Below are 56380 nucleotides of genomic sequence, written 5' to 3' on the forward strand. Positions count from 1 at the left end.
CCTGGGCCGGCCTCACCAACGCCGACCTCGAGGCCGCCTGCGGCGTTGCGGGCGCCACCTTCTGCCACAACGGCCGCTTCATCGCCGCCGCCAAAACCCGCGAGGCGGCGCTGGCGATGGCGGAACTGGCGGTAACGGAGGCTGTCTCTGTCGCGCAAGGGCAAGCGACGGCTGCTCAGGTGGCGTGAGCCATCGAGTGACGATTGTGGTGCAGTCCGACCACTTGCTGCCATGGGCTTGTTGAGGAAGCGCTGCACCACTCGTCGGACTTGGCCGAAGTGACCAGAAACGGCCAAGCACTCTCTGTGTCCGGCATGCGGGATACGGCTTATGTGGGGAGAGAGTTCCCGCCCGCAGCCGGCTGATGGCACCAACCTATTCGCGAAGCGGCCGCAGTATCTGCCTGTCGTCGTCTTTGCCGGACTGGCTTTCTTTCTGGCGCTTTGCAATCATTACGTCCGCAGTCGGCCGATTTCGTTGAAAAACTCGATGGATTTCCGCCCATCCGCCCGTTTTGGTCTTTTGGGCGCGGGGTCATCGGTTATCTGCCCTGCGCCTTAGCGCAAGGTATCGATGTATGCCGCGCTCATGCGGCGATGGCGCGGTATAGCGACCTTTGCGGCCTGAGTTTCGCGAGCCTCCTGAGGTTTTGGGCGGTTGCTGCCAGCAAGAATTCGTCTCGCGCACCGCACGGTCCTCTTAGCCTCAAACGCGCCATCCGCAGAATGCGCTTGAGGTGGGCAAAGAGCATTTCTACCTTCTTGCGACGATGTCGGGACTGCACGTATTCAGGTGTGGTGGCAATAGCTCGGGCAACATCGCGGGCATCCTCGTTGAGATCACGCGGCACCTTGCGCATAGGCATGTTCGGGCAGCAGCGAAGCTTTAATTCGCACGGGTCGCAGTTCTTTTTGCTGGCGCGATAGAGTCGTGTTCCTTCGCTCGTGATCCCTGATCTGGGCGTTGCATAGGTTCGATGGAACTGCTTCAATTCCTTTCCCGCAGGGCAGACGTAGCGATCATTCTCGGCCTCCCAGGTGAAGTCCGAACGCGAGAAGGTCCCGTCCGTCCGGTTCGATTTGTCGAAGACAGGAATGTGCGGCGCGATCTTCTTCTCCTTGACCAGCCAGGCCAGATTGTCGGCAGAACCATAAGCGCTATCGGCTGCCAGATAGTCTGGCTTCAAGCCGAAGCGGTTCTCGGTCCTGTCGAGCATTGTGCGGGATGCTCCGACCTCTGCCTGGCGGATCGCACGTGTCGCCTCCACGTCCAGAATGACGCCATGATCGGTATCGATCAGATAGTTGGTGGCGTAGGCGAAGAAGGCATGGCCTTTGTGGGCACCCGTCCATTGCGCTGCTGGATCGGAAGGCGAGATGAACTTCGGCGTCACCGGCGATGCCGCACCGAAAGCGGCATCATCAAGAACTGCAAGGTATTCCTGGACCGAGCGGCTGGCATCGTCTTTGACTTCCCACTCCGCACCAGGCACAGAACGCTGCTTGTTGGCGTCTGCGGCGATCAGGCATCGACGGCAAACCCTTCCGCGCCCACCAGTCCCTGGGCAAGACAGCGTTCCACCACCGTCTCGAATAGGTGCCGCAGGATGTCGCTTTGCCGGAACCGGCCATGACGGTTCTTCGAGAAGCTGGAGTGATCCGGTACCTTGCCGTCCAGTCCGAGGCGGCAGAACCAACGATAGGCAAGGTTGAGGTGGACTTCCTCGCAAAGTCGCCGTTCCGAGCGGATACCCATCGAATAGCCGATGATCAGCATCCGCATCATCAGCTCAGGGGCAACCGAAGGACGACCTGTGTTGCTGTAGAACGGCTTCAACGGTGCTCGCACGCTGTCGAGGTCGAGATGGCGGTCTATCCCGCGCAGCAGATGGTCAGCAGGGACGTGATCTTTGAGGCAGAAGTCGTAGAAGAGCTGCGCCGGAGCCGCCTGACATCCCATCATTCACCTGATCCCCTGCAAATCACTCAGAGGATTGAATCACGCGTCCCAAGTACCGGCAATACCGAGTTTTTCAACAGTATCGGCCCGAAGCGGCCATTCCGGCAAGGTCCCGAGTCAGGCAATAAATCTGGCACGAGCGAGGAAACAAGCGTAGCTTCGGAAGCTAGAGTTCCCGCCCCTGACCAACGCAAGAGCGAGGCCTTCTCTACACCTTTGGGAGAGGTGGCTATGGAAGCAGTTCGCGCAGAACGGCGGCTGGTGGCAATTCTTGCCGTCGACATTGTCGGTTATTCGCGACTCATCGAAGCCGACGAGGCCCGGACCCTGGCTGCAATCAAGGCATGGCGTTCCGAAATCTTCGATCCCTTTATGGAAGATTATCACGGACGCATCGTGAAACTCATGGGCGATGGTGCGATCGTGGAATTTGGCTCCGTCGTCGACGCCGTGGCTTGCGCAGTCGCGTCACAAAGTAAGGTCGCTGCGTGCCAAGTGGATGTCCCAGTCCAGCGTCGACTTCTCCTCCGCATGGGCATCAATCTCGGAGATGTGGTTGTCGACGAGGATGATTTGCTGGGCGATGGCGTCAACGTCGCGGCTCGCCTTGAGCAGATGTGTGAGCCAGGGGGACTTTTCGTATCTGGCACTGCTTTCGATCACTTGCAGGGCAAGTTCGAATTGCCGCTGGAATTTATCGGCGAGCAGCATGTGAAGAATATCCAGCGGCCCGTCCGTGTCTACCGGGTGAGGTTCGAGGGAAATACTCGGCTGCGACGCTTCAACCTCAAAAGCTTTCGCCGTTGGAGAATCCCGGCTGCTTTGGCCTTCCTGCTCCTGATAAGCGTTCCAGCAGTTTGGCTGGCCCAAACGCGCGAAAGTGCTGACGCGGCGTCCGTTGCGCGGATGGCTTTTCCGCTACCCCAAACGCCCTCCATCGCCGTCCTGCCATTCGACAATCTCAGCTCTGATGCGGGGCAGAGCTATTTTGCCGACGGGATGACCGACGACTTGATCACCGAACTCTCAAAACTGTCTGGCATCTTCGTGATCGCGCGCAACTCGACCTTCACCTACAAGGGCAAGCCCACCAAAGTTCAGCAGGTGGCCGAGGAACTGGGCGTCCATTACATCCTGGAGGGCAGCGTACGTCGAGAGGGAAACCATGTTCGTGTCAATGCCCAGTTGATTGACGCGATCGACGGACATCACCTCTGGGCCGAGCGCTATGATGGGGAAATGAGCGGCGTGTTCGGGCTGCAGGACAGGGTGATCGGACAGATCGTTTCAACTCTTTCAGTGAAGCTGACGAGTGCCGAGCGAAGCGTGGCAGCGGTGCCGGAAACGACGAATCCGCAAGCCTACGATTCGCTGTTGCGGGGTTGGGATCATCTTCGCCGGGACAGCGAGGCCGAAACGGCCACGGCCTCCGACTTCTTCCAGAAGGCGATCGTACTCGATCCAAACTATAGCCGCGCCTATGCGTCACTGGCAGCAGCAAACTGGCGGACGAGCATCTTGTCCTGGGATTTTTACCGTCGGGAGACCGCTTCAAAGAACCTCATCAGAAATCTAGCAAAGGCTATGGAGAAGCCGACGCCGCTTGCCTATGCGATATCGGCGCAGGTGCTTGCGCAGCAGGGTCGCTATGACGAAGCATTCACTGCCATCGACCGGGCGATGAAGCTTGCGCCGAATGATCCTGACAACCATGTCGGCCTGGCGCGGATTCTCAACGCGAAGGGACGCGCAACTGAGGCGGAACAGCAGGCCCGCCTGGCGATGAGGTTCGATCCCCATCCCTCGCGTGCAACGCTGCGCATGCTCGCAGTCTCGTTCTTTTCCCAGGGAAAATATGTCGAAGCCGTCGACACCTTTGAACGCGTGATCGGCAAAAAGTCCGATCTCCGGGCAGATTACGCCACCCTGATAGCAAGCTACGGACATCTCGGGCGCACTGACGGCATTCAGACGCTGATCGACCAGTATAACACGCTGGCCATGTCCTTCTTGGGCGATCCGCTCACCGTCCAGGAAAGTGCTTATGATTGGTATGGTAGCGCATTCAGCTACCATAGGCCTTACATCACGCGCCTGCAGGAGGGACTCCGCAAGGCCGGATTGCCCGAGGGGGCTGGCACAGACCTCGCCCTTGACGACTACGTGAAGTTTATGGCGCTGACCAAGGGCGAACTCAGTGTCGACAGAACCATAAAAATCGATGTCACGGAAGCAAAGGCGCTGCTCGCACGCGGCGTGCCCTTCATCGATGTGCGTGCTTCGCTTAACTATGACAATGGCCATATCCCCAAGGCCATCAACCTATCCCTCGTCACCGGCCTATCAAAGGAAAGCCTTGCCATGGTGGGGGGAAAGGAAGGTGAGGTCGCCTTCTATTGTCAGGGCAAGAGTTGCACCTATGCCGCTTATGCTTCGGCCAAGGCGATCGCCTGGGGTTACACGCACATCTACTATTTTGCCGGCGGTTTTTTGGAGTGGGACGACGAGGGCTATCCACTTGTAATCGAGGTCAAGAGATAGATTGAGCAAGAGCCACATGAAACCATGTGGCCACCAAACGCAATCCGGATCATTGTGACCACCTTTGGCGCAATCCAGTCGTTCAATGTCTTGCAGAGATGACCTTCACACGTGTTGTGACCCGAACGGTTAGCTGCGCTACTTTCGCAAACAGTCTGTATGTCTTGAATGTGCCGAGCCAGGCACGCAAAGTGCTTCCCGGCCTCTCACTCCACCAGCCCCGCCTTGCGCAACCCTTCCACTCGACGCTCAAAATCATCCGGGTTGCGGAAGGGCAGGACGCGGCGGCGGCGGGGGATGGAGAAATTGGGGTTGAGTTCCAGCGCGCGGTTCCAGGCCTGGCGGCTTTGGTCCAGATGGCCGAGATGGCCGTGGCAGGAGGCGAGCAGGGCAAAGGCGGTTTCCGAATGCGGGTTTCGCATCAGTCGGGCCTCGATCGCCAGGATCGCCGTTTCGTAAGCGCCGAGCGAAAAGTGGGCGTCGGCGAGGAACTGTAAAAGCACTTCGGGATAGAGCGGGTCGAGCCGCATGGAGATGTCGAGTTCGTCGAGCGCTGCCTTCGGTTCGCCGGAGAAGATCAGCGCATGGGCGAGCGCCATGTGGAGCTGCACCGAGTTGGGCGCCAGCGCCAGCCCCAGATGCGCCTCGTCCCGCGCCCGGTCCAGCTCTCTCATCCACATGCAGGCGACGCTGAGCGCGCAGTGGCAGTCGGGCTGGTCGTCCGCCATCGCGACTGCCCGTTCGGCAAGCGCACGGCCGGTGCTCAGCGACTGCTCGGGATCGGCGCTCCAGTCGTTGATATAGTCGAGCACATGGGTGAAGGCGATGAGCGCATGGGCGGCGGCATAGTCGGGGTCGATGGCAACAGCGGCTTCGGCGAGGCTGCGTGCGGCAGCATTGGCGAGCAGCGTGTGCGCAGACGCCTGCTCGCGGCCGCGCAAGAGCAGCTCGTAGGCCTTGACGTCGACCGGGCGGCCGCCGGCAAGCGAGCTTTTGTCGCCGCCGGTCAACTGGACTTTCAGCGCAGTGACGATCTCCCGCGTCAGTTCGTCCTGCACCGCGAAGATATCGGTGAGATCGCGGTCGAAGCGATTGGCCCAGACGTGGCCGCCATCGTTGGCGTCGATCAATTGCGCGGTGACGCGCACGCGGTTGCCGGCCTTGCGCACGCTGCCTTCGAGCACGTAGCGCACGCCGAGCGCCTTGGCGACCTCAGGCACGGACACCGCCGCGTTCTTGTAGACGAAGGACGAGTTGCGGGCGATGACATGCAGCTCCGACAGCCGGGAAAGGTCGGTGATGATGTCCTCGCTGATACCGTCGGAGAAATATTCCTGCTCGGCATCGCCGCTCATGTTGTCGAAGGCGAGCACGGCGATCGAAGGCTTTTCCGGCAGGCGGTACGGGCTCGGCGGCTGCGCCTTTGCCGGCGTCGGGGCAGGGGCGGGGCCATTGGCCGCGCGGGCAACGCCGATCTCCAGCGCGTAGATCCGGATCGGCTCGACGATGTTCTTCAGCTGCGTGGCACCAAGGTCGGTTGCCGTAAGGTCCAGCCGCGCCTTGACCTGACGGTAGGCATCCTCGGAAAGGCAGATCGCGCCGGGGCGGGCGATGCCTTCCAGCCGCGAGGCGATGTTGACGCCGTCGCCCATCAGGTCGCCGTCGCTTTCCTCGACGACATCGCCGAGGTGGATGCCGATGCGGAACTCGATGCGCCGGTCCTCGGGCACGCCGGCGTTGCGCTCCAGCATGGCGCTCTGCACCTCGATGGCGCAGCGCACGGCATCGACGACGCTGCGGAACTCGATGAGGCTGCCATCGCCGGTGCGCTTGACGATGCGGCCGTTGTAGACGGCGATGGTGGGGTCGATCAGGTCGCTGCGCAGCGTGCGCAGCCGCGCCAGGATACGCTCCTCGTCGGCGCCGGCGAGCCGGCTGTACCCGACCACGTCGGCGACAAGGATGGCCGCAATTTTTCGCGTATCGCTCATGGCAGCTCCGACCTGATACCAACCTGCACCGATATTGACCTCCTGCGCCGGAGCGATTTTGTTCTCCGGCAAGAAGACAACCGGAGCCGGACCCAAGCGGTCCGGTAAGGATTGTCGACGCCATCAGCGGGCCAAAAGTGTCCGGCCCTTCGGGTGGGCCGCCTGTCGACCACCGGCCGCGTCGCAATCCTTAACCGATGCCAAGGCATCGCTCCGAGGTCTGCTCCTCGCCGGATGACCGCACACGGTCCCACGCAATCGGTCATATCAGCACAGACTGATATGACGCAGATTACCACAGCGGCAAGGCGGCCGCCTCTCGTCTCTCTACCTCATCTTTAGAAGTTGCCTATCGCACCAAAAGTGGCACACTTCCCGCCTTGTATGGCTGAAGCCAGCATATTCAAATGATGGGGTCTATCGTGACACTTGCAATCAACGACATCGCACCGGATTTCCAGGCGGAAACCACGGAAGGCAAGATCCAGTTTCACGACTGGATCGGCGATTCCTGGGCCGTGCTGTTCTCGCATCCGAAGGATTTCACGCCAGTCTGCACCACCGAGCTTGGCTACATGGCCAAGATCAAGCCGGAATTCGACCGGCGCGGGGTAAAGATCATCGGGCTCTCCGTCGATCCGCTCGACCGCCACGCCGGCTGGGTCAGCGACATCGCGGAAACGCAGGGAGCCACGCCGAACTTTCCGATGATCGCCGACGTCGACTACAACGTGTCGAAGCTCTACGGCATGCTGCCGGCGCCGGTATCGGGCGACCCGACGCAGCGCACCGCCGCCGATAACCAGACTGTGCGCAACGTCTTCGTCGTCGGGCCGGACAAGAAGGTCAAGCTGATCCTGATCTATCCGATGACCACCGGTCGCAACTTCGACGAGGTGCTGCGGGTGATCGATTCGCTGCAGCTGACGGCCAAGCACAAGGTGGCAACGCCGGTGAACTGGAAGAACGGCGAAGACGTGATCATCGCCGGCTCGGTCAGCGACGAGGAAGCCAAGCAGAAGTATCCGGAAGGCTGGCGCGCACCAAAACCCTATATCCGGATCGTGCCGCAGCCGAAGTAATCGCGGGAGGCGGCCTGCCGCGCCCGCGCCACTGCATGACGCCCTGGGCCGGAGCCGGTCTCGGCAAGGATCATGCAGCCGCTTCTTGAAGTACGAGACATCCCGCGGATGAGATTTGTCCCGCGGGATGCAGCGGGCTTGCACTAAAGCGCGTCGCGATCTCTAGGATTCGCTTGCTGCGCTTTACGCTCTTGTTTTTGCGCATGTCGTCATCGCAAAACCGCTGAGCACTTTTGCGCGACATGCTCTAGGGAGAAACCGATGATCTTCCGCCAACTCTTCGACAGTACGTCCGGCACCTATACCTACCTCATTGCCTCCAGGCAGGGGGGAGAGGCGCTGATCATCGACCCGGTTCTGGAAAAGGTCGACCGCTATCTGCAGCTGGTGCGCGAGCTTGACCTGAAACTGGTCAAGGCGGTCGACACGCATCTGCATGCCGACCACATCACCGGGCTCGGGGCGCTGCGCGATCGCACCCATTGCATCACCGTCATGGGCGAGCAAACGGCGGCCGATGTGGTTTCGATGCGGGTGGCCGAGGGCGACCGTGTTTCGATCGAGGGCCTCAGCCTCGACGTGCTCTACACGCCTGGCCATACGGACGACAGCTATTCGTTCCTGACGGGTGGGCGGGTGTTTACCGGCGACACGCTGCTCATCCGCGGCACGGGGCGCACGGATTTCCAGAACGGCGACCCGCGCCAGCAATATGATTCGATCTTCAACAAGCTCTTGAAGCTGCCCGACGACACCCTGGTCTATCCGGCCCACGACTATAAGGGCGACACGGTCTCGACCATCGGCGAGGAAAAGCGCTTCAATCCGCGCCTCAAGGTGCAATCGGTCGACGAATATGTCGACCTGATGAACAATCTCAACCTGCCGAACCCGAAGATGATGGATGTGGCAGTGCCGGCCAATATCCATGTCGGCCTGCATCAGGACGAGATCGCCGCCAAGGGCTGGGCGGTTTCGGCGGTGGAAGCCCTGGCGCTCAGGGGCCGTTCGGATGTCGCAATCGTCGATCTGCGCGAGAAGGCGGAGCGGGAAAAGCACGGCGCCATTCCCGGTGCGCTGCACGCACCCTATCCGGAACTGCGGGAAAACATCGGCGCTGGCGGCATGCTGCATGAACTGGCGCTTGCGACGGGCAAGCGCATCGTTTTTTATTGCGCCTTCGGCGAACGCTCGGCGATGGCGGTCCAGGCGGCGCAAGCCGCCGGACTGATCAGCGCCTGCCATATCGAGGGCGGCATCGATGCCTGGAAAAAGGCAAACGGGCCGCTGGTGCGCTAAGGCGCCGCGCGTCGAACATGACGCGCGAACGACGCTGTAACGCTTTAAAGTTACTGCATGATTTCTCCTTGGATCGGATCCGATCCAAGGGCTGATCCCTAGCCAGCTCGGAATGGCGGCCGGTCCGGGAATAGGTGAGATGTTCCCTGTTTGCTTGAGGGCGCTACGCCTTGCCCATGAACTGGGAGAGGGCGGCGAAGTCGTCATGCAGATGGCCCGATGCAATCGCCCGGCTGAAGATCGCGTCATAACCGTCGACTACGGTCCGATCGATGCTGCGCGCTTCCATCAGGTCCTTGAGATGCTGGAACGCGCCGTAATGCGGCGAGATCGACGACAGCGTTTCCGCGTCGCTGGCAAACCGTCCGGCACCGGTCCGCTTGATCAGGTCGGCGACCAGCCCTTCGACGACGGGCGCGGTCGCCTTCCATTGGCGTCCCAGTTCGCCAACGTCGATGTCTTCGGCTCGGCAGACGGCGATCGCGTGCAGCCCGCCGAAGAGCGCCCCCCACATCAGCGCGAGGAGGGCGCTATCGAGCGCGTTGGCGCGCCCCGGTTCGGTGCCGATGTGCTGGACATTGCCGCCGAGCGCGCGAAACACAGTCTCGTTGGCGGTGAAGGGTTCAAGCGCGCCCGATAGCAGGATCGTGCCCGCATCGGTGCCGATGAAGTCGGGCGTCGCCAGGATGGCGCCATCGATGTATTGGGCGCCATGGGTCGCGGCCCACCCGCTGGTTTCGCGCGCGCCCTCAGGCGTCCCCGAGGTCAACTCAACGATCAGCTTGCCTGCCAGGCCGGGCGCAACGTCGTTTGCGCGCAGCAACGCTGCGGTGGCGGCATAGTCGCTGACATTGACGATGACGATCTCGGACGCGTCAATCGCCTGGCGGACGGTCGGCGCTAAGGTGGCGCCGAGTGCCGTGAGCGGCTCGGCTTTCTCCCTTGTCCTGTTCCAGACCGTGGTGCGATACCCGGCCTGGAGCAGGGCGCGCGCCAGCGCCGATCCCATGCGTCCCGTTCCCAAAACACTCATTGATGGCTTCATTGCAAAACTCCATATCCGTTGGCGCGACGCTTTTGCCGTCGCTGGCCAGAGGTATGGTGGCGCCGGACGTGCGCAATACGCACCGGCCGGTAAGCGCTTACCGTGGGGTAAGTGCTTACTCCCCGGATAGTAAGGAGGATATCGTGAACCCGACCATGGAAAATTGCGGCTTTGCCACCGCACTCAAGGCGATCGAGGGCAAGTGGAAGGTCGATATCCTCTGCGAGCTTGGAAAGGCGGCGCGCCGGTTTGGCCGCCTACGCCAGTCCATCCCGGCGATCAGCGAAAAGATGCTGGCCCAGCCGCTGCGCGAGCTGGAGGCGGATGGACTGGTCGATCGTACGGTTTATTCGTCGCTGCCGGCAAAGGTTGTCTACTCCCTGACGGAGCGCGGCGCGGCGCTCAACGTTGCGGCCGCCGCCTTGTGTCGTTGGGGGGAAGAGGGCGGTCGGCATGGCAAGGGTTCAGTGGCCGTCGTCGACGATGCTGTGGTTGCCTGAGGCGGTTGGGGTGACCGGTGCGAACATTGGGCAGGGACAAGCTGAGCATGCCCCGCCGCTTCCGATGATTTTTTCGTGCCTGTTACCCTGGGAACACCTCCTGGCAGATCGCTCGGCTAATATCCAACACATGCAAGGCAAAGACCTTTGCCAAGAGCAATGCGAACCAACTGATCGCCTCCCAGTCAGCTGGTTCACGTGATCCCAACGAGCCTCCCCGTTGGTGATCCGCATCTGCCAAAGACCCGTCGCGTGCTGACCGCGGCGGGTCTTTTCTCGTTTGGCCGTGGCGTCGCGACAGATCACGCCTGAACGGCGCTGCGACGCTTGAAAGCTGCCGTGGATTGCTCCCTGAGCCAGATGCCAAACGAAGGAGCATGCCGTCGATGATGTCGCGGTGGCGGCAATGGGCCGCATGCCAACGCCTTGCTGCGGTTGCACTCTTGCTTGACACCCATTCTCATGCTGCCACGATCCGGCCGCCGGTTTCTGCCCCCGGTGCTGTCGACCACGGTTCCCAAGGAGAGTGTCATGAAGACGTGCCTGCGTGCTGCTGCCGCAATCGCTGCATTTGCTCTGGCCGGCGAGGCCGTTGCCGGCATTCCGCTGGTCAATGCTTCCTGCCCTGGCAATATCGAGGTGCACGCCGATGAGGGCGGGCCGATCTATATCAACGGCAAGGAAGGCAAGCTGAAGAAATTCAACGACAACTACTTCGAAGCCAAGGGCGGCGGGGTGACGATTTCGCTCAGCGTCAACCCGGACGGTTCGCCCGCCGTCTCCTATACTGGTAAGGGCGGAGCCAACGGCATCTGCACGATCAAGTAGGCGCATCTGCCGGCAGGCAGCGCCGCTCGCCGAGGAATGCATCGCGGGCGCGGACGCCACGCCCGGCCGACAAACCAACCCAGCCGCGTGCCCGGTCAAGGCTGCCATCGGCCGGGCGGGATGCGCGCAAGTTAGGCCATCGAAAATGGTGTACGGAGCCCTTACGTATTTCCGTAGTCGATCTTGCTCCTTGCTAAGAACACAATGTGCCTGTAAAGGGTCTGCCATCGATCTTGCTTGCTGAGCTTTGTTTTCTCGCCGACCGGCGTTCAAGCTGACCTTTCCTATCAAAATCGATCTTACTGCCTTGTCCGGCCCAAAGTCGGGAGGCGAACTTTTGATTGAAAGGAATTTCTTATGAATACTGGAACCGTAAAGTTCTTCAACACCACCAAGGGTTTTGGCTTCATCGCTCCGGACGACGGCGCAACCGACGTTTTCGTGCACGCTTCTGCTGTTGAACGCGCTGGCATGAGCTCGCTCGTTGAAGGCCAGAAGGTCCGTTTCGACATCGTTCGCGATGCACGTTCGGGCAAGAGCGCTGCCGACAACCTGTCGGCTGCGTAATCACCGATATTTCGTCTCTGGTCCTTGACCACGGATGTACTGGCACTGGCCATTGAGACGATATTGAGAAGGTCGGGATTTCCCGGCCTTTTTCTTTGGGCGCTTTTCAGCCCGCAAGACTGCGACGCGTGGCGATTGCCGTCGTCACAGACGACCGCGCCCTCGGGCTCGCCCGTCTGCCTGCGCCCTTGCCGTCGTGGCGCGTGTTCAAACAAATCCCGTTGCCACCGTTCACAAGAGGCGATGCCGCTCCAGCGTTTCGCGGCCGCGCCGCGATTTGACGGCGCTCTCGTTCGCACCCTTCTGCTCGTCGTCCGACAGGGTTTTTGGCTTGCGGAGAGACGGTTTTCGCGTCGGCGGCTTGGTGATGGGCACCATGGCCGGCGCGCCTTTCCACTGGAGCAGCTGTCTCAGTTTTCCGTAATAGGTCATGGCGGTTCCTCGGTTGGAGCATTTCCAGGAAAAGTGCGAAGCGGTTTTCCGTCCGGAAATGCGTAAAAACAAACAGATAGAGCGTTTCCGAAGCGATCTAGTGGCGGGGCATGCCCCACTCGATCGGCTCCAGGTTTTCCTCTTTGCTGACGCGGTCCTGGCCAAGTTCGTCGTTGCGAATTCTGTACTGGGGCTGGCTGTCGCGAACGGGCATGATGGCGGTGATGCGGTAGGTTTCCGCGGCAATCGGCGAGATATGGCTGCGATCCCTGAGACGGACCGATAATCCAACGGCGAAGCGATGTGCGGGCATTGGTTCTTGACCTCTTCAGGGTTGGGGTGCCGGGACGAAGGCATGCTTGGCGCGGTCGATAGCGATGATGCGATCGAGCTCATCCGGCGCGATTGCGACCATGCGCATGCGATGGTCATTGTCCGCGGTTGCCGGCACCTTGATGAAGGTGGCGACGCGATGATAGGCGAGCCACGAAATGCCTTCGATCAGTTCCTCGTCATCATCCACCTCATAGTCTCCAGCCGCGAGCACTCCTTCGACATCCGGCAATTGGAAGGGTTCACTGAAGTGGACGGTGCGGTGCTTGGTTCGGCTGAACATGACGTCTCCTTCTAAAGCGGGCCGCGATCTCCGAGGGGCGCTTATTGCGTTTCAAGCTCTTGTTTTTGCGCATGCCGTGATCGCAAAACCGCTACGCACTTTTGCGCAATGTGCTCTATCGCCGGCATTTGCGCGGCGTTGCGACTACAGCGCCGCGCGTCTTATTAGACGTGCAAAGGTCGCTGTAGCCCTTTGAGTGGCTGCATGTTTTCATCCTTAAATCGAATAGGATTTAAGGAAACAGGCAGTAGGACGATCTGTTTCGACTGCGTCAGAGCCGCAGGTTGCGGGCGGCGATGCGCCCCTTTTCGTCTTTCCAGATCTCGAAGCGGAAAGTCTGCCCGGGAAAGATCGATTTGATGCCTGACCTATAGAGCGCCCGCGCATCGACGTAGACTGCGCGACCACCGTCTTCCGGCTGAACGAAGCCGTAGCCGCGATTGAAGTCGAAACGCATGATCGTTCCTGTGATCATGTCAGCACATGGGCGTTCGAGGGATGTCGAGCGTGCGCGGCGCGCACACTTCAACGCTCGATATGGGGAAAGATGGCGGGTCGAGAGCCTCTGACGCCGCGAAAAGCCATAATGGCCAATGTCGATAAGATACTGTGAGCTTTAATTGCGTCTAACGCAAGGTCGCCACGAATTCGACCAGATGAGTTGCAATCGCGTTCCTGTTCGCGTCATGCGTCAATTGTCCGGGGGATCGTTCTTGTTCGTTGCTCATCTGCCGGCGGGCTACCTGCTCAGCCGTTTCATCGCGCGTGGTAGACCGACTCAATCCGGCGCGATCATTGCCACAGGGATTGTCTGTTCGGTGCTGCCGGATTGTGATCTCGCCTATTTCTATCTGGTCGACGGCCGGCGAACGGCGCACCATGACTATTGGACGCACACGCCGCTGTTCTGGCTGGCTGCCGCAGCAGCTCTGGCGCTGGCGTTGACGCTGAGTGGCAGGCGCAATCAGCTCATTCTCGTCAGCGTCGGGCTCGCGAACGTGCTGTTGCATCTGCTCCTGGACTCGGTCGCCGCCGATATTCGCTGGTTCCATCCGTTATCGGATCTTCGCGTGAACCTCGTGCACGTCCAGGCGCTCTACAAACCCTGGTATCTCAACTTCCTCTTCCACTGGACCTTCATGGCCGAGCTGCTGATCGTGGTTTCGGCCGCCGTCGCCGCCACGCTCGACTGGCGGCGATGGCGCGGCCGGGTGGCTGCACTGCCTGCGGTCAAATAACGGTTGGACCATAGCTCGCCAGCTCTGGGGACAACTGCCGGCTGATAGAGAAAATCACAGCCATTTCAACGTCCGGTGTAACCGGGCGTTGACGGATGTCGATCCTGTAGGCATCCTGCCGGCCAAAGAAGACAGGGCGGCGGAAAACGGCGCCGGGGCCGGTAAGCGGCCCGGATACAGGAACAGTTGCATTCGATGGGGTGCGGGTACGCCCGCTCCCGGGGTGCGGGTACGCCCGCTGCCTGTGCCGCTTTCAATACGCATTCGCAAGTCATTCAAGTCGATCGGTCAATGCTGTTCGGAGGGGACTGTGAAGAGACGTCTAGAGTTCTGCATGTCTGCTTGCCTGGTGCTTCTGCTCGGCTCCGCTGCCCCCGTGATGGCGGCGGATCTGGTGATCGCCATGCCCAACTGGCCGTCCGGCCAGGCGACGGCCAATATCCTCAAGGTCAGCATTGCCAAGAAATTCGGCCTTGATGCCGAGGTCAAGGAGCTCGGCACGCTCAACGCCTTCGTCGGCTTCGAGACCGGCGATGTCGATATCCAGCCGGAAGTCTGGCAGCCCAATTTCGGGGACATCGTCAAGAAATATGTGACAGACAAGGGTGTGGCAACGCTCAGCGCACGCAGCGTGCCCGCCTGGCAGGGGCTCTGTGCCACGCCGGAGGCGGCAGCGACGATCAAGACGATCGCCGACCTTAGCGACCCCGAGAAGACCAAGATCCTCGACACCGACGGCGACGGCAAGGGCGAGCTCTGGATCGGCGCGCCGACCTGGCTTTCGACCGGTATCGAGCGCACCCGGGCCAACAGCTATGGCTATGGCGCCAACCTGACGCTGTTCGAGGCGGAAGAAGAGGTGGCAATGGCAGGGGTTGACGCGGCGATCGCGACGGCGCGGCCGATGGTGTTTTACTGCTATGCTCCGCACCACGTCTTCGAGCTGCACAAGATTGCGCGCATCGAGGAGCCGCCGCACGATCCGGCCAAGTGGAAGATCGTCGGTGCGGATGACCCCTTGTGGATCAGCAAGTCGACGGCTGCGACCTCCTGGGACGCGGCGCATTTCCAGATCGCCTACGCCACCGGCTTCGGCAAGAAACATCCTGACATCGCCAAGTTCCTGGATCAGGTCGATTTCTCGCCGGAAGAAGTGACGAAGATGAGCTACGCGCTGGAGGTCGAGCGGCAGGCGCCGGCCGACTACGCGAAGAAATGGGTGGACGACAACACGGCACGCATCGACGGGTGGGCGAAACCATGACGACAACACCGGATCGAAACGCAGCCGATGCAGGACGCGCCAGGTTCATGACCCGGGCGCGCAAGCTCGGGCTGGTGATGCTGGCCGCAGGCGTTTGTCTCGGCCCCCTGGTGGCGCTGGCGCAGACCCAGATCTATGACGCCAGGACCAAGAAATGGGTCAACTACGACAAGAAGAAAGCGCGGCAATATTTTGCCCGCAACAATCAGCTGCCCGAGGCCTTTCGCCGGCAGGTGGTGCCGTTCCGCACGGCGGAAAAGCCGGGCACGATCATCATCGACGGCAACCAGCATTTTCTCTATCTGGTCCAGCCCGGCGGGCAGGCGATCCGCTACGGCATCGGTGTCGGCCGCGAGGGCTTCGGCTGGGCCGGCATCGTGCGCGTCGGGCGCACGGCGGAGTGGCCGACCTGGACGCCGCCGGCCGAAATGGTGGCGCGCGATCCGAACGCTGCGAAATGGGCGGCAGGCATGCCCGGCGGCCCGGACAACCCGCTCGGCGCCCGCGCGCTCTATCTCTATGAGGGCGACCAGGACACGATCTACCGCATCCACGGGACGGTGGAGCCCTGGACCATCGGGCTCGACGTGTCGTCCGGCTGCATCCGCATGAACAATGATGACGTCACCGACCTGCACTCACGCGTGGAGGTCGGGGCGAAGGTGATCGTGCTGATGCAGGGCGCGGCACTCTACAAGGGTGTTTGACGAGACAAACCGGCGGCAGCGAACCTGACGGCGTGTCGGGCAGGTGCGTCTCGCAGGCGTGATGAAACCGGACTGTTTAGGAAATTGCGTTGCGACAGGTGTCTGATCTCAGCCTGCCTTTGAGACAAGGGTAGGCCGGGCAGCAAGCCACAGGATCTGGAAGGGGAGGACTTTTTGTGATCGAGGGGACGATGCGTTCAAGGAACTTGTTTGTCGCGGCAGGCGTTGGCCTTGCCATTCTCGGCGGCTGCCAGTCGGCGCCCCCGAAGCCGGAGGAAATGGCGCGCACGAGCTTGCAGACGGCGCCGGCCGATCTGCAGCTGATCTGCGCCAATGCGGCGGCCGGCACCGCCAAGGTCGATAGCAGCAAGGTTCTGCCCACAAGCTCGCGCCAGCTGGACGCGACATCCTACAGCGTCGATCTCGACGCCGGCGGACGAAAGTTCAACTGCATCGTCGACACCAGCGGCAGCGTGAAGTCGGTCCAGCCGGCCGCCTGACGCACGGCGCGTGAGGACGGATCAATGCTTCCGGCCTTATGTTGCCTCCTATCGACGACCCGAAACCGCCCGCGCGGTTTCGGGTCGCGATCGTTCGGCGCAACGCGCCGGCGGCCCGCAATATAGGGCGCAATGGTTCTTGGTCGCGCCTCGAATTTCCGCATGACTTCTCCTGGAGGTGGCGCCAGCTCAAGGCGGTGCAGCGCGCGCAACCATCAATCCGCTTGATGTGACAAAGGGGGCGATGCCCCAACGCGCCGCCACGTCGCATTTCCGTTAGCGATTGACCGTATGCGGCAGTGGAGAACGCCCTTTCCATGCGAAAACATGCGCTTGCGGATGGAGGCCATGCGACATGACGACGATACCGACGCTGATCGGCTTTCTGGCGATCGTGACCTGGTCGTTCCTTGCGCTTCTTTCCACCGCTGCCGGGCCGATCCCGCCGTTTCAGCTGGCCGCGATGACGTTTCTGCTTGGCGGGCTTGTCGGAGCCTCGAGCTGGGTCTTTCGTCCGGCCGCAATCAAGTCGCTGCGCCAGCCATGGCAGGTCTGGGCGCTCGGCACTGCCGGGCTCTGCATCTACCACTGCGCCTATTTCTTCGCGATCCAGTCGGCGCCGCCGGTCGAGGTGAGCCTGATCGCCTATCTGTGGCCGTTGCTGATCGTGGTGTTTGCGGCATTCCTGCCGGGCGAGAGGCTGCAGTTGCACCACATTCTCGGCGTGATCCTCGGTCTCGCCGGCGCCATTCTGGTGATTACCAAGGGCGGCAGCGTCGGGCTGGCCGAGGGCGTGAAGCCTGGCCATCTGATCGCCCTGTTCTGCGCCTTCGTCTGGTCCGGCTATTCCGTACTGTCGCGCCGGTTCGGCCAGGTGCCAACCGATGTGGTGGCGGGTTATTGCCTGATCACCGCAGTCGTTGCGCTTGCGCTGCATCTGACACTGGAAACCACCGTCTGGCCGGAAACGTCGGTGCAATGGGCCGCGATCGCCATTCTGGGCGCTATACCGCTCGGAGCGGGTTTCTACGCCTGGGACTATGGCTGCAAGCACGGCGACATCATGATCCTCGGCGCTCTTTCTTATGCCGCGCCGCTGCTCTCGGTCATCGTCCTGCTGCTGGCAGGGTTTGGCATGTTCCATTGGTCGATCGCGGTCGCCTGCGTCATGATCACGGTCGGGGCGATGCTTGCCGCCAAGGATATGCTTTTCAAGCCACGGCGGACGGCACGTCAGGCAAAACCGAAATTCGAGCGCGGACGCTAACCCGGTGAGCTTTCAGCAAGACTGAGGGTCGGCCTGCGGCGATCATTGCCTGTACGGTGCGGCGGCCATCGGGCCCACCTGAGCTTTAGCCTATCGGGAGACGTTCGTGGCCGGACTGGTCGGCGCGGCCATGTAACGCAACCAGCCAGCCTGGGGACGGTTGCGAGCCATGACTGTTACCTCCGCGATACTCTTTCTGGTTGAGGTTTCCGTGGAATTTGACTGGTTATCCGTTTGTGCGTTGCAGTATTTTTCTGTTGCGTTGCAAGATTGTGTTTCTGAATTGACGTTGATCAATAAAGTATATTTTCCTGAAAAGCTTTCCATTGGAACAAAATTATGCTCTCATAGGTTTAGTGGGAAGGAGGATGTACCATGCCAAACATTCTGGAGCACTTTGCACTTTTCGATGCGCTGATCATCGGCGCGATCTGCACGCTTCTGATCCTGAGTTACTTTAGTCGCGAAGCCTGAGATAAGGTTTTGGCTTGAACTGTTCGCGTCGTTAGAGCGGGTCGCCGGCCTTTGCTTTCTGGTGCTGATCCGCCCGTGCCCCTACAGCGCCGCGCGTTTTATTTAGACGCGCAAACGTCGCTGTCGCACTTTGAATGGCCGCAAGTTTTTATCCTTAAATCGAATAGGATTTAAGGAAACAGGCAGTAGCCGCGCAAAGCGGCAGTTGCTGCGGGCGGTACAGTCCTCCTGAACGCGTGGTCCTTTCATTTTTCGATCGATGGTGCTGACCGACGCGCGGAGTGTCCGTCTGCGTGCGCAGGAGGGAAGCAGCCCGCTTCGAGGCGTTGCGTGGTCAGCCGTGGCCGTCACATGCAGCCAGCGGGTCGGCTGGTTGTCGTAGCCGCCGCCGTCCGCTTCTTCGATGTGGATGTTCGACCATCCGGCCCATTCGAAACAGGTCCGGAGCCAGGCTGCCGAGGGATAGTTGAAGTAACGGCCGAAGCGGTCGTGGCCTTCCCGTTCGCCCGCCTTGAAACTCGCCTGCAGCAGGCCGCCCGGCCGCAAGGCCCTGTGCACCCGCACCAGCACGTCAGGCAATTCGGTGCGCGGCACGTGCAACAGCGAGGCTTCCGCCCAGATGGCGTCGAACCTCTGGCTCCACTCGATGTCCTGAAAGGTGACGATCTCGACCTTGCGGCCGATCCGCCGCTCTGCCGCGCGCGCCAGTTCCGCAGATCCGTCGCAGGGCGTGACTTCGAGCCCTGCCTCGATCAGATGCAGGCTGTCGTGGCCGCCACCGCAGCCGAGATCGAGCACAGCGGCACCGGGCGAAAGCCGGGCGATGAAGGCGGCGAGACGATCCGTCGGCGGTTGACGGTCGCGTGCCGCATAAGTCTCGGCGTTGTCGCGGTAGAAGGCCATGGTATCGTCGCGTGTGCTCGTCACTTGGTATTCCTCTTACTGCATGTTTCCTTAAATCCTATTCGATTTAAGGATAAAAACATGTGGCAATTCAAAGTGCTACAGCGACCTTTGCGCATCTAATAAGACGCGCGGCGCTGTAGGCTGCCTCGACCTGTCGATCAGCGAAGACTCCGTCGATCCTTCCCGTGTTAACATGATGGAACTGTGGGAATCCGAAGCCGCCCTCAGGGCTTGGAGAAAAATAGCGAAGCCGCCCAAAACCGATGTGAAATTCGATGCAGGGAATGTGCGCAAACATGAGATCAGCCATTCGGGGCCGCCGTTTTGACAGTGCAGCGACGCTGCAGGCTGATTGAAATCGAGGAAAGCCAAGATGATGAAACTCTATGGATTGGGTCCGACACGTTCGCTTCGTGCCCTTTGGGCGCTTCAGGAGCTTGATGCGGACTTCGAGTTCGTGCCGGTCAACCTGCTGGGCGGCGAAAACCGTCACCCCGATTTTCTGCGCCTCAACCCCGCCGGAAAGGTTCCGGTACTGGTCGACGGAGACCTGGTGCTGACGGAATCCGCCGCGATCGTGTTCTATCTGGCCGAGAAATACGCCGACAAGGGGCTGATGCCCACCGACTTGAACGAGCGGGCGCAGGCCTATCGCTGGACGCTGTTTGCCGTCACCGAGCTGGAGCAGCCGCTATGGCGGATCGCCAAGCACACATTCCTATACCCCGAAGACAAGCGTCTGCCCGAGGACATTGCGCTTGCCAAGGAGGAGTTTGTGGCGATGGCTGAGGTGCTCGAGCGTCACATGGACGGGCGTACGTTCGTCATCGGCGACCGCATCAGCATCGCCGATTGCGTCACCGTCTATGTCATCGACTGGGGCAATGAGGTCGGGCTGATCGACGGGTTCCCCAATCTCAAGGCCTATCTCGAGCGAATGTATGCGCGCGCCAAGGCGCCGCCGCGGATCGCCGACGCTCTTGCAAGCCTCGAGGCTGCGGGCTGATTGCTGCATAATCCCTTAAATCGGATTCGATTTAAGGATGAAATTATGCAGCAAGTTTAAAGCGTTACAGCGTTCTTTGCGCGTCATATTTGACGGGCGGCGCTGTAGCGGTGTTCGCAGGGCAGGAGGCCCGGACCCGAAGGCCCGGACCTCATGACCCGGCGCTATTTGCTGCCGGAAGCGGACAGCTTGTTCATCACGTCGTCGAGGTTGAAGCTTGCCGGCGTCTGGCGGATCGGGAACTCCTGGAAGCTCGACAGCCAATTCGCCACGATCGCCTGCGACGGCACCACCACGAAGGCTCGGGCGAAGTACCAGGATTCGTATTCGATCGACTCGTCGCCGCGCTCGAATGGATCGGCCCTCAGGTTGAACAGCTTGGGCACGCGGAGCGTGGTGAACTCGTCGCGCCAGACGCCGATGCCGGTGCTTTCCTGTGCCTTGAACACGACCTTCCAGTCCTGGAAGCGCACGGCGACCAGTTCGCCGTCGTCGTTCCAATAGAGGAATTCGCGCCGCGGCCCGTCCTTCACCTCGCCGCGGAAGAAGGGCATGAGGTTGTTGCCGTCGAGATGCACCTTGAAGGTCTTGGTACCCGCCTCGTAGCCGGCCTTGCATTTGGCGACGATATCCGGCTCTCCCGCGGCCGCGCAGAAGGTCGGGATGAAATCGTAGTGCGAGAACATGTCGTTGTAGACGGTGTTCGGCTTGATCACACCAGGCCAGCGGATGCAGGTCGGCACGCGGTAGCCGCCTTCCCAATTGGTCGCCTTTTCGCCGCGGAACGGGGTGTTGCCGCCATCCGGCCAGGTCATCACTTCGGCGCCGTTGTCGGTGGTGTAGATGACGATGGTGTTTTCGACGAGGCCGAGATCGTCGAGCTTCTTCAGGAGTTCGCCGACCATGCCATCATGTTCGACCATGCCATCGGCATAGACGCCCTTGCCGGTCTTGCCTGCGGACTCGGGTTTCAGGTGGGTGTTAACGTGCATGCGCGTGGAGTTGAAGTAGCAGAACCACGGTTTCTGGGCATTGTTCTGCCGATCGATGAAATCGAGCGCTGCGACCAGAAACTCGCCGTCGACCGTTTCCATGCGTTTCTTCGTCAGGGGACCGGTGTCTTCGATCCGGCCATCGGCATAGGAGTGGATGACGCCGCGCGGGCCGAAGCGTTTGCGGAACTCGGGGCTCTTCGGATAGTCGGGGTTCTCAGGCTCTTCCTCGGCGTTGAGATGGTAGAGGTTGCCGAAGAATTCGTCAAAGCCATGATTGGTCGGCAGGAATTCGTCCTTGTCGCCCAGGTGGTTCTTGCCGAACTGGCCGGTCGAATATCCTTGCGCCTTAAGGAATTCGGCGACCGTCGGGTCCTCCGGCTGCAGGCCGACATCGGCGCCGGGCAGGCCGACCTTGGTGAGGCCGGTGCGGATCGGCGACTGGCCGGTGATGAAGGCGGCGCGGCCGGCGGTGCAGCTCTGCTCGCCATACCAGTCGGTGAAGACAGCGCCTTCATTGCCGATGCGGTCGATATTGGGCGTGCGGTAACCCATCATGCCGCGGTTGTAGATGCTCGGGTTGAACCAGCCGATATCGTCGCCCATGATCATGAGGATGTTCGGTTTGGCGCCTGCGGCGGCGGGTTGGGCGGATTGCTGCGCGACGGCCGGCGTCGCCCCACCTGACGTGGTCAGCGCCGCTGCCGCAAGCGCACTGCCGGCAAGCAGAAGATTGCGCCGGCTGACGCCAAGGGGATGTCCGTTCTGCTGCTGATCGTCGTCGGGATGCGTGCTCATGGCGTCTTTACTCCACGTCGTTGAAGGGTCGGAAATGCTGCCTGGGTCTGCAATCGGTGGACGAACGGAAGTCTGCGCCCCGTGCGTGAGGCGGACAAGGATGTAACAGTAACATCAGGGCTACGAAGGCCAGTCTCGTTCGGTGGAACGGTGGGTTACGCTCCGTCACTCAATTGACGTCAAGTGAGATGGCGTGAGGCAGAAATTGAAGCCGATTTAGGTCAATAACATTGACATAAATTAGCCGCCGTGATCCTGTCGAAGCACAATGAGAATGATTGCGGGACGAAGCCTGGAGGCGCTGCCCCGCTCCAATAATCCTTGAGGAAACGACCCAATGCTCGACTGGGACCATATATTCGCGACGCGCGCCAGCAGGATGCGCGCCTCGGAAATCCGCGAACTGTTGAAACTGCTCGACCGCCCCGACATCATCTCGTTTGCCGGTGGCATTCCCGATCCCGAGCTGTTTCCGGATGTGGAGTTCAAGGACGCATATGCGGAGATCTTCTCCGGCCCCGCCGTCAGCGCTGCGCTGCAGTATTCCGTCAGCGAAGGCTACAAGCCGCTGCGTGAATGGCTCGCCAAGCAGATGGAAAAGATCGGCATTCCAGCCGGTGTCGACAACATTTTCATCACCTCGGGTTCGCAGCAGGGCCTCGACTATATCGGCAAGCTGTTCCTGTCGCCCAACGACACGGCGCTCGTGACCTGGCCGACGTATCTCGGCGCGCTGCAGGCGTTCAACGCCTATGAGCCGCATTATGACCAGCTGAACCCGGGCGGCAACCGCACGCCTGCGGCCTATGCCGAGGCCGCGAAAGCCGCCGGCGGCCGCGTCAAGTTCGCCTATCTCTCGGCCGACTTCTCCAACCCGACGGGCGAGACGGTGGACCGGGCAGGGCGCGAACGGGTGCTCGACCTTGCCGAAGAGCTCGACATTGCCGTTATCGAAGACGCCGCCTACCAGTCGCTGCGCTACGACGGCGAGGCGATCCCGCCGATCCTGGCGTTGGAAATCGCCCGCAAGGGCGACATCAACCACACCCGCACCGTCTATTGCGGTTCGTTCTCCAAGACGCTGGCGCCGGGTCTGCGCGTCGGCTGGGTCTGCGCCTCGGAAACGGTGATCCGCAAGCTCGTTCTCTTGAAGCAGGCGGCCGACCTGCATTCCTCGACCATCAACCAGATGGCGATCTGCACGGTTGCCGAGCGTGGTTTCGACGCGCAGGTCGCCAAGATCCACAGGGTCTACAAGCACCGCCGCAGCGCCATGCTGGCAGCCCTTGAAAAGTACATGCCCGATGGCGTGACCTGGACCAAGCCGGAAGGCGGCATGTTCGTCTGGGTGACGCTGCCCAAGGGCATGGACGGAACGGCGCTTCTGGCGAAATCGCTGGAGACGGCCAAGGTCGCCTTCGTGCCCGGCCGCGCCTTCTTTGCCGACGGTTCGGGCGAGAACACGCTGCGCGTTTCCTTCTCCTGCGCCAACGACAAGATGATCGAAGAGGGCATCCGCCGTCTCAGCGATCTCGTGCGCGGCGAAGCCGCGGCACTGGCGGCCTGACGGTAGCCACCCGGTTTCTCCTAGAGAGGCGCGTCCGCGGAAACGGGCGCGCCTTTTTTGATTTGATGGGAAGAGCCCCTCACTCTTCCTCATCCTCGCCCTTGTGACGGGGATCCAGCGATCCGACGTCTGTCGGATCGAAAGACCTTTCCGTCCAAGGACTTGGACTGACTGGACTCCTGTGACAAGCACAGGAGTGAGGGTTCCTCGCTAGGCCGTCCCAGCGATCTGTCGAGGACAATGCATGGCTTGTCAGCAATCCCGCCTGAATTTGCTGAGCTTTGTGGTGTCTCTTCCGCTTTGAGCGGAGCGGAAACGGCCGGGCTGGTGACGGCACAGGAATGCTGTTTAGCGGGACACGCTTTGGCTGGCCGCGATTGGCCCCGCCCGCCCTGAATCTGTCGTTACGCCGCCATCGTAACTGTTACGTTCTTCTGTCATCTCCATCGATGTGATCTTGTGATCGAGCATTCCAGGAGCGGACGATGCCACGATACACTATTCTAGCTACTGGCCTGACTGCGGGCCTTCTCGCCCTTTCGACGATGACCTCAACCACTGTCGCTGCCGACGCGCGCGATCTGGCGCGCGCGCCCTACACCAAGGGATATCTGTCGCCGGACAGCGTCACCGCGCTGCAGAAAGAGTTGATCTTCCAGCGGGCGGTGCAGACCTATCTCTGGGCGCTGCCGGCGCTCAACATGTACGGCATGAAGGAAGGCTCGGAGGCCAAATTCGGCAAAGGCTACAATGTCCTGCCGATCTTCAAGAAGCGGCTTGATGCCAAGACGCTGATCACCACGCCCAATTCCGATGTGATCTATGGGCTCGGCTATCTCGACCTCAAGCAAGACGGGCCGATGGTGATCGAGGTTCCGCCCGGACTTCAGGGGATCCTCGACGATTTCTTCCAGCGGCCGATCCCGTCTGAAGGCGAGATCGGCGGACGCAAATGGGCGGGTGATGTCGGGCTGCCCGGACCGGACCAGGGCAAGGGCGGAAAGTATCTGATCCTGCCGCCGGACTATGAGGGCGGAATTCCCGACGGCTACTTCACCTATCGCTCCGGAACCTATGGCGTCTTCGTCTTCTGGCGCGGCTTCTTCAAGGACCCGAAGCAACTGGAAGAGCCGGTGAAGGTGATGGAACAGACCCGCATCTATCCGCTCGGCAAGGAGGCGACGGCGAAGAAGATGGAGTTCCCCGATGCCTCAGGCGTGGCGGTCAACATGCTCTATCCGCAGGATGGCGCGGCCTTCGACATGCTGGCGCGCTTCGTCGAGCACGAATATGTCGACCCCAAGGATTTCGAGATGCGCGGCATGGCCGCCGATCTCGGCATCATCAAGGGGCAGGCGTTTGCGCCCGACGAAGAGATGCGCAAGCTGCTCGACGATGCGGCCAAGACCGCCTCGCGCATGGCGCATGGCCTAGGCTATGGGCCGACCTCGTTGAGATATTACGAGGACCGACAGTGGCTGAACCCGTTTTCGACCAATGCCGATTTCACCGCCGACAGCTACAACCAGCTTGATGCCCGCTCCAGCTTCTTCACCTATGCCTATTCGACCAGCCCGGGCATGGCGATCAACATGGAGAATGTCGGCGCCAAATATCCCAATGCCTTCAGGGACGCCGACGGCGACTATCTCTCGGGCGACGTGAACTACAAGCTGACCCTGCCCAAGGATATCCCGGCCAAGATCTTCTGGTCGGTGACGGTCTACGATCCGGTCACCGGATCGGGCCTTGACAACGGCCAGCCGTTCCCCTCGCTCAACACCATGGACAAGCCGGTCCAGAATGCCGACGGCTCGACCGATATCTATTTCGGGCCGAAGTCGCCGGGTGAGGGGAAGAACTGGATCGCCACGATTCCCGACCAGGGCTTCTTCACGATCCTGCGCCTCTACGGCCCGACCAAGGCCTTCTTCGACAAGAGCTGGAAGCCCGGCGATCTGGAGAAGGTCAAGTAATCCACGGTCTGCCAATCGGCGCCCGTCGCTTCATTTCCCTGGGAATTTCTTATGGTCACCACCACAACCCATCGCCCGATCCTGGCCGTGACCGCGATTGCCGCGATCCTTGCTGTTCGCCAAGCAGCGGCAGAACCGGTACGGATCTCGCCCGCCTGGGCCACCTCCATGCCCGCCGGCCCGGTTTCAGGCACGCGGATCACCGCCGACTATGCAAAGCTCGTCGTCAGCGATGCCTATTTCTGGGCATGGCCGATGGTCAACATGTTCAATCGGCGGCTGGCCTTTTCCAAGATTCCGCAGCGGATCTATTCCGGTGCCGCCCCGATGGCGCCGATCAACAGCCTGACGATGCTGACGGACTATATCGAGCCGGATGAGCGGCTGGTGGCCTGCCCGAACCAGGACGTGGTCTATGGCGCAGGGCTGCTGGGGCTCGACCAATCGCCGGTTGTCATTCAGGTCCCAGACTTCAAGGATCGCTTCTGGGTCTATCAGGTCGTCGACCTCAGGACCGACAGCTTTGCCCAACTCGGCAAGATGTATGGCACGCAGCCGGGATTCTACCTGCTCGTCGGGCCGAACTGGCAGGGGGAGGTTCCCAAGGGCATCACCAAGGTTTTCCGCGCCTCGACCAACACCGCCAACGTCATTCCGCGCGTCTTCCAGGACGATACGCCTGAGGACAAGGCAGCCATCCAGGAGGTGCTGAAGGGCATCACGCTCTATCCGTTGTCGGAATTCGACGGCACGATGAAGTCGGTCGACTGGAGCACGGTCAAGAAGGTGCCGGCCTCCGGTGACGGATCGGCGGAAACGCAATGGGTGGTGCCGGAGAAATTCATCGACGAGTTGCCGCTGGTTCTCGCCGATGCGCCGCCCTTGCCGGGCGAAGAGGCGCGCTACGCCCAGGTGCTTGCGGTCGCTGAAGCGGCCAAGGCCGACCCGGCTATTCGCAAAGCGGTGGACGAGGCGGCTGTGGAGGCAGAGGAGCGGCTGGTCAAGCCGCTGTTCCAGTTCCGCAACTACGGCCTGCCCTTGACGCACAATTGGACGACGACGTCGAACAACGCGGCGTTCGGCACGGACTATTACACCCGTACGGCCGTCGCCAAGTCGAACATCTTCGTCAACGCGCCATCCGAGACCAAGTATTTCTACCAGGATCTCGATCAGGCGAGCGCACGCCTGAACGGCAAGAACAGCTACACCGTGACCTTTGCCAAGGGCGAAGCACCTGCGGTCAATGGATTCTGGTCGTTGACGCTCTACAACGAGCACCACTTCTTCGAGCCGAACGATATCAAGCGCTATTCTCTCGGCACCAAGAACAAGTCACTGAAATACAATGCCGATGGATCATTGACGATCTACGTCCAGTCCGAGCCGCCGAAGGAGGACCTTCGCGACAACTGGCTGCCGGCGCCGGAGGACGGGGATTTCTCGCTCTACATCCGCGCCTACTGGCCAAAGCCGACGGTTGTCGACGGCACATGGACGCCGCCGGCGGTCGACAAGGCGGGATAGAGCCTTTCCAGGAAAAGTGCGAAGCGGTTTTCCGTCGGGAAATGCGCAAAAACAAACAGATAGAGCGTTTCGGCGACGCCGTTTGGTCCGAACGCTCTAGAGGCGCTGTCGCTCTTGGTAGCGCGTTCAGAACGCGTTGCAGAAGGGCGGCATGTCGGCTACAACGGGCGAAATGGTCGGGCGCTGTCCGGCCACGTAAGCGTTAACGTCACTCAACGCGTATGATCGAACGGCTCTCATGTTTCGATCTGCGCGACTGTGTCCTGCGGATCGAGATTTGCGAGCCCCCAGAGGATACAGATGGACAACAGCCAACCCTCTTTCCACAGTGCTTCCACCCCAAGGATCGAGCGTGTGCGTCACGATCTCAAGCGACGCACGCTCACTGTTACCGATGTCGAGCGGATCACGCCCGGCATGCTGCGCATCACGCTCTCTGGCGATGACCTTGCCGATTTCGTCAGCCTTGGCGCCGATGATCACGTCAAGATCCTGGTGCCTTCAGCCGAGGGCACGGAGGAGCGGCGGGACTATACGCCGCGCCGCTACGATGCCGCCGCCCGCACGCTGGTGCTTGATTTCGCGCTGCACGAGGCCGGGCCGATCACGGAGTGGGCAATGAACGCGCGCCCGGGCGATGGCTTGAGCGTCGGCGGCCCACGCGGCTCGGCGGTTATTTCCAACGTCGAGCGCTGGCTGCTGATCGGCGACGAGACAGCGCTGCCGGCGATCGGTCGGCGGATCGAGGAGGCCACTGCCGGCGCCCGTATCACCAGCATTGCCGCCGTCGCTGACGCTGCCGAGCAACAGGCGTTCGAGACGAAGGCCGACCTGACGTGCCACTGGGTCTATCGCCCCTTGCATCAGGCGACCGACGCCTCGGCGCTTCTCGCCATCCTTAGCTCTGTCGTCATCGAGCCCAACACTTTCGTCTGGGTCGCGGCCGAAGCCTCGGTGACGCGGGCGATCCGCGCGCATCTCACCGAGGAACGTGGCTATCCGCTCTCCTGGATCAAGGCATCGGGATATTGGGTCAAGGGCAAGGCGGATAGCACGGAGAAGTTTGAGTAACCGCCACGGGGCGGGCCGTTCGCTTGAAGCGCGCCGCGAGCTCCGGGGTGTGCTTGCCGCGCTTTAAGTTCCGGGTTTTTCACATGTCGTCATTGCAAAACCGCAGCGCATTTTTGCGCGACATGCATTCGGGAAAGCTGGGTCAGGCGGCGCTGGCGAGCTTGAGGCGAAGCGCATCGAAATCGTGCACAAACCAGAGCGCATTGCCCTTGTTGGTTTCGCGAACGAAGTCGCCAAGCGCCTTGCTGCTTTCAAGCGCCCCAGAGATATCGCCGACGATGGCGCATTTCATGCGGTAGTTCACGAACTTCTGGAAGACCTCGCCGGCGACGCGCGTGCTGAGGTTGAGGAAATCCGGGCCGAGGCGCGTGACCGGGATCGCGAGCATATCGGCACTATGGGCCCAGGCATCGCCAAGAAAATCATTGGCGTCGCCTGCGACCCGCAGCAGGCCGCCTTCGTCTGCGCATCTGAGAACACGCGTATTTCCGATTTCGACGAGCTGTTCCATGGCGAAGGGCATAGCGAGGAAAGACGGAGGTTGCAAGATTATGCCTTACACGTAGTCGCCGGCGACCGACCGTTGATCGGGTCGGCGCCGGCGCCGGCCTCCTCAGCGGCGGCGATGGATCAATTGCGCCAGCAGCGTCAGGATAGCAAAGGCCAGGATGACGATGACGCCGGGATAGAGCATGGCGAGTTGCGTGCCGGGCATGATCGCGGCGGTGACGACGGCAAGTCCGCAGGCGCGCCGACCTGCAGCGAGCTGTTGAGCAGTCCGGCGGCCAGCCCCTGTTCCTCGTCTGCGACACCACTGGTCCCGACGACCATCAGCGCCGAGATGCTGAGCGCAAAGCCAATGCCCCAGAGCAGCGATGCCGGCAGCAATACGGTCCACAGGTCAGGCGTCGGGCCGATCCGCAGCATCAGGAGATAGCAGGGCACGAAGGCCACAAGTCCAACCATCAACACGCGACGGACGCCGAAACGGTTCATCAATGCCCCCAGTTTCGGCCCGAGGATGACCACCATGAGACCGGCCGGCAGGAGCATCAAAGCCATATGTATCGGTTTCCAACCCTGGAGGTTCTGCAGATAGAGAGCGATCAGGAATTGAAAGCCCATCGCGCCGCCATAGAGCAGGGCGGCGCTGACATTGGCGGCTACTAGGCCGCGGTTGCGAAAGATGCCGAGCCGGATCAGCGGCTGCTCGACATGGTGCTCGATCAGCAGGAAAGTGATGAGCAGCAGGGCGGAGAGCGCAAGGCCACCGGTCGTGCGCAGCGAGGTCCAGCCGGCATCGGCCGTCGAGGCGACGGTGAAGACGAGCAGCAGCATGCCGGCGACGAGGGTGACCGCGCCGCCGACATCCGGCCGCAGGCGCTCGGCGCGCGGCGCATCCGGCGGCAGGAAGCGCAAAGCAGCCAGCATCAACAGCACCGCGATCGGCGCCGGCAGCACGAAGATGTAGCGCCAGTCCAGCCCGGCGAGCAGCCCGCCGACGAGCAGGCCGGAGGAGTAGCCCGAAGCCTCGAAGAGGTTGAAGATGCCGAAAGCCTTGTTGCGGTGGGGGCCTTCCGGGAAGGTCGTGGTCAGCAACGACATGGCCGCCGGTCCGGTGAAACCTGCGGTCATGCCCTTGATGAAGCGCGAAACGATCAAAAGGATCGGGTCGTTGGTGACCATGCCGAACAGCGACACCACGGCAAAGACACCGAGCCCGACGACCAACACACGCCTGCGGCCGAACAGATCCGCACAGCGCCCGCCCAGAAGCAGGAAGCCGCCGAAGGCGAGGATATAGGCGCTGACCAGCCATTGTGCGGTGGCTGCACTGATACCGAACTCATGCTGGATTTCGGGGATCGCTACGGCAATCATCGAGATATCGAGCCCGTCGAGCAGGATCACCCCGCTGAAGATGAAGAGCGCTACCCAAAGGCGCGCCGGCCAATGCAGCGCGTCGTTCTGACCGGGCGCAAGGGCAGCGCTATCTGCCCGCCCATCGCTCGGGGTCAAGCCAACTGACATATGTTCACTCCATGGAAATTTGGGCGCCGCGAGACGGAAATCTGCGGTCCCGATGGCTTCGATCATCAATGCTTTCGATCATCACCGATTGATCGCTCATTGAAAAACAAGTAGTTCTCGATGCATTGTTAAATGGAGCTTGAAGATCCATGAGCCGAATGCTGCCAGGAACCCGCGCGCTCAGAACCTTCGAGGCTGCCGGTCGCCATCTCAATTTCACCCGTGCGGCCGACGAAGTCGGGCTGACGCCGGCGGCGGTCAGCTACCAGATCAAGGAAATCGAGGATCAACTCGGCCTCGTGCTGTTCACCCGCACCAGCCGCAGCATCCAGCTGACGCCGGCCGGCGCCGTGGTGTTCGAGGCAGCGGTCCAGGCGCTCGAGACGCTGCAGCGGGCGGTCGGCCGTGCGCGCCGGATGGCGCGCGGCGCCCAGCAGTTGCGCGTGTCGCTCAGCCCGCGTTTTGCCACCAACTGGCTGTTGCCGCGGCTGTCGCAATTTCGTGCCGCCAACCCGACGATCGAGCTGACATTCGACATCAGCGACGAGGTCAGGGATTTCGACGCCGACGATGTCGATATCGCCATCCGCTTCGGCTCCGGCCGTTATGCGCAGACGCGGTCTGAGCGCCTGTTCGAGGCGGTGATCGCCCCGGTCTGCAGCCCGAAGCTGATCGCTGCCAGCGGACGGCCGAAGACGCCACGCGATCTCTTCGCTCAGACGCTTTGCCATGTCGAATGCTATACCGAAGGCATGCTGTGGCCGAACTGGCGCATGTGGATGGCGGCTGCCGGCATCGATGATTTCGACGACAGCCGATGCGTGGCCTTTACCGACACCAGCCATGTGGTCGAGGCCGTTATCGATGGTGGCGCTGTCGGCCTTGTCGATCTCGCGATGATCCGCAACGAACTTGCCGAGGGACGGCTGGTGCAGCTGTTCGACATCGGCGTCAGCGTCGCCGAGGACTATGCCTATCACCTCGTCTATCCCGAAAGCTCTGGCCAGGATCCGCGGGTTCTGGCGTTTTGCGACTGGATGCTGGGCGAGGTTGGCCAGGGAGCGAAACCGGCGGCAATTGCCTCCGTAGCAGCCGGCTGACGCTGCTGCCTCGACAGGTGCTTTCGCCCGGTTCTCCTCGTTGCGCCACCCGCAAAAGAAAAACGCCGCGTCTCGTCGAGAGGCGCGGCGTCTTGCTGCCGAGGTCGTTGTAGCGGTATTTGCGCAGGAAGCAGCTTGCGCGATCGAAGGGATCACGAGAGGAGGGCGGCAAGGCGCCACCCTCCCGCGGCTTCAATATTCCTGGCTGGTCGGCCGGAACAGGATCTCGTTGATGTCGACATCCTCCGGCTGGCTCATGGCGTAGACCACGGCGCGGGCAAAGCTGTCGGCGGGGATGGCGATACGCTCGTAGAGCGCGCGGACATTCTCGGCGACATCAGTCTCGGTGACGCTGTCGGGCAGTTCGGTCGCGACCGCCCCCGGCGAGATGATGGTGGTGCGGATATTGTAGGGTTTCACCTCCTGCCGCAGCCCCTCGGAAATCACGCGTACGGCGTGTTTGGTGGCGGCATAGACGGCACCGCCGGGGCCGACCTTGTGGCCGGCGACCGAGGAGACGTTGATGATGTGGCCGCTCTTCTGCTGCTTCATGTGAGGAAGTGCAGCACCGATGCCGTAGAGCACGCCCTTGAGGTTGACGTCGATGGTGCGGTCCCAATCCTCGACCTTGCAGCGCTCCAATGGCGAGTGCGGCATCAGCCCGGCATTGTTGAGCATGACGTCGATGCGGCCATGGAGCCGGACGGCGTGATCGACCAGGCGCTTGACCTCCTCGAACGACGTTACGTCGGTCTGAACGGCAGCTTGCTTGCCGAGCGATAGCTCGTCGGCAAGCGCCCGCAGCCGGTCGATGCGGCGCGCGCCCAGCACCAGCCTGGCGCCGTCACCGGCAAGCCGCCGCACCGTCGCTTCGCCAAGGCCGCTGCTGGCGCCGGTGATGACGACCACCTTGTCCTTGATATTCTCTGTCATTGTTGCCTCTTCTTCAGCGGCCGACGCGCGCCTGCAGGTGGGCCGGATAACGATCGCCCTCGATGGTGACCTTGGCGAGCGCATCGTCGATTTCGCCGCGATCGTCCGAGGTCAGCCGTACGGCCGCGGCGCCGATGTTTTCCTCGAGCCGGGGCAGCTTGGTGGTGCCGGGGATCGGCACGATCCAAGGCTGTTGCGCCAGCAGCCAGGCGAGTGCTACCTGCGCCGGCGTTTTTCCCTTGCGGGCAGCGATCTGGCCCAGGAGATCGACCAGCGCCTGATTGGCCTTGCGCGCCTCCGGCGTGAAGCGCGGCACGACATTGCGGAAATCCTTGGCGTCGAAGGTGGTGTCGGCGTTGATGGCGCCGGTCAGGAACCCCTTGCCGAGCGGGCTGAAGGGTACGAAGCCGATGCCGAGCTCTTCGAGCAGCGGCAGGATTTCGGCCTCCGGTTCGCGCCACCACAGCGAATACTCGCTCTGGAGTGCAGCGACCTTCTGTTCCGCATGGGCCTTGCGGATGGTCTCGGCGCCGGCTTCGGAAAGGCCGAAATGCCTGACCTTGCCTTCGCTGATCAGCCGCTGCACCGTGCCGGCCACGTCCTCGATCGGCACATTGGGATCGACACGATGCTGGTAGAAGAGGTCGATGACGTCCGTCTTCAGGCGCTTCAGTGCCGCATCGGCGACCTTGCGGATCTGATCCGGCCGGCTGTTCATGCCGCTCTGGCCACCTTGGTTGTCAAAGTCGAAACCGAACTTGGTGGCGATCACCACCTTGTTGCGCATCGGCGCGAGCGCCTCGCCGAGCAGTTCTTCGTTTTGGTAGGGGCCATAGGCCTCGGCGGTGTCGAAGAAGGTGACGCCGCGCTCGAACGCGGTGCGGATGAGGGCGATTGCCGCTTGCTTCTCCGTTGCCGGGCCATAGCCGTAGCTGAGGCCCATGCAGCCGAGGCCGAGGGCGGAGACTTCAAGGCCGCTTTTGCCGAGTGTGCGCTTTTCCATGGGGCTTTTCCTTGTCTCGAATGATGATGTCTTTGGGCTAGAAATGGCGCACACGGCCGGGCTGGCGAGGGCGCTCCGGGAGATGGCGATCAGTCGGCCCTGATTTCGGCGCCATAGTCCGCATCGCTGACCTTCTCCATCCAGTCGACGACCTTGCCGTCGAGGGCTTCGGCGATCGCGACATGGGTCATGGCGGCGGAAGGCGAGGCGCCGTGCCAATGCTTCTCGCCCGGTTCGAACCAGACGATATCACCGGGGCGGATTTCCTCGACCGGACCGCCTTCGCGCTGGACGCGGCCAAGGCCGGATAGGACGATCAGTGTCTGGCCGAGCGGATGGGTGTGCCAGGCGGTGCGGGCGGCGGGCTCGAACGTGACGGTGGCGCCACCGACGCGGGCAGGGGACGAGCCGTTGAAGGGGGCATCGATGCGCACCGTGCCGGTGAAATAATCCGCCGGTCCCTTGGCCGAGGGCTGCGAGCCGCTTCGTTTGATGTTCATGGCGTCGATCCTTTGCAAATGGCGACGCGGCCGTGGTCGGGCCTGACGTCGTCGCTGTCGTCACTACAGCGCCGCGCGCCTTATTGGACGCGCAAAGGTCGCTGTAACACTTTGAATTGCTGCGTGTTTTTATCCCTAGATTGAATAGGATCTCAGGAAACATGCAGCAGCAATTTAGGGCGTGGGATTGATCAGGATTAGATGGTAAATATCGCACGAGCTTATGAGGGGAATTCATGAATGCCGCGCCAGCCGATCAATGACCTCATCGCCTTCCTTGCTGTAGCAAGGGAACGGAGCTTTACGAAGGCGGCAGCGCAGCTCGGGGTCTCACAGTCGGCGCTGAGCCACACCATCCGCGGGCTCGAGGCGCGGCTGGGCTTGAGGCTCCTGACGCGCACGACCCGCAGCGTCTCGCCGACCGAAGCTGGCGAGCGGCTGCTGGTGTCGATTGGGCCGCGCCTGGATGAGATCGACCAGGAACTGGCAGCGCTCAGCGCGTTTCGCGACAAGCCGGCGGGTACGATCCGCATCACCGCCGGCGAGCATGCGGCCGATCGCATCCTCTGGCCGGCGCTGGAGCGGCTCTTGCCTGATTATCCGGATGTTCATGTCGAGGTGATCGTCGACTACGGCCTGACCGATATCGTCTCGGAGCGCTACGACGCCGGCGTGCGCCTCGGCGAGCAGGTGGCCAAGGACATGATCGCCGTGCGCATCGGGCCCGACATGCGCATGGCGGTGGTCGGCGCACCCGCCTATTTCGCCACACGGAAAATGCCGCTAATGCCGCAGGACCTGACGGAGCACAATTGCATCAACTTGCGCCTGCCGACCCATGGCGGCATCTATGCCTGGGAATTCGAGAGGCAAGGCCGCGAGGTGAAGGTGCGGGTCGAGGGCCAACTCGTCTTCAACAACATCGCGCTCAGGCTGAACGCGGCCCTTGGCGGGCTGGGCCTGACCTACCTGCCTGAAGATGCCGTCGCGCCCTATCTCGCCTCGGGCCAGCTGGTGCAGGTTCTGGAAGATTGGTGCCCGCCCTTTGCCGGCTACCACCTCTATTACCCGAGCCGCCGGCAAACGTCGCCCGCATTTGCATTGATTGCCGACGCGCTGCGGTATCGGGGTCCGCGTCACAAGTCATTCCAGCAGGCGTGATCGTTGAAACTTTTCAAGAGCTACACGCAAAGAGCGCCCGTTGCCGGACGCCCTAAGGTTGCCTCAATGCCTTACGATTGGCAGCGGTGCCCAAAAGCAAGCAGCCACGTTCACGTTATCAATTTTTCGGCGATTCCAAGATTAATGAAGGGTTAATCCACCGAATTATTTGATTGCCGGTGCAATCCAGGCGACAGCGCCGATAGTATTTCGCCCGTTTCCATTAGAAAGCCGCAGTTGCTCGCTTTTCTCCTGCGCGCAAACTCGTGTTGAAGCCGTTGCAGCGCAGCCTGTTGGGCGCTGCTATAAACGGCGTCCTTCCGCGCTTGGCTTGGTAATTCCTGTTAAACATAAGGAGATTGCTATGAAAACGGAGATTGCAATTGGACTGACGCTGGCGTTCTCGACCCTCCTTGCAACCGGTGTGATGGCCCAGACCAAATACGGTTCAGAAGCCGGCTGGGACATTCTCGTGAAGGACAACATGGGGCCAGGATGCTTGATCACAAAATCAAACGCAGACGGTACACAAGTTCAGATGGGCATCGATGCAACGGCCGCGCTGCGTGGCTACATGGCGCTCTACACCAAAGCTGATGCTAATGTTGCTGCAAACGAAAAGCTTGCGGTCCTGTTCGATGTCGATGGCCAGCAGTTCAGCGGCGAGGCGAAGGGCCAAGCCATAGACGGCTATCGCGGCGCGTTCGTATGGGTCAACAATGCTGACTTCATCTATGACCTGGCCAAGAAGAAGGCTGTGACGATTACGCCCCAGGGCGGCAATCCCATTGTCGTAAAATTGGCCGGAACCGACGCAGCCTTCAAGGCCCTGAGGGCTTGCCAGGCCGCTCAGTAATCACGCCCTGACAAGCTCGAATGGACCGCGAGCGGGAGCGTGGTGCATCTGCGCATTGATGATGTCGCGTGCGTTGCTACAGCGCCGCGCGTCTTATTAGACGCGCAAAGGTCGCTGTAGCACTTTGAATTGCTGCATGTTTTTATCCTTAAATCGAATAGGATCTAAGGAAACATGCAGTAGCGCATTCCCGGCATTCCAAACTTACCGCCTGATGGCGTTTCGACCTATTCCCGAGCCCCGGTGCTGAGTGGTTGGTTCCGACGAACCGTTCCGCTCAGGGCGGAGCGCGCGACTTGCTCTCCCTCATTCCGGCCGTGTACCGGCATCCAGCGACTTGGCGGCTGTCAGGTCAAAAGACCTTTCAGCCCAAGGACTTGGGCTGGCTGGATTCCGGCACAAGGCCGGAATGAGGGAGTTTTTAGGCAGTCAGTGGATTTAGATCTTTCCGCATCACAGATGACTTTGCGTCCGCAGCTCCGCTGCGGCACCCTCAGCCTTCCCGCCGGATCGTCGGTTCGGGCGAACCCTTCCACTCGAAGGTGATCGTTTGGCCCTGGCGGATGTTCTGGATGACGGCGGGGCGGAAGACGGCGATGCATTCGCCTGAGAGGTGACGGGCGGAGGGGTAGATCAGGCCGTTGCCGCCTTCCGCGTAGACAGTGGCGGCGAGTGCCTGACCGGCCGGATAGGCAAGGGTCGGGTCGGAGTCGAGATAGGTAGCATCGGTTTCGCCGCGGACATCGTGGAAACGGCAGGTGAAGCCGGCGATCAGCTCGCGGTAGGCGCCGATGTCTTGGAACATACCGGCGTCGGCAAGCGCGCGGGTGCGGTGATAGACGATCTCGGCCTGGCAGGTTTCGAGCGCGGTGTCGCCGAAGGCGCAGTACCAGGCGCCGCGGTCCTCGTTGTTGAAGCGGTTGCCCGGCGGGCGGGCGTGGCAGAAGGCGGCGTTGATCAGCGACCAGCCGTAGCCGAAGGATTCGTTCAGAAGCTCCGCCGGGTTGACACCGGCGGGTAGCGCCAGCGGGCTCAGCCGCGCGGATGTCAGCGCCTCCAGCCGGTTGAGGATCTCGATGTCGTCCTCGTCGTCGCAGAGCGGCTTGACGGCCGGCTCGTCGATATAGGCGGTCGAGATCAGCCGGATGGTGGCCGGATCGGTAAAATCGATCTCGGCGATCATAGGCCGCCGCGCAGGCCATCGAGATAGCGGCGCACCTTCATCATCGCGGGTATGCCGCCCTCGATCATCAGGTCGACCGGCGACTGGCCGTCGAAGACCGGCCCGGTGTTGACCGCCTTTGGCCATTGATAGGTCAGCGGTCCGTTGAAATAGAGCCGCAGGCCCTTGAAGATGCCGACGATCAGGCTGGCACGCATGCGCTTGTCCTGGTCGAGCTTGCCCTTGAAGTCGCCGGCCTTCATCCGGTTCCAGGTGGCGATCGGCACGTCGAAGAGCTGCGACGCTTCCCGGTTGGTCAGCTTCCACAGGTCGCAGGCCTTCACCACCGCCCTGACGATGACGGCTTCCTCATGTCTTGCCGCGTCGCGGTCGGGGGCAAGAACCGGCTGTGCGCTGGGCATGAACGTCTCCTATGAAATCCCGTGCCGTATCATATGATATAAAATGGGGGTTTTGAGCTGGAAGTCAAGGGGAGGTGTGGTGTCCGACAGCGACGCGTGGCCGGGTGGGTTCTCGCCGGGCTCTCGCAGTTTTGCCACTCACTGCTGTCGCAGATTGGCCCCTCACCCTAACCCTCTCCCCGCAGGCGGGGAGAGGGGACGCGGTACAGAGTGGGTTGCAACTCGGCGATCCCTCTCATGGTGATCGGGAGGCTTTGGTATGGCGCGATGTGAATGGGTAGGGCGCCGCGGGTTTCCTTCTCCCCGCATGCGGGGAGAAGGTGGCCGGCAGGCCGGATGAGGGGCAACGCGCTTCGCCGCGTTGGCAATAGCGTGCTCTCACACATGCGGGCCCAGCAGCGAAAGATCGGCTTCGCCAAGTCGGTCCTTGGCGCTGCGCAGCTGGTGCCAGTAGGGATAGATGACCGGCGGCAGACTGACGGCGTCGAGCAGTTCGCGCTCCTCATCGGTAAGCTTGAGGCTTGCGGCGGCAAGGTTGTCGCGGAACTGCTCCTCCCGGCGACCGCCGATGATGACGGAGGTGACGCCCTTGCGGTCGATCAGCCAGGCAAGGGCGATCTGGGCTGGCGAGACGCCGCGCTCGCCTGATATCGCTACCAGCATGTCGACGATCTTCCACAGCCGTTCTTCGTCGCGGATCGGCGGCTCGTTCCAGCCGGCGAGCTGGCGGGTACCCTCCGGCGTCTGGTTGCGCCGGTGCTTGCCCGACAGCAGGCCGCCGGCAAGCGGGCTCCAGACGAGCACGCCGAGGCCCTGGTCGATGCTGATCGGCAGCAGTTCGTATTCGGCCTCGCGGGCTTCGAGCGTGTAGTGGATCTGCTGGCTGACGAAGCGGTGGCGGCGGTCGAGCGCGCTGATGCCGAGCGCCTTCATGATGTGCCAGCCGGAATAGTTGGAGCAGCCGATGTAGCGCACCTTGCCGTGGCGAACGAGCGTGTCGAGCGCCTCCATCGTTTCTTCGAGCGGCGTCTGGCCGTCCCATTCGTGCACTTGGTAGAGATCGATGACATCGGTCTTCAACCGCCTGAGGCTCGCTTCGCAGGCGGCAATCAGGTGGTGGCGGGAGAGGCCGCCGTCGTTCGGCCCGGCCCCATGTTGAAACGCGCCTTGGTGGCAACCAGCACGCCGTTCTTGCGCTTGCCGGCGAGGATGTCGCCGATAATTTCCTCCGAGCCGCCGGTGGAATAGATATCGGCGGTGTCGATCAGGTTGACGCCGGCATCGAGGCACATGTCGACATAGCGGCGCGCCTCGTCGAGACCGACATTGCCGACCTGCGCGAACTTGCCGCCGCCACCGATCGTCATCGTTCCCATGGTGATCGTCGAGATTTTCAGGCCGGAGCGGCCAAGCAGTCGGTATTCCATCTGGCTTTCCTCTTCCCTGTGGTGTCGGCCTTTGCTGTTGGGTGACAAATTAGGGGCGGAGCGAGGCGGAACAAGGTGACGGTGCGGATGAGGCGTCGGCTCCGCGTCGAACGGGAGAACGTCCGCGCGTGCGGCGCCGCAATGCTACTTATAATAGATGCATCGCTTGATCGGGCAATGCCTTGTATCATGGCGGGCGGAGAGGCGTTGGAAGGGCGGGCAATGAGCAATCACTATTGTCTCGGCCGGATCGATTTCGGCGTGGGCAGTTCGGCCTTCTGGTGCCTCGATACGCCCGGAACGCTGGTCGTTTTCCTGCACGGTTTTACCGGCGCCGCGGAGGCGACGTGGCACAATGCCAGTGCCTATATCCGGCGGGATGCGCTTTTTTCCTCTGCGGACGTTCTCTTCCTCGGTTATGACAGCGTGCGCAGCCGGGCGCGTGTGATCAGTCGCTGGGTGCTCGATCTGTTTCGCAAGCTGCTGGCCGAGCCGGCCGAATTTTCCAATCGCTACATCTATTACGGAGCGCAGCGGCAGCCCTTCATCTACGACCGGGTCGTCGTGGTGGCGCATTCGCTGGGTGGCGCGATCATGCGGCAGGTGGCGCTGGATCTCGCCCGCGCCAACGACGCCTATGCGGATCACATCCAGCTTCTGCTCTTTGCGCCTGCTCACAAGGGATCGAACGCGCTGCACAACGCGGGCGGGATGATGGTGGGGCACGGGATACTGGCGGCGCTGCGATGCGGCCTGCTCTACAAGGCACCGATCCTGGAAGACCTTCGGCCTAAATCGGACTTCATAAGGGATATCGAAGCCGGGACGTTGACGCGGCTGGCGCGGGGCCGACTGCGATGTCTGGTCGCGACCAAGATCACGATCGGCCAGTATGAAAATATCGTCGAACCCGGCGATTTTGCGCAGGATCCGCCGTTCTATACCGTTGATCGTCGCAACCACACGGATGTCTGCAAGAGCGATGCCGGCTATCGCCGGGTACTCGACGACATCGAGGAGTGCCTGCGGTGAGCGACGTGGCAAGCCCCCAACTGTCGCTGGAGAGCTTTGCCGGTTTCGAGCACAATTGCTTCGAGCGGCACGATCTGCGCCTCTACAACTTGCCCGTTGTCGGCAGCGGCTATCTTCTGGCGCGCTGGGCCGCATCCAGACAGGTGCGGCTTGCCTGGCTCGCCTATCTCCAGACGTCGATGCTGCGCTACGAATATCTGGCAAGCCGGGGCGAGATCGAACGGGGCGTGCCGGACGCCGGCATCGTGCGCCTGGCGGAGGCGGAAGCCGCGCGCGGCTCGCCGATGTCGCCTTCTACCGTCCGGCTGGCGCTCATCCTCGCCAGGCGCTCGATGCCCTATTTCAACCTTGACCATGAACTGAGTGAGCTTGGCCCGCTCGATGAAGCGGAATGGACCGAGCTGATCGACACGGCGTTCCGGATCGATATCTTCCTGTGCTCGCGGCCACGCTTTTCCGAGACGTTGCGCGCCTTGCCGCGCTATCCTGAGGCCGATCTCGGGGCCGACGGTTATCTCTTCCTCGTCAATTTTCTGTCGATCCTGGGTTTGCGCTCGGAGCTCAGCGCCGGTTCGCGGGGCTACCTGCAACGCAAGATCAACATCGTGCTGCACTCGCTCGGACTGAATGTCGATGCGCTTCGCGCCGATCTCTACCGGGTACAGGACGAGATCGGCCGCCGGGAAATACCGTCTTCGCGCGCGAGGCTTGAGCCGATCGATGTCAGCATCGCGCTGTTTGAAACCGAACTTCAGGCGGCCTGGGAGCTGGTGCGCACGCTCGAGGTTCTGCAGCCGGCGAAGGCGAGGGACAGCGGCCCGGAAGGCAGCGGGCAGGCCGAGCCGCAACCACAATTCTAGGGTGCGGCGTCCGACGGCGGGCGGCGGTTTCGAGGCCGTTTCAGGCCCCGGCAAGAAAGCGCGCGGGCATGAGATCCTTATAGGGAAACATGTGGAAATAGGGGCGCGCCTCGGCCAGCACGCGGGTCATCGAAGGGCGTTCGAGCAGCCGTTCGAAATAGGCGGAGAGATGCGGATAGGCGTCGGCAAAGGGCTCGACAATTCCGGCATAAAAGAGTGCGGGGGCCGCGGCGCAATCTGCAAGGCTGAAGGCGGCACCGCCGGCAAAGGCGTTGATTGCGAAATGCCGGTCGGCCATGCGATAGGCGACGCCGAGCGTAGCGCGGGCATCTGCGACACCGCGATGGTCGTTCTCGCCCTGGGCGCGCAGCGTGTCGGTGACGATCTTCTGCATCGGCACATGGATGTAGAGATCGAAGAAGCGATCCCAGAGCCGCGCCTGTAGCGCCGCGTCGCTATCCCTGGGGATCAGCGGCTGGCTGCCGGGGTAATGGCGATCGACATATTCGATGATGATGGACGTCTCCGGGATGGTGACATCGCGGGCGCTGTCGCGCAGCACCGGCATCTTGCCGACCGGCCAGAGCTCAGCGAAACGGGCCGCCTCCACGGGATCCAGAAGATCGACCAGGCTCGGCTCGAAGGGTGTATCGTTCTCATAGAGCGCGATCAGCACCTTGTGGCAGAATGAGGCGAGCGGATGCAGATAAAGCGTGAGCGACATGCGGACAATCTCCGATGCTGACGGTTCAGGCGGGCGTTGCGTCCGGTAACCCGGCGCAACGCTGATGGGTCGGATTTTACTGGGGAACTTATGGCAAAACTGATGCACTTATGCAATCAGTTTTTGGAGTGTTGCGAACGCCAAGTGGCGTGCTTTGAAGCACGGTTCGTGTTCCGTTTTTGCCCAAGGCCATTGAAAGCCCAAAAGATGCGCTAGACTTAATAGAAGGCAGGGCGTCGAAACGCACGGCGCTCCGCAACAGGGGAGGATCGCCGATGCGCTGCTTCACGGTAGTTGGGCCTTCGCAGACCGGAAAATCCACGCTGGTGGAAAAACTGGCTGCGCTGGGGGAAAGCTCCAGAAAGGCCACGTCACCTTATGGATTGAACATCACCGAATTCGAGATCGGCAAGGAAGCCTGGTGCGCGCTCGATGCGCCCGGCGGCACCGAGGCGCTCGCGCACGCGCAGCACGCGCTTCTGGCGAGCGACGCCTGCGTGCTCTGCGTCTCGCCGGCGCCGGAGGAGGCGGTGCTGGCAGCGCCCTATCTCAAGGTGATCGAAGCATCGGGCACGCCCTGCATCATCTTCGTCAACCGCATGGACGAGCCGCGCGGCCGGTTGCGGGATGTCATCGCCGCGCTGCAGGACTATTCCAGCCACATGCTGATCCTGCGGCAGGTGCCGATCCGCGAAGGCGACAGGATCGTCGGCAGCTGCGACCTGATCTCCGAGCGGGCCTGGCGCTATCGCGAGGGCCAGACCTCGGCGCTGATCGAGATCCCGGATACGACGCTGGAGCGCGAGAAGGAAGCGCGCACCGAATTGCTCGAACATCTCTCGGAATTCGACGACTGGCTGCTCGAAGAGCTGATCGAGGATCGCGAGCCCGGCAGCGACACGATCTATGCCATCTCCTCGCGGCTGCTCAGGGAAAACCGGATCATCCCTGTTCTCGTCGGCGCGGCGAGCCACAGCAACGGCATCCTGCGGCTGATGAAGGCGCTGAGGCACGAGGCGCCGCCGGTCGACACGCTGCGAAAAAGGCTCGGCGAGGCGAGCAAGGTTCCCGAAGCGAACCTCGCTGCCGTCAGCTTTCATGCCTATCACCGCCAGAATGTCGGCAAGACCGTGCTTGTCCGCGCGCTTTCAAACGGCATCAAACAGGGTGCGGCACTCGGCGGCGGCGGTGTCGGCTCGGTGCAGGACCCGGCGACCGGAAAACCGCTTGCCACAGGGACACCGGAGCCTGGCACGATCTTTGCAGCCGTCAAATCCGACCACCTGCCGGTGCCGGCGCTTCTGACCGGCACTGCCGCATCCGAGGCGCCTGACTGGACGGTGCCGCCGACGCCGATGCTGGAGCGCATCCTGGTGCCCGACAGCGAGCGCGACGAGACCAAGCTTTCCGGTACGCTTGCGAAGCTGGCGGAGACCGATCGCAGCCTCAAGGTGATGCAGGAGGAGGGCACAGGCGCGCAGCTGATCTGCGTGCAGGGGCCGGTGCATCTGCGCGATCTCTGCAAGACGCTGGCCGATGTCTTCCATGTCGGCGTCACCGATAGGCCGCCGAGCCCGACCTATCGCGAGACGGTGCTCAAACCCTCAGACGTGCACTACCGCCACCGCAAGCAGACGGGCGGGGCGGGGCAGTTTGCCGACGTCAAGCTCAGTGTTCACCCCAACCAGCGCGGCGGCGGCTTCAGCTTCAACGAGACGGTGAAGGGCGGCGCGGTGCCACGCAACTTCATCCCGGCGATCGAGGCGGGCGCACGCGAGGCGATGGAGAAGGGGCCGCTCGGCTTTCAGGTGATCGATGTCGGCGTGACGCTGACGGATGGCCAGCACCATCAGGTCGACAGCTCCGAATTCGCCTTCCGGGCTGCTGCCAAGATGGGCGTGCGCCAGGCGCTGTCGCAGGCCTCCGCCGTGCTGATGCAGCCGGTGGTGCGCGTCGAGATCCACATCCCGTCGATCTATTCCGGCAGCCTGGTGCCGGTTGTCTCGACCTTCAAGGGCCAGGTGCTCGGCTTCGACCGCGACGAGGCGGCCAAGGGCTGGGACGTTTTTCGCGCCCTGGTGCCGGGCTCGGCGCTCGACGAGCTGGCGCGGGCGTGCGTTCGGCAACGCAAGGGATCGGCTACTTCTCCAAGAACTTCGACCATTTCGAGGAGCTCTACGGCAAGGAGGCCGAGGCGGTGATCCATTCTCATGGGACGGCGCAGGCTGGGTAGGTCGCGCACGGACCAGGCTTTCGCTCCGGCATAGTCCTCGGCGGCCCATGCGGCGAGGCTCCGGGCCGCGCCAGGCAAACGGTTCGGCAAACTGGCCGGCTTGTCTCATTTTTCCCATCAAATTGGGTGTCCGGGCTGGAGACAGGCGGTTTTCCTCCTACTTCAAGTCGTTCAGGCCGGATTGGGCAACGAACAGTGAGAGGACGACACAATGGCCAAGAATACGATCTGCCTATGGTACGACAAGGACGCGGAGGAGGCGGCCCGCTTTTATGCCGCGACCTTTCCCGACAGCGCAGTAGGCGCTGTGATCCGTGCGCCTGGAGATTATCCGGATGGAAAACAGGGAGATGTGCTGGTCGTTGAATTCACGGTTGCGGGTGTTGCCTGTATCGGCCTGAACGGTGGCTCCACGTTCAAACACAGCGAAGCCTTCTCCTTTCAGATCGCAACCGACAGTCAGGAAGAAACCGACCGCTACTGGAACGCCATCGTCGGCAACGGTGGCAAGGAAAGCGAATGCGGCTGGTGCAAGGACAAATGGGGCCTGTCCTGGCAGATCACGCCGCGCGTGCTGACCGATGCGCTCGCCATAGGCGGTGCTGAGGCCAAGCGTGCATTCGACGCGATGATGACCATGAGGAAGATTGACGTGGCGGCGATCGAAGCGGCGCGCCGCGGCTGAGACCATCCCTTTCGCGGGCGACGCGCCTGGCGTGAAGCGCGCCGGGCGGCGCGAGCTGGTCAGATGGTTGCTCTGTCCTTCCATCCACCTTCAGAGGACCGCGCGAGCGCAACAGGCGCCTGCGGCCTCACCAGCCGCGGCAAATGGCGGCTCTGCGTAGACGCAGCCGGCTACCTCAACACAACGGCCTACAATCTGGCTTTCAGCCACGGCAGCCGAGGATGCCGGGTCGTGGCCATGGCGCGCAAGTCCTCCGCTGTCGGGCCGGAGGCGCGTTCTTTCCAAAAGAAGGCAGGACTAGGACGGACGCATTGGTGCCGCCGTTTTGGCAGGGCCAGGTCCAAACCGACGCCTGGCAAGAAGCTGCCAGCCACCACGCGCCAGCAGCAGGGGGCTTGCCGCGCGCAATCGTCTGGCGTAAATATCGCCCATCGCGAAAAGCGACTGCTTCCCTTGATCCGCTCAGTGGCGGAGTAAACAGGTGGACGAATTCACGTCCAGGCGGTCAAGCACACGCCATCCGTACGCCTGACGTATGGATCGGCCAGCGGTTCCCAGAACATCAAACGCCTGACCTCTGTCGGGCCTTATCGTGAGCTCATGGCGCCTGGCGGCGTCCGCATGCTTGCGTCCATCGGAACCTGTCATGACCAGACCCCTCATCGTCATCTTTACTGCCATTGTCCTCGATGCCATCGGCATCGGCCTCATCTTTCCAATCCTGCCCTCGCTGCTCAAGGAGGTGACCCACGCCGACAACGTCGCCCCCTATATCGGCATCATGACCGCACTTTACGCGGTGATGCAGTTCATCTTTGCGCCGGTGCTCGGCGCGCTCAGCGATCGGCTGGGCCGTCGGCCGGTGCTCTTGATTTCGCTTGGCGGTGCCGCCATCAACTACCTGTTCCTGGCTTTTGCACCCAATCTCTGGATGCTCTTCATCGGCCGCGCGATCGCCGGCCTGACGAGCGCCAACATGTCGGTGGCATCAGCCTACATCACCGACATCTCGCCGGAGGATAAGCGCGCCCGGCGCTTCGGCCTGTTCAACGCCATGTTCGGTATCGGCTTCATCATCGGCCCAGTGCTTGGCGGCGTTTTGGGCGACACTTGGCTGCGGCTGCCATTCATCGCGGCGGCCGTGCTGAACGGCTTCAATCTGCTGCTGGCGTTCTTCATCCTGCCGGAGTCGCGCGCGCCGAGCCGGGAGAAGATCGATCTTGCAGCGCTGAACCCGCTTCGGCCGCTGCGCTGGGTGTTTTCTGTGAAGAGCCTGCTTTCCCGTCATCCTCACCTTCTTCATCTTCAGCGCCACCGGCGACGCTTATGGCACCTGCTGGGCGCTCTGGGGCAGCGACACCTTTCAATGGAACGGGCTCTGGATCGGCCTTTCACTCGGCGCCTTTGGCGTCTGCCAGGCCCTTGCCCAGGCCTTCCTTCCCGGTCCGGTCGTGAAACTGCTCGGCGAGCGCGCCACCATCCTGACGGGCATCGCTGGCGTTTGTCTTGCGCTTGTTGTCATGGCGTTTGCGACAGAGGGTTGGATGATCTTCGCGATCATGGCGGTTTTCGCGCTTGGCGGCATTGGCACGCCGGCGCTGCAATCCCTGGCGACCCGGCAGGTCGACGAGGACCAGCAGGGCCAGTTCCAGGGCGTGCTGACGTCGGCCGTCAGCCTCGCCTCGATCGTGGCGCCGCTGGCGTTCTCAAGCTTCTATTTCGTCGTCCGGGAGCAATGGCCCGGTGCAATCTGGCTTACGGTCGTCGTCATCTATGCGATCGCCGTGCCCCTGGTTCTCGGTCTGCGGTATGGGCATTCGCTGCCTGACGCCGGCCCAGCGACGTCGTCATCCCGAGGGTGAGATCGCGTCGGCTGCATAGTGGTCGCGGAGCGGTACGGTTGCCCCGTCACGGCCACTCCGCGCCTTAGCCAGCGGAGCCGGCCGGGGCAATCTCGGCATAGCGGCGTTGGCGCTCGTCGATTTCCTGCAGCAGCCAGCCGAGAAAGCTCTTGGTCACCGGTTTGGTACGGAACAGCTCTTCCTGGCAGACGAACTGGTAGGTCTCTGCCGGTTCGTAATAGTGGTCGTGCACCAGGCAGATCTGTCCGGTTCTGAGCTCATATTCGACCATAGTGCGGTCGACGAGGGCGACGCCCTGTCCTTCCTTGACCGCCTCGAGGATGATGTGCTGGTCGTCGAAGATCAGGTCCTGGCGGCTGGGCGAAAGCCGGAGGCCGGAGGAGGCGATCCAGCTCTGCCATTCCTGAAGGCCGCGATAGTGCAGGCGGTTGCCCGAGAGAAGATCGTGCTTGTCGGCCTGCCCCTCCCAAGTGGCTTTGCCGCAGACCGGCACCAGGCGCTCGCGCAAGAGCCGCTGCGAAAACCGGGCGGGTGGCGGGTGCAGGCAATAGTCGATGATGACGTCGGCGGTGCCGGAGGCGGGCGTGTTGGTTTCGAGGTGGGAGAGGTGGATCTGCAGGCCGGGATTTTCGGCCAGAAACTCAGAGATGCGTGGCGCAATCAGCTTCATCGAAAAGAACGGCCCGACCTTGACCCGCAGGATCTTCTGGGTGTTGCGCGGGCGGATATGCTGGACGACGCCTTCGAGATCGTCGAAGGCGCGGTTGCAGGAGGCAAAGAGCAGGGCACCCTCGGGCGTCAGTTCGACGCCGTGCTGCTTCCGGACGAACACGCTGAGGCCGAGATTGTCTTCGAGAATTCGGATCTGGTGGCTGATGGCGCCCTGGCCGATGCAGAGCTCGTTTGCCGCCGCCGTGAGGCTGCCATTGCGCGCCGCCGCTTCGAAGGCGCGCAGGGATTTCAGGCTCGGCAGATCGCGCATGGGTTTCTCCGGAAGGCGGTTCAATCGCTCAAGTATATATGAATTTTTTGGATGGCTGGGATTATTTCTTTGACATTGCGAAGCGCTGCCGCATCCCCCATTGTCGATGAATAATAAAGCGAAAATGCAACAACGATCGGCAGCAAGTTTACGGAATAACAAGCGAAATCCGCATTGGGTGTAACCCGGTGTGCGGCTTTGCGAGCGATATTCCGGGAGGCGCCGAGAAGAACAATAAAGGGAACGAGATGCAAAAGAAGTTCATGAGTGCGGCAGCGATGTTCTTCGCCTGTGCGATGGCTGGCACCAGCCTTGCGGCGGACAAGCTGGCGATCGGCACGGAAGGCGATTATGCGCCCTTCAACTATGTGACGGCGAGCGGCGAGATCAAAGGGTTCGACTACGATATCGGCCAGGCGGTCTGCGCCGAGATCAAGATGGAATGCGTGTGGAGCACCAACGAGTGGTCCGGCATCATTCCCGCCCTTCAGGCAAAGAAGTTCGACGTGATGATCGCCTCGATGGCGATCAACGAGGACCGCAAGAAGGAAGTCGACTTCACCAAGCCCTACTACTTCAACGCCATGCGCTTCATCACCCGCAAGGACCTGGGCTTGGCGCAAGTTTCACCGGAGGCGCTGAAGGGCAAGGTGATCGGCACGCAGTCCGGCTCGGTGGCGGTCGAGGCGCTGCAGGAGTTCTTTCCCGACAGCGAGATAAAACTCTATCCAACGCTCAGCGAAGTGTTTCTCGACATGGCCAACGGCCGCCTCGACCTGATCCTCGAAGGGCAGATGGCGCTGACCGACTGGCTGGCCAAGGACGACAGCGGCTGCTGCGATTTCGTCGGCGACAGCTTCATTCTCGACACCGCCCAGGGCAACGCCATGGCGGTGCGCAAGGGCAACGAGGCGCTGCTTTCCAAGCTCAATTCCGGGCTGGAGGCGATCATGGCGAACGGCACCTACGAGAAGATCCGCAAACAGTATTTCGACTTCGACATCATGGCGCGGCCGAAGAGCACGACCGAATATTTCCGGTGAGGCGAGGGGCTAGAGCAGGATCGTTATTGGCTCATCGAAGCCCCTCATCCGGCCTGCCGGCCACCTTCTCCCCGCATGCGGGAGGAAGGGACATTGCGGCACCCGCTCGCAACCCCAACAGCCGCCAGCCCTCTCAGCTTTCTCTTCTGTCACGACAAGGTGACGGCGTCGCTGCCGCGCCCGCAACGTTCGCAACAGTGAATGAGTGCGCAAGGTGATGCGCGCGTGGCGGCCTCGTTCCCTCTCCCCGCCTGCGGGGAGAGGGTCAGGGTGTGTTGCACGCCTCTCACAAGGAATTCGCGTGTTGTGCGTTGCGCTCAGCGCAGGGCGCGGCAAGCGGTGGGCGCGGCGCCGGGGTGTTCGCGCTTCCCCGGCGCCCGTTTCCTCGATTTTCTCCCAGTCCCAACATGAAAGTGCATGCGATGAGCTTCAAGGTCGCCGTTCTCGAGTTCAACCAGGAAACCAACACGTTCTCGAAGCTGAAGACCGGCTTTAAAGATTTTCAGATGTGCCACTACTTCAAGGGCGCGGCGATCGAGGACAATTGCCGCGGCACCAATTCGGAAATCGGCGGCTTCATCGACTGTTGCGATCGTTATGGCTGGGAGTCGGTCTATACGGTGGCGGCGCGGGCGGAGCCCGGCGGAAGGGTCGACGAGGAAACGCGGCTGCGCTTCGTCGAAGATGTGACGGCGGCGCTCAACGGCGAAAAACTCGACGGCGTCTTCATCGTCTTTCACGGCGCCATGTGCACCGAAACGGCCGACGATGCGCAGATCCAGTTGTTAGAGACGGTCAGAGGCATCGTCGGGTCCGATCTGCCCATCGCTGCCACCTTCGACCTTCATGCCAATTCCGCGCCTGACATGGCCGCGCTGCTGGACATTGCCGTGTCGTTCCGCACCTATCCGCATGTCGACATGGCCGAGTGCGGCCACAAGGCCGGCGCGCTGCTGGAGGCGGCGATGCGCAGGGAGATCACGCCCGCCATCGCCATCCGCCAGCCGCCGATGATCAATGGCTGCAACGACGGCCGCACGACCCATGCCTGCGCCATGACCGAACTCCTGGAGATCGCCGATGCCATCGCTGAGGAGAATGGGATCCTTGCGACCTCCATCAATGCCGGCTTCTACGACGCCGACATCCACAACACCGGACCTTCTGCCGTGATCTGCTACGACAAGGCGCGGGTTGCCGACGCCGATGCCATTGCGCACGCCGAGCGGCTCTGCGACGAGATCTGGCGGCGGCGCGAGCATCAGGACCAGCAATTGCCGCTTGCCGCGCTGCCGGGCGCCATCGCGAAACATTTCGCGGCCAAGCGCGAGCCCGGGCCGCTGGTGATCGCCGATTTCTCCGACAATCCCGGCTGCGGCGCCTACAGCGATTCCACCTGCCTGCTCACAGGCCTGCTGCAGGCGGGTGTCGAAAACGCAGCCTTCGGGGCGATGTGCGACCCAGCTGTGGTGGCCGAACTGATCGAAGCCGGCCTCGGCGCCGAGCGGGAGGTGACGCTCGGCTGCAAGATCGACCCTGCGGTCGGCGGCGGGCCGATCCGGGTGAGGGGCACGGTGCAGGCGATCTCCGATGGCCGGATCATCTTCGAAGGGCCGATGTTCCAGGGCCTGCCGGCGTCGCTCGGCCCAAGCGTGCGCTTCCATGTCTCAGGCATCGACATCCTGATTTCGAGCGAGCGGCAGCAGCTGCTCGACCAGAACCTGTTTCGCGCCGTCGGCATCGAGCCCGCCCGCTACGACATCGTCGTCGTCAAGTCGCAGCAACATTTCCGCGCCGCCTTCGGCCCGATCGCGTCTGATATCATCGAGGTCGACGCCGATGGTCTGAGCACCGCCAATATCGGGGCACGGGCATTCAAACGCGTGCGCCGGCCGATCTATCCGCTGGATAGGGAGGCAGAGATTGTGGCGGCGCGCTAGACCGGGGCGAGTATTGTGATGGCGAGCAGGATGAAAAAGGCGACCATGGTGCCGACAACGAAAAGCGCCATTGTTCGCAGAAGCTCCGGCATCCCGTCAGACGCACCAGCTCCGTCTGCCGACAGGGAGGCGGGTTTCTCGGTAACATCGTGCCAACCGAGCCGTTCGAGCTGACGGCTTATCCTCTCGTGCTCGGCCGCATAGCCCCGGTAACACAGCCAGCCCGGACTGGTGAAATCATAGAATGTCTCGCCGAGGCCGCGAATTTTTGCAAGCAGCCTGGCCGCGCCTTTCCGCGTATATGAGCAGCTCTCATCGTCGGGAGAACGCGCCCAATGTCGTTCAACGAGCAAGCCGTAAAGCGCGTTGCACCCTTCCATTGTCAGGGCGAGGTTTCGGATCTCGGAACTTTGGCAGAGATCGTAATCGAGGCGTTCGTTGCGGCCTTGCAACATGTACTCCGGCAACGATTGATCGTCCTCAAACACGACATCGTCGGGGCCTATCGTCAGCGTGCCCCAACGCCAGTGGACCGGGATTGCCACGGCGGCGCTGGACCAGGCGCGATTATGATCGTTGAGCGGTCGCCGCCAATGAGGGCCTTGGGGCGCAAGGCGCACCCGACCGCGCGTACCATCCGGCAGCCGGACATTGTCGGCGGCGAACAGCCCGTAGTGCCCATAATGCAGAACGGCAACCCCGTGCCGCCGCCCGAAGTCCCTCCATCGCAGTGGTGTCCCGGTCACATCCACAGGCAGCAAATACCCTTCCGGATACACGTCATCTTCGAATGGCCACATGGCTATCGGCACCTCGGCAACCGGCCACTCCTGCGGCAGAAGATCCCACCGGTAACGAGAGCGAGCGCGTTCGTCCATTTAGCAACCAGGGCGTTAGTATTTTGATAAAAGGGGGCGGACAGCGAGCGGTGGCTTGCGACAATTTCAGCCTCGCCTCCTTCCTGCATCGAGCGGAAAAGTCATTGAGTTCGGCTGGAAGGGAGGGCAGCGCCGAGGCCTCGCTCAGCAAGCGCATTGATCTCGCCGCGTGATCCCGTCACCTTCGCTGCACGACGATCGCCAGCCGCGAATCGCCATCATCCCCCAGTCGGCACCCTCGCTCGCACCGCCCACAGTGAACGGTGACGACATTGCATCTGAACCGTGTTATCGTTTCAGCCCAATATAGACGGGGAAAACATGCCGCGCCCACTGTCCATTGGCGCATTTTCCCTGACGCCAAATTGGGTGCGTCCAGAGCGATGACTGGGTCGACTGCCGACGTGTCGATACCGAGATTGGTCAACTCTGGCGACGTGGATTGGTCGAATTCGATCTGCGCAAAACCGGCTACATCAATCGATTCTCGCCTCCCAAGACGACGCGACGATGAAGGCGGAGATCATGAAGCTTCTTGAAGAGGGCTAAAGCGCGTAGCAATCTCTAGGATTCGCTTGCCGCGCTCTAAGTTCTTGTTTTTACGCATGTCGTTATCGCAAAACCGCGGCGCACTTTTGCGCGACATGCGTTAGGCGCCGCCGCCGCTAACCAGAGATGAAGGCCATGACGGGGTTCGAGCATACCGCGTTAACCCGGTTGAGCCAGTTCTTCAGCCCGGCCGCTGCCGCGCATCCTGGCCTCTCCGGCTTTAGCCTCTTGAGCGAGGCGCGACATGCCTTCATCACGCGTCTGGCGCTGGCCGACCTGGCCGAGAAACATCTCGACATGCAGTATTATGTGTGGGACGGCGATACAACCGGCCGGATCATCGTCGACCGGGTGATGCGGGCGGCCGATCGCGGGGTCAGGGTGCGGCTCCTGGTCGACGATCCCTATTACAAGGCCAGTGATCAGGTCAAAGCTGCCCTCGACGCCCACCCCAACGTCGAAATCCGTCTGTTCAACCCGACCAAGAACCGGAGGTGGTCCAGGCTAGACTTCCTTGTCGACTTCCGCCGGGTCAACCGCCGCATGCACAACAAGCTGATGGTGGCCGACAATTCGGCGGCGATCGTTGGCGGCCGCAATATCGGCGACGACTACTATGGCGTGAACACCGTCGCCAATTTTCGCGATCTGGATGTGCTGGCGGTCGGGCCCGTTGTGGACGATCTGTCGGGGGTGTTCGACCGATACTGGAACAGCGCCTCGACGAGGCCGATCGCGACCATCGTCAAGCGCACCTATGGCGCCGCCGATCTCGACGCCATTCTGACCCGCTTGCGCCAGGAGATTGCCGCCGCCGAATACCCCTATCCGATCGACCAGGATCTCGGCGAGCTGGCGACCCGGAGCGCCGAGCTGCGCGACGGTCTCGTGTGGGCGCCAGGGCGGATCATCGCCGACGACCCGGAAGCAATCGCCAGCGGCAAGGCGGCCGACGACGTTACCGCCTTCATTCGCGGGCGGGTCACCGAGTTGAAGGAGGAACTGCTCGTCGAGGCGCCCTATTTCGCCTTGCCCGCCGGGGCGCAGGCGATCGTCAAGGCGCTGCACGAGCGCCATGTTCGGGTGCGCGTGCTGACCAACTCGCTCGCTTCGAACAACCAGATCGCCGCGCATTCGGTCTATGCCAAGACCCGCAGGCGCCTTCTCGAGAACGGCCTGGAGCTCTACGAACTGCGCGCGGACACCGACGCATTCCGGTCAGGCTGGTCGCACCATTCCGGGCGGTCGCGGGCGCCTTGCACACCAAGGCCATGGTCTTCGACAACAAGGCCGTGTTCATCGGCAGTTTCAACCTCGACCCGCGATCCGCGGTAATCAACACGGAAGCCGGCCTGTATATCGAGAGTTCGGAGCTTGCCTCGAGGCTGACGGCCTATATGGCGACCGGCGTCGCGCCCGCCAACAGCTACCACGTCTTCCTTGATCCTAATGGCGCGATCGTCTGGAAGACGGTGCGGGACGGCGAGATCGTCAGCTACGGCGACGAGCCCGAAACGGGATTCCGCCGGCGGCTCATCGCCGACCTCGTGAAACTCCTGCCGATCGACTCGCAAGTTTGACGCCGATCGCTTTGCGACCGGCGTGCAGCCTGACGTCCCGGCATTGCTGGGCCGTAAACGGCGCGACGACGTGAGCGCGCGCTGAAGCATGGAAGAATCTCCGCAGACGCGCCTCTTAGAGCAGTTGCGTGCCTGTTGGCGCGACGACGGTCCCCGTAAGTACCCATTGGTATCCGCTCACACAGTTGCCAATCGCGCCTCATGCGTCGCCGCCGCTATTTCAGCATGACGACGGCTTCGACCTCGAAGAGCATGGGGTCGATGGCAAGCTTGGGGACGGGGATCAGCGTCTGCGCCGGCAGGGACGCGCCGAACATTTCCTTGACGTTTTTGGTCAGGACCTCGAGCTTGGACATGTCGTGATCGACCACGAAGACCGTGAGTTTGGCGACCTGATCCGGTTTGGCGCCGAGCGCATCGAGGGCGGTGCGCAGATTTGCGTAGGCCTGCCTGACCTGGACGGCAAAGTCGGGCGACAGGGCGCCGGTGCTGTCCTGGCCGCCCTGTCCGGAGATGTAGGCAACCCGGCCTTCACGGGGCACGATCACCGCCGTGCTGTAGCCGTTCGGCGTCGGGTCGTAGAGGTTTTGCGGATTGACGATGGTCAGCTTGAGATCATTCTCATTCGCTGTCGTCGCAGTGGGAACTGCCATGCTCATGATGATTAGCCCTCCGATAAGCAGATGCTTGCTGTCGCGTGACATGATTTTCTCTTGGCTCCGAGAGGACCGTGAGCAACCGACGCTCACGGCCTGCAGGATTGAACTTGAACGCATTGCCGATGCGATTGACTCGTACGTTGTACGATTAAATTGCATCGTACAACGTACGCGTCAATTGGTCAGGATCGACATTCGGCGGATTGTCGGCTTAAAACGACGCTCTGATCAGCAAGGAAAAACGATGGCAGCCAAACGCAGCGGCACTCAGAGCAAACGGCCTCAGCGGAAGGCTGCGTCACTCCAGCCTGTGCAGGAGCCACGCAGTGAAGCGCCGCTCTCCCTGGAACGGATCGTGGCGACCGCCGTAGACCTGCTTGATGCCGAAGGGGTCGACGGATTGAAGATGCGTCGGCTGGCCGATCGCCTCGGCGCCGGCGCGATGAGCCTCTATTGGCATGTCGGCAACAAGGACGAGGTCTTTGATCTGGCGCTCGACGCGGTGCTCGAATATCGCGGGCCGTCGCATAGGGTCGAGGCTCAAGACTGGCGCGGGGACGTCGTTCATATGCTCGAAGACTGGCGCGCCGTCATGCTGCGCCATCCCTGGTCGGCATCGCTATTGCCGCGCCGGGCGCTCGGCCCGAACATGCTCAATCGCCTGGAACTCCTGAGCAGGACCCTGTCGGGAGCCGGTGTTTCGGACGCGGACTTGAACGTCGCGATATGGTCGCTCTGGAACTATGTGATGGGCGCTACCATCACTCGGGCGAGCTTCGACCTCTCGGACGAGGACAGGGCCGCCGGGCAGCAGCGCCTTGCAGGTCTCAGCGAACACTACCCGACGATTGAACGCTCTCGTCTGCTATTGGATAACGACTGGGACGGTGCTTTCAGGAAAGGCCTCGACTTCCTGCTCGATGGCCTCGGCCCGAGACGATGAGCGCGCGACGACACGGTTTCCCGCAACACCGCTGCACGCTTTTGCGCGACATGCATTGATACACGTCGCGATCTTTCAGATTCGCCTTCTGCGCTTTAAGCCCTTGTTTTTACGCATTTCCTGACGGGAAATCGTTTCGCCCTTCCTGGGAGCCGCTAACGGGCCACGGGACAATGGCGGCGTGGGTGACCGAGGCGCGGCAACAGGAACCATACCGGTTGCGCTCAACCGGTAATTCCGATCGTCCTGCGCAGGCCGAAGAAGCGACACGGAGTTGGTCGAGATTTTTTCGGCTTGGCGAATGCGAATTGTCGGAACCGATTGATCTCGCCCGTCCTTGGGTCGGACCAGCGTGAGGAAGAAGCAATGAGAGAGTTGATCCTGAAGATGTCCGTGTCGCTCGATGGCTTTGTCGGCGGGCCCGAGGGCGAAATCGAATGGGTGTTCAGCGGCGATCAAGAGGCCATTGCCTGGTCGGTGGAGACGGTGGGGAACGCCAGCCTACACATCATGGGCAGCCGCACCTTTAAGGACATGGCGGCATTTTGGCCGACCTCCACACAGGTATTCGCGCCGCCGATGAACCGGATTCCGAAGGCCGTCTTCTCAAAACAAGGGCCGGCGGTCCTGAAAGCGGCTGAAGCGACCAGGGCGCTCGAAGATGCCCGGACCGACGCGGGAAGCACGCATTCGGGGAAGCTGCAGCCCGGCGCGGACAGTTGGAGTGAGGCCTATGTGGCGAGCGGCGATCTGGCCGACGAGATCCCCAGGTTGAAGTCCCGGGACGGCAAGCCGATCCTCGCCCACGGCGGCGCCGCCTTCGCGCGCAGTCTCATCGCGGAAGGTCTGGTCGATCAATACGCCCTGCTGGTGCATCCGGTGGTGCTCGGCAGGGGTTTGCCGATCTTCTCTGACGTCGCCCCGCCAAAGCGCCTCAAGCTGATCAGCTCAACAGCGTTTCCGGGGGGCTCGGTGGCGCAGATTTATCGGCCGGCGTGACCACGTCCGAGCATGCGATCCACAACTCCTACTGCATGTTTTTATCCTTAGATCCTATTCGATTTAAGGACAAAAACATGCAGCAATTCAAAGTGCTACAGCGACCTAAGACGCGCGGCGCTGTAGAACGTTTCCGATTTAGACGAAAACGCTCTATCTCTCTGTTTTTTAGCATTTCCTGACGGAAAGCCGCTTCGCGCTTTTCCTGGAAATGCTCTTAGTGCAGATGCCCCAGCTTGTCGGGATTGCGCACGATGTAGATCGCCACGACCTTACCGTCCTCGATCTCTAGTGCTGTCGACTGCAGTTCGCCGTCGGCTTCGCGAGTGACGAAGCCGGGCAGGCCGTTGATGAAGCCGGAGCGCACGAGCGTCGAGATCTGCGTGCGGAAGGCGACCGCCAGTTTTTCGTGCACGCCGAGAACCGCCTCGAAGCCGAGGATGGGGCGCATCGCTGCGGGGCGCTTGCCGCCGCCGTCGGCGTGGATGCTGACATCGGAGGCGAGCATGGCGCCGAGCGTCTTCAGGTCGCCGCTGCGCGAGGCGGTGAAGAAGGCTTCGGCAAGTTCGACGCCGCGCGCCTGCTCGACATGGAAGCGGGGGCCGCGCCTCGCGGACATGGGTGCGGGCGCGGGCGGCGAGCTGGCGGCAGGCGGCCGGGTCG

The 56380-nt window shown here is 62.0% G+C and carries 46 protein-coding genes and 7 pseudogenes; 31 read left to right on the top strand and 22 right to left on the bottom strand.

All coding sequences use genetic code 11. The features are described from left to right. On the top strand, positions 1 to 188 hold a 188-nt coding region (locus BKP54_RS30200), incomplete at its 5' end, for an MYG1 family protein (RefSeq protein WP_143347946.1). 398 nt (positions 189 to 586) lie between these two features. On the opposite strand, the pseudogene BKP54_RS30205 reads toward BKP54_RS30200, so the two are convergent. Further along, positions 587 to 1962 (bottom strand): annotated as a pseudogene (locus BKP54_RS30205) (IS1182 family transposase). 228 nt (positions 1963 to 2190) lie between these two features. Between BKP54_RS30205 and BKP54_RS30210 the strand changes: the two are divergent. Continuing rightward, complete coding sequence (locus BKP54_RS30210; protein WP_025427580.1) at positions 2191 to 4500, top strand: rhodanese-like domain-containing protein; 2310 nt, start codon at positions 2191 to 2193, stop codon at positions 4498 to 4500. 206 nt (positions 4501 to 4706) lie between these two features. Here BKP54_RS30210 and BKP54_RS30215 read toward each other — a convergent pair whose 3' ends face one another. After that, positions 4707 to 6491: an adenylate/guanylate cyclase domain-containing protein gene (locus tag BKP54_RS30215; RefSeq protein WP_057206253.1), complete on the bottom strand. Its 1785-nt coding sequence runs from the start codon at positions 6489 to 6491 to the stop codon at positions 4707 to 4709. Between the two features lie 422 nt (positions 6492 to 6913). Here BKP54_RS30215 and BKP54_RS30220 point away from each other — a divergent pair, with 422 nt between their 5' ends. After that, entirely contained in the window at positions 6914 to 7573 is a 660-nt protein-coding gene (locus BKP54_RS30220; RefSeq protein ID WP_025427578.1) for a peroxiredoxin, read from the top strand. A 261-nt stretch (positions 7574 to 7834) separates the two neighbouring features. Beyond that, positions 7835 to 8872: an MBL fold metallo-hydrolase gene (locus BKP54_RS30225; protein ID WP_025427577.1), complete on the top strand. Its 1038-nt coding sequence runs from the start codon at positions 7835 to 7837 to the stop codon at positions 8870 to 8872. A 163-nt stretch (positions 8873 to 9035) separates the two neighbouring features. On the opposite strand, the gene BKP54_RS30230 is transcribed toward BKP54_RS30225, so the two are convergent. After that, positions 9036 to 9917, bottom strand: coding sequence for an NAD(P)-binding domain-containing protein (locus tag BKP54_RS30230; protein ID WP_057206190.1), 882 nt, complete (start codon positions 9915 to 9917; stop codon positions 9036 to 9038). Between the two features lie 143 nt (positions 9918 to 10060). On the opposite strand from BKP54_RS30230, the gene BKP54_RS30235 reads away from it, so the two are divergent. The 3 genes from BKP54_RS30235 to BKP54_RS30245 all read left to right on the top strand — a co-directional run bounded on the left by BKP54_RS30235 (position 10061) and on the right by BKP54_RS30245 (position 11812). Continuing rightward, positions 10061 to 10417 (top strand): helix-turn-helix domain-containing protein, encoded by a 357-nt coding sequence (locus BKP54_RS30235; protein WP_082523501.1) that lies wholly within the window; start codon positions 10061 to 10063, stop codon positions 10415 to 10417. A gap of 531 nt (positions 10418 to 10948) precedes the next feature. After that, positions 10949 to 11245, top strand: coding sequence for a hypothetical protein (locus BKP54_RS30240; protein WP_025427574.1), 297 nt, complete (start codon positions 10949 to 10951; stop codon positions 11243 to 11245). A 357-nt stretch (positions 11246 to 11602) separates the two neighbouring features. Continuing rightward, positions 11603 to 11812 carry a cold-shock protein gene (locus tag BKP54_RS30245; protein WP_025427573.1) on the top strand — a complete coding sequence of 70 codons (210 nt, stop codon included), beginning with the start codon at positions 11603 to 11605 and terminating at the stop codon, positions 11810 to 11812. A gap of 231 nt (positions 11813 to 12043) precedes the next feature. Here the strand turns inward: BKP54_RS30245 and BKP54_RS30250 are convergent, their stop codons facing one another. From BKP54_RS30250 to BKP54_RS30265, 4 genes are all read right to left on the bottom strand, one after another. Continuing rightward, a complete protein-coding gene (locus BKP54_RS30250; protein WP_025427572.1) occupies positions 12044 to 12244 on the bottom strand; it encodes a hypothetical protein in 201 nt (66 codons plus the stop codon). A 97-nt stretch (positions 12245 to 12341) separates the two neighbouring features. After that, positions 12342 to 12557 carry a hypothetical protein gene (locus BKP54_RS30255; RefSeq protein ID WP_025427571.1) on the bottom strand — a complete coding sequence of 72 codons (216 nt, stop codon included), beginning with the start codon at positions 12555 to 12557 and terminating at the stop codon, positions 12342 to 12344. Positions 12558 to 12572: 15 nt separating this feature from the next. Next, on the bottom strand, positions 12573 to 12860 hold the full coding sequence (locus BKP54_RS30260) for a hypothetical protein (RefSeq protein ID WP_025427570.1): 288 nt from the start codon (positions 12858 to 12860) through the stop codon (positions 12573 to 12575). 271 nt (positions 12861 to 13131) lie between these two features. Then, entirely contained in the window at positions 13132 to 13317 is a 186-nt protein-coding gene (locus tag BKP54_RS30265; protein WP_057247483.1) for a cold shock domain-containing protein, read from the bottom strand. Between the two features lie 256 nt (positions 13318 to 13573). Here BKP54_RS30265 and BKP54_RS30270 point away from each other — a divergent pair, with 256 nt between their 5' ends. The 5 genes from BKP54_RS30270 to BKP54_RS30295 all read left to right on the top strand — a co-directional run bounded on the left by BKP54_RS30270 (position 13574) and on the right by BKP54_RS30295 (position 17836). Further along, complete coding sequence (locus BKP54_RS30270) at positions 13574 to 14098, top strand: metal-dependent hydrolase (RefSeq protein WP_084815346.1); 525 nt, start codon at positions 13574 to 13576, stop codon at positions 14096 to 14098. A gap of 310 nt (positions 14099 to 14408) precedes the next feature. Then, a complete protein-coding gene (locus BKP54_RS30275; RefSeq protein ID WP_025427567.1) occupies positions 14409 to 15362 on the top strand; it encodes a glycine betaine ABC transporter substrate-binding protein in 954 nt (317 codons plus the stop codon). Between the two features lie 77 nt (positions 15363 to 15439). Continuing rightward, positions 15440 to 16069 (top strand): L,D-transpeptidase, encoded by a 630-nt coding sequence (locus BKP54_RS30280; RefSeq protein ID WP_225906323.1) that lies wholly within the window; start codon positions 15440 to 15442, stop codon positions 16067 to 16069. Positions 16070 to 16260: 191 nt separating this feature from the next. Then, complete coding sequence (locus BKP54_RS30285; RefSeq protein ID WP_051509209.1) at positions 16261 to 16569, top strand: hypothetical protein; 309 nt, start codon at positions 16261 to 16263, stop codon at positions 16567 to 16569. Between the two features lie 355 nt (positions 16570 to 16924). Further along, entirely contained in the window at positions 16925 to 17836 is a 912-nt protein-coding gene (locus BKP54_RS30295) for an EamA family transporter (RefSeq protein ID WP_025427564.1), read from the top strand. An 816-nt stretch (positions 17837 to 18652) separates the two neighbouring features. Here BKP54_RS30295 and BKP54_RS30300 read toward each other — a convergent pair. After that, a pseudogene (locus BKP54_RS30300) lies at positions 18653 to 19213 on the bottom strand (class I SAM-dependent methyltransferase); the annotation flags it as partial. Between the two features lie 376 nt (positions 19214 to 19589). Here BKP54_RS30300 and BKP54_RS30310 point away from each other — a divergent pair. After that, positions 19590 to 20222, top strand: a complete 633-nt coding sequence (locus tag BKP54_RS30310; protein WP_025427562.1) for a glutathione S-transferase family protein — start codon at positions 19590 to 19592, stop codon at positions 20220 to 20222. A 164-nt stretch (positions 20223 to 20386) separates the two neighbouring features. On the opposite strand, the gene BKP54_RS30315 is transcribed toward BKP54_RS30310, so the two are convergent. After that, positions 20387 to 22012, bottom strand: a complete 1626-nt coding sequence (locus tag BKP54_RS30315; protein WP_084815343.1) for an arylsulfatase — start codon at positions 22010 to 22012, stop codon at positions 20387 to 20389. 337 nt (positions 22013 to 22349) lie between these two features. Between BKP54_RS30315 and BKP54_RS30320 the strand changes: the two genes are divergently transcribed. The 4 genes from BKP54_RS30320 to BKP54_RS30335 all read left to right on the top strand — a co-directional run bounded on the left by BKP54_RS30320 (position 22350) and on the right by BKP54_RS30335 (position 28153). Next, entirely contained in the window at positions 22350 to 23579 is a 1230-nt protein-coding gene (locus BKP54_RS30320) for a PLP-dependent aminotransferase family protein (protein WP_057206203.1), read from the top strand. A gap of 485 nt (positions 23580 to 24064) precedes the next feature. Further along, positions 24065 to 25555, top strand: a complete 1491-nt coding sequence (locus tag BKP54_RS30325) for a DUF1254 domain-containing protein (RefSeq protein WP_038576223.1) — start codon at positions 24065 to 24067, stop codon at positions 25553 to 25555. 51 nt (positions 25556 to 25606) lie between these two features. Then, complete coding sequence (locus BKP54_RS30330; RefSeq protein WP_025427558.1) at positions 25607 to 27082, top strand: DUF1254 domain-containing protein; 1476 nt, start codon at positions 25607 to 25609, stop codon at positions 27080 to 27082. A 300-nt stretch (positions 27083 to 27382) separates the two neighbouring features. Next, complete coding sequence (locus BKP54_RS30335; protein ID WP_025427557.1) at positions 27383 to 28153, top strand: siderophore-interacting protein; 771 nt, start codon at positions 27383 to 27385, stop codon at positions 28151 to 28153. Positions 28154 to 28295: 142 nt separating this feature from the next. Here the strand turns inward: BKP54_RS30335 and BKP54_RS30340 are convergent, their stop codons facing one another. Together BKP54_RS30340 and BKP54_RS30345 are read right to left on the bottom strand one after the other, a co-directional pair. After that, positions 28296 to 28664: a DUF4180 domain-containing protein gene (locus tag BKP54_RS30340; protein ID WP_025427556.1), complete on the bottom strand. Its 369-nt coding sequence runs from the start codon at positions 28662 to 28664 to the stop codon at positions 28296 to 28298. Positions 28665 to 28801: 137 nt separating this feature from the next. Continuing rightward, entirely contained in the window at positions 28802 to 30184 is a 1383-nt protein-coding gene (locus tag BKP54_RS30345; RefSeq protein ID WP_198956887.1) for an MFS transporter, read from the bottom strand. Between the two features lie 149 nt (positions 30185 to 30333). On the opposite strand from BKP54_RS30345, the gene gcvA reads away from it, so the two are divergent. Then, positions 30334 to 31284 carry a transcriptional regulator GcvA gene (gene gcvA / locus BKP54_RS30350; protein WP_025427554.1) on the top strand — a complete coding sequence of 317 codons (951 nt, stop codon included), beginning with the start codon at positions 30334 to 30336 and terminating at the stop codon, positions 31282 to 31284. A 192-nt stretch (positions 31285 to 31476) separates the two neighbouring features. Here the strand turns inward: gcvA and BKP54_RS30355 are convergent, their stop codons facing one another. From BKP54_RS30355 to BKP54_RS30365, 3 genes are all read right to left on the bottom strand, one after another. Then, complete coding sequence (locus tag BKP54_RS30355; RefSeq protein ID WP_025427553.1) at positions 31477 to 32217, bottom strand: SDR family oxidoreductase; 741 nt, start codon at positions 32215 to 32217, stop codon at positions 31477 to 31479. Between the two features lie 13 nt (positions 32218 to 32230). Further along, positions 32231 to 33220, bottom strand: coding sequence for an aldo/keto reductase (locus BKP54_RS30360; RefSeq protein ID WP_025427552.1), 990 nt, complete (start codon positions 33218 to 33220; stop codon positions 32231 to 32233). A gap of 89 nt (positions 33221 to 33309) precedes the next feature. After that, complete coding sequence (locus BKP54_RS30365) at positions 33310 to 33720, bottom strand: cupin domain-containing protein (protein WP_025427551.1); 411 nt, start codon at positions 33718 to 33720, stop codon at positions 33310 to 33312. A gap of 240 nt (positions 33721 to 33960) precedes the next feature. Between BKP54_RS30365 and BKP54_RS30370 the strand changes: the two genes are divergently transcribed. Both BKP54_RS30370 and BKP54_RS30375 read left to right on the top strand, forming a co-directional pair. Continuing rightward, complete coding sequence (locus tag BKP54_RS30370; RefSeq protein WP_025427550.1) at positions 33961 to 34881, top strand: LysR family transcriptional regulator; 921 nt, start codon at positions 33961 to 33963, stop codon at positions 34879 to 34881. A gap of 364 nt (positions 34882 to 35245) precedes the next feature. Next, positions 35246 to 35737 carry a hypothetical protein gene (locus BKP54_RS30375; RefSeq protein ID WP_025427549.1) on the top strand — a complete coding sequence of 164 codons (492 nt, stop codon included), beginning with the start codon at positions 35246 to 35248 and terminating at the stop codon, positions 35735 to 35737. A 493-nt stretch (positions 35738 to 36230) separates the two neighbouring features. Here the strand turns inward: BKP54_RS30375 and BKP54_RS30385 are convergent, their stop codons facing one another. The 3 genes and pseudogenes from BKP54_RS30385 to BKP54_RS30395 form a co-directional block, all read right to left on the bottom strand. After that, positions 36231 to 36920 (bottom strand): RES family NAD+ phosphorylase, encoded by a 690-nt coding sequence (locus BKP54_RS30385; protein ID WP_025427548.1) that lies wholly within the window; start codon positions 36918 to 36920, stop codon positions 36231 to 36233. Next, the gene (locus tag BKP54_RS36850) at positions 36917 to 37321 is read right to left on the bottom strand and encodes an antitoxin Xre-like helix-turn-helix domain-containing protein (protein ID WP_025427547.1); all 405 of its coding nucleotides are present in this window, start codon (positions 37319 to 37321) and stop codon (positions 36917 to 36919) included. The genes BKP54_RS30385 and BKP54_RS36850 overlap by 4 nt, the downstream gene beginning before the upstream one ends. 378 nt (positions 37322 to 37699) lie before the next feature. Beyond that, positions 37700 to 38748, bottom strand: a pseudogene (locus tag BKP54_RS30395) (aldo/keto reductase). Positions 38749 to 38970: 222 nt separating this feature from the next. Between BKP54_RS30395 and BKP54_RS30400 the strand changes: the two are divergent. Both BKP54_RS30400 and BKP54_RS30405 read left to right on the top strand, forming a co-directional pair. Next, positions 38971 to 39780 (top strand): alpha/beta fold hydrolase, encoded by an 810-nt coding sequence (locus BKP54_RS30400; protein ID WP_025427545.1) that lies wholly within the window; start codon positions 38971 to 38973, stop codon positions 39778 to 39780. Then, positions 39777 to 40640, top strand: a complete 864-nt coding sequence (locus tag BKP54_RS30405) for a hypothetical protein (RefSeq protein ID WP_025427544.1) — start codon at positions 39777 to 39779, stop codon at positions 40638 to 40640. Before BKP54_RS30400 ends, BKP54_RS30405 begins: the two co-directional genes overlap by 4 nt. Positions 40641 to 40680: 40 nt before the next feature. On the opposite strand, the gene BKP54_RS30410 is transcribed toward BKP54_RS30405, so the two are convergent. Then, positions 40681 to 41364: a glutathione S-transferase family protein gene (locus BKP54_RS30410; protein WP_025427543.1), complete on the bottom strand. Its 684-nt coding sequence runs from the start codon at positions 41362 to 41364 to the stop codon at positions 40681 to 40683. A gap of 275 nt (positions 41365 to 41639) precedes the next feature. Between BKP54_RS30410 and BKP54_RS30415 the strand changes: the two are divergent. The 3 genes and pseudogenes from BKP54_RS30415 (at position 41640) to BKP54_RS30425 (ending at position 46144) form a co-directional block, all read left to right on the top strand. Beyond that, positions 41640 to 43597, top strand: a pseudogene (locus BKP54_RS30415) (elongation factor G). 211 nt (positions 43598 to 43808) lie between these two features. Next, on the top strand, positions 43809 to 44282 hold the full coding sequence (locus tag BKP54_RS30420; RefSeq protein WP_025427541.1) for a VOC family protein: 474 nt from the start codon (positions 43809 to 43811) through the stop codon (positions 44280 to 44282). A 646-nt stretch (positions 44283 to 44928) separates the two neighbouring features. Then, a pseudogene (locus BKP54_RS30425) lies at positions 44929 to 46144 on the top strand (TCR/Tet family MFS transporter). Positions 46145 to 46208: 64 nt separating this feature from the next. On the opposite strand, the gene BKP54_RS30430 reads toward BKP54_RS30425, so the two are convergent. Beyond that, complete coding sequence (locus BKP54_RS30430; RefSeq protein WP_057206207.1) at positions 46209 to 47126, bottom strand: LysR substrate-binding domain-containing protein; 918 nt, start codon at positions 47124 to 47126, stop codon at positions 46209 to 46211. Between the two features lie 248 nt (positions 47127 to 47374). Between BKP54_RS30430 and BKP54_RS30435 the strand changes: the two genes are divergently transcribed. Continuing rightward, positions 47375 to 48169 carry a transporter substrate-binding domain-containing protein gene (locus BKP54_RS30435; protein ID WP_025427538.1) on the top strand — a complete coding sequence of 265 codons (795 nt, stop codon included), beginning with the start codon at positions 47375 to 47377 and terminating at the stop codon, positions 48167 to 48169. A gap of 422 nt (positions 48170 to 48591) precedes the next feature. Further along, positions 48592 to 50109: a M81 family metallopeptidase gene (locus BKP54_RS30440; protein ID WP_025427537.1), complete on the top strand. Its 1518-nt coding sequence runs from the start codon at positions 48592 to 48594 to the stop codon at positions 50107 to 50109. Here the strand turns inward: BKP54_RS30440 and BKP54_RS30445 are convergent. After that, entirely contained in the window at positions 50106 to 50987 is an 882-nt protein-coding gene (locus BKP54_RS30445) for a hypothetical protein (RefSeq protein WP_025427536.1), read from the bottom strand. The two genes, BKP54_RS30440 and BKP54_RS30445, sit on opposite strands and share 4 nt — an antisense overlap. Before the next feature lie 684 nt (positions 50988 to 51671). On the opposite strand from BKP54_RS30445, the pseudogene BKP54_RS37210 reads away from it, so the two are divergent. Beyond that, positions 51672 to 52235: pseudogene (locus BKP54_RS37210) on the top strand (phospholipase D-like domain-containing protein); the annotation flags it as partial. Between the two features lie 191 nt (positions 52236 to 52426). Beyond that, positions 52427 to 53116, top strand: coding sequence for a phospholipase D-like domain-containing protein (locus tag BKP54_RS36860; RefSeq protein ID WP_245317928.1), 690 nt, complete (start codon positions 52427 to 52429; stop codon positions 53114 to 53116). A gap of 215 nt (positions 53117 to 53331) precedes the next feature. Here BKP54_RS36860 and BKP54_RS30460 read toward each other — a convergent pair whose 3' ends face one another. Continuing rightward, a complete protein-coding gene (locus BKP54_RS30460; protein ID WP_025427534.1) occupies positions 53332 to 53820 on the bottom strand; it encodes a RidA family protein in 489 nt (162 codons plus the stop codon). A gap of 199 nt (positions 53821 to 54019) precedes the next feature. On the opposite strand from BKP54_RS30460, the gene BKP54_RS30465 reads away from it, so the two are divergent. Then, on the top strand, positions 54020 to 54718 hold the full coding sequence (locus BKP54_RS30465) for a TetR/AcrR family transcriptional regulator C-terminal domain-containing protein (RefSeq protein WP_025427533.1): 699 nt from the start codon (positions 54020 to 54022) through the stop codon (positions 54716 to 54718). A 366-nt stretch (positions 54719 to 55084) separates the two neighbouring features. After that, entirely contained in the window at positions 55085 to 55717 is a 633-nt protein-coding gene (locus BKP54_RS30470) for a dihydrofolate reductase family protein (protein ID WP_084815345.1), read from the top strand. A gap of 217 nt (positions 55718 to 55934) precedes the next feature. Here the strand turns inward: BKP54_RS30470 and BKP54_RS30475 are convergent. Next, positions 55935 to 56380 (bottom strand): annotated as a pseudogene (locus tag BKP54_RS30475) (RNA polymerase sigma factor SigJ); the annotation flags it as partial.

The organism is Ensifer sp. 1H6 (assembly GCF_001976035.1).
GTDB lineage: Bacteria > Pseudomonadota > Alphaproteobacteria > Rhizobiales > Rhizobiaceae > Ensifer > Ensifer canadensis.

Bases quoted from the DNA above. Each gene is read 5' to 3' on its own strand.
- BKP54_RS30210 (WP_025427580.1), top strand. From the start codon at position 2,191: ATGGAAGCAGTTCGCGCAGAACGGCGGCTGGTGGCAATTCTTGCCGTC.
- BKP54_RS30215 (WP_057206253.1), bottom strand. From the start codon at position 6,491: ATGAGCGATACGCGAAAAATTGCGGCCATCCTTGTCGCCGACGTGGTC.
- BKP54_RS30225 (WP_025427577.1), top strand. From the start codon at position 7,835: ATGATCTTCCGCCAACTCTTCGACAGTACGTCCGGCACCTATACCTAC.
- BKP54_RS30230 (WP_057206190.1), bottom strand. From the start codon at position 9,917: ATGAAGCCATCAATGAGTGTTTTGGGAACGGGACGCATGGGATCGGCG.
- BKP54_RS30240 (WP_025427574.1), top strand. From the start codon at position 10,949: ATGAAGACGTGCCTGCGTGCTGCTGCCGCAATCGCTGCATTTGCTCTG.
- BKP54_RS30245 (WP_025427573.1), top strand. From the start codon at position 11,603: ATGAATACTGGAACCGTAAAGTTCTTCAACACCACCAAGGGTTTTGGC.
- BKP54_RS30250 (WP_025427572.1), bottom strand. From the start codon at position 12,244: ATGACCTATTACGGAAAACTGAGACAGCTGCTCCAGTGGAAAGGCGCG.
- BKP54_RS30255 (WP_025427571.1), bottom strand. From the start codon at position 12,557: ATGCCCGCACATCGCTTCGCCGTTGGATTATCGGTCCGTCTCAGGGAT.
- BKP54_RS30260 (WP_025427570.1), bottom strand. From the start codon at position 12,860: ATGTTCAGCCGAACCAAGCACCGCACCGTCCACTTCAGTGAACCCTTC.
- BKP54_RS30265 (WP_057247483.1), bottom strand. From the start codon at position 13,317: ATGCGTTTCGACTTCAATCGCGGCTACGGCTTCGTTCAGCCGGAAGAC.
- BKP54_RS30280 (WP_225906323.1), top strand. From the start codon at position 15,440: ATGCTGGCCGCAGGCGTTTGTCTCGGCCCCCTGGTGGCGCTGGCGCAG.
- BKP54_RS30285 (WP_051509209.1), top strand. From the start codon at position 16,261: ATGCGTTCAAGGAACTTGTTTGTCGCGGCAGGCGTTGGCCTTGCCATT.
- BKP54_RS30295 (WP_025427564.1), top strand. From the start codon at position 16,925: ATGACGACGATACCGACGCTGATCGGCTTTCTGGCGATCGTGACCTGG.
- BKP54_RS30310 (WP_025427562.1), top strand. From the start codon at position 19,590: ATGATGAAACTCTATGGATTGGGTCCGACACGTTCGCTTCGTGCCCTT.
- BKP54_RS30315 (WP_084815343.1), bottom strand. From the start codon at position 22,012: ATGAGCACGCATCCCGACGACGATCAGCAGCAGAACGGACATCCCCTT.
- BKP54_RS30320 (WP_057206203.1), top strand. From the start codon at position 22,350: ATGCTCGACTGGGACCATATATTCGCGACGCGCGCCAGCAGGATGCGC.
- BKP54_RS30325 (WP_038576223.1), top strand. From the start codon at position 24,065: ATGCCACGATACACTATTCTAGCTACTGGCCTGACTGCGGGCCTTCTC.
- BKP54_RS30330 (WP_025427558.1), top strand. From the start codon at position 25,607: ATGGTCACCACCACAACCCATCGCCCGATCCTGGCCGTGACCGCGATT.
- BKP54_RS30335 (WP_025427557.1), top strand. From the start codon at position 27,383: ATGGACAACAGCCAACCCTCTTTCCACAGTGCTTCCACCCCAAGGATC.
- BKP54_RS30340 (WP_025427556.1), bottom strand. From the start codon at position 28,664: ATGGAACAGCTCGTCGAAATCGGAAATACGCGTGTTCTCAGATGCGCA.
- BKP54_RS30345 (WP_198956887.1), bottom strand. From the start codon at position 30,184: ATGTCAGTTGGCTTGACCCCGAGCGATGGGCGGGCAGATAGCGCTGCC.
- gcvA (WP_025427554.1), top strand. From the start codon at position 30,334: ATGAGCCGAATGCTGCCAGGAACCCGCGCGCTCAGAACCTTCGAGGCT.
- BKP54_RS30355 (WP_025427553.1), bottom strand. From the start codon at position 32,217: ATGACAGAGAATATCAAGGACAAGGTGGTCGTCATCACCGGCGCCAGC.
- BKP54_RS30360 (WP_025427552.1), bottom strand. From the start codon at position 33,220: ATGGAAAAGCGCACACTCGGCAAAAGCGGCCTTGAAGTCTCCGCCCTC.
- BKP54_RS30365 (WP_025427551.1), bottom strand. From the start codon at position 33,720: ATGAACATCAAACGAAGCGGCTCGCAGCCCTCGGCCAAGGGACCGGCG.
- BKP54_RS30370 (WP_025427550.1), top strand. From the start codon at position 33,961: ATGCCGCGCCAGCCGATCAATGACCTCATCGCCTTCCTTGCTGTAGCA.
- BKP54_RS30375 (WP_025427549.1), top strand. From the start codon at position 35,246: ATGAAAACGGAGATTGCAATTGGACTGACGCTGGCGTTCTCGACCCTC.
- BKP54_RS30385 (WP_025427548.1), bottom strand. From the start codon at position 36,920: ATGATCGCCGAGATCGATTTTACCGATCCGGCCACCATCCGGCTGATC.
- BKP54_RS36850 (WP_025427547.1), bottom strand. From the start codon at position 37,321: ATGCCCAGCGCACAGCCGGTTCTTGCCCCCGACCGCGACGCGGCAAGA.
- BKP54_RS30400 (WP_025427545.1), top strand. From the start codon at position 38,971: ATGAGCAATCACTATTGTCTCGGCCGGATCGATTTCGGCGTGGGCAGT.
- BKP54_RS30410 (WP_025427543.1), bottom strand. From the start codon at position 41,364: ATGTCGCTCACGCTTTATCTGCATCCGCTCGCCTCATTCTGCCACAAG.
- BKP54_RS30420 (WP_025427541.1), top strand. From the start codon at position 43,809: ATGGCCAAGAATACGATCTGCCTATGGTACGACAAGGACGCGGAGGAG.
- BKP54_RS30430 (WP_057206207.1), bottom strand. From the start codon at position 47,126: ATGCGCGATCTGCCGAGCCTGAAATCCCTGCGCGCCTTCGAAGCGGCG.
- BKP54_RS30435 (WP_025427538.1), top strand. From the start codon at position 47,375: ATGCAAAAGAAGTTCATGAGTGCGGCAGCGATGTTCTTCGCCTGTGCG.
- BKP54_RS30440 (WP_025427537.1), top strand. From the start codon at position 48,592: ATGAGCTTCAAGGTCGCCGTTCTCGAGTTCAACCAGGAAACCAACACG.
- BKP54_RS30445 (WP_025427536.1), bottom strand. From the start codon at position 50,987: ATGGACGAACGCGCTCGCTCTCGTTACCGGTGGGATCTTCTGCCGCAG.
- BKP54_RS30460 (WP_025427534.1), bottom strand. From the start codon at position 53,820: ATGTCACGCGACAGCAAGCATCTGCTTATCGGAGGGCTAATCATCATG.
- BKP54_RS30465 (WP_025427533.1), top strand. From the start codon at position 54,020: ATGGCAGCCAAACGCAGCGGCACTCAGAGCAAACGGCCTCAGCGGAAG.
- BKP54_RS30470 (WP_084815345.1), top strand. From the start codon at position 55,085: ATGAGAGAGTTGATCCTGAAGATGTCCGTGTCGCTCGATGGCTTTGTC.